This window comes from Enterobacter sp. 22452 (assembly GCF_052045065.1).
Taxonomy (GTDB): domain Bacteria; phylum Pseudomonadota; class Gammaproteobacteria; order Enterobacterales; family Enterobacteriaceae; genus Enterobacter; species Enterobacter mori.
Window position 1 is genome coordinate 139369 of record NZ_JBQEOB010000004.1, and the last position, 57671, is coordinate 197039.

Here is a 57671-nt window from a genome sequence, read left to right on the forward strand (position 1 = left end):
CCACCCGGCAATCCAGCGTTGGGGATTTACACCGCGCGGAACGCGATTTCCCCCGGAATGACTTCGCCCTGCCAGTAAAGCTGCGCCGCAACGCGCCCCGCCAGCTGACGATACATATCCGCAAATTCGCTGTCCGGACGGCTCACCACGGTTGGTTTACCGCTGTCCAGATCTTCACGCAGCGTGATGTGCAGCGGCATCTGCCCCAGCAGCTGAGTGTGATACTGCGCCGCCAGCTTCTCCGCACCACCGGTACCGAAAATAGGCTCATGGTGTCCGCAGTTGCTGCAGATATGCATGCTCATGTTCTCAACGATACCCAGCACCGGTACTTCCACCTTCTCGAACATCACGATGCCTTTTTTGGCGTCGATCAGCGCGATATCCTGCGGCGTGGTCACGACAACCGCTCCCGTTACCGGAATGTTTTGCGCCAGCGTCAGCTGAATGTCGCCCGTGCCCGGCGGCATGTCCAGCACCAGATAATCCAGATCCGGCCACATGGTTTCCTGCAGCATCTGCATCAGCGCCTTGCTGGCCATCGGACCGCGCCAGACCATCGCGTTATCGTCGGTGACCAGATAACCAATCGAGTTGGTTGCCAGACCGTGCGCGATGATTGGCGCCATGTGGGTGCCGTCCGGCGAGGTTGGACGCTGGTTTTCCGCGCCCAGCATGTTTGGAATGGACGGGCCATAAATGTCCGCATCCAGAATACCGACTTTTGCCCCTTCCGCTGCCAGCGCGAGCGCCAGGTTTACAGCCGTGGAGGATTTACCCACCCCACCCTTGCCAGAGCTGACGGCAATAATGTTTTTTACGCCATTCACGCCAGGCTGGTTTTTCACGCGCTTCAGCGTGGCGATACTGTGGCTCAGCTTCCAGTCAATCGCCTTCGCACCGGTGATACGCAGCAGCTCCGAGCTGGTTTGCTCTTTCAGCGCGTCGAAGGCGCTGGTCCAGACGAAGGGCATCTGCAGCTCAATGTGCAGCGTATCGTCCAGCCAGGCAACGTGGTGTAACGCTTTCAGCGTCGTAAGATTGTGCTTCAGGGTTGGATGCTGAAAGTTAGCCAGCGTCCCGGCGACCATTGCTCGTAAGGCTTCCGGTGATTTGGCCTGGGATTGAGAACTCATCCCGACTCCTTTGTTCTTGTGAATAAGACCTTAGATGAACAAGTTTACCTGAAAGGCCGTGGTTTGTGCTTACTTAATAATGCCCCTTTTGGTAATATCAAAAACCCTTTTCACAGTTAAAAGAAGTAATGCCTACTATGACTCAAGTCGCGAAAAAAATTCTGGTAACGTGCGCACTGCCGTACGCCAACGGCTCAATCCACCTCGGCCACATGCTGGAGCATATCCAGGCTGATGTCTGGGTCCGTTACCAGCGAATGCGCGGCCACGAGGTTAACTTCATCTGTGCGGACGATGCTCACGGCACGCCGATCATGCTGAAAGCGCAGCAGCTGGGGATTTCCCCGGAGCAGATGATTGCCGAAATGAGTCAGGAGCATCAAACTGATTTTGCTGGCTTTGACATCAGCTATGACAACTATCACTCCACGCACAGCGACGAAAACCGCGAGCTGTCGGAGCTGATCTACACCCGTCTGAAAGAGAACGGTTTTATCAAAAACCGCACTATCTCTCAGCTGTACGATCCGGAAAAAGGCATGTTCCTGCCGGACCGCTTCGTCAAAGGCACCTGTCCGAAATGTAAATCCCCGGACCAGTACGGCGATAACTGCGAAGTGTGCGGCGCGACCTACAGCCCGACCGAGCTTATCGAGCCGAAATCCGTGGTATCCGGTGCAACGCCTGTGATGCGTGACTCCGAGCACTTCTTCTTCGACCTGCCATCCTTCAGCGAAATGCTGCAGGCATGGACCCGCAGCGGCGCGCTGCAGGAGCAGGTAGCGAACAAGATGCAGGAGTGGTTCGAATCCGGCCTGCAGCAATGGGATATCTCCCGCGATGCGCCGTACTTCGGCTTCGAAATCCCGAACGCGCCGGGCAAATACTTCTACGTCTGGCTGGACGCGCCAATCGGCTACATGGGCTCCTTCAAGAACCTGTGCGACAAGCGCGGCGATACCGTCAGCTTTGATGAATACTGGAAGAAAGATTCCACGGCCGAGCTGTACCACTTCATCGGTAAAGACATCGTTTATTTCCACAGCCTGTTCTGGCCAGCGATGCTGGAAGGCAGCAACTTCCGCAAGCCAACCAACCTGTTCGTTCACGGCTACGTGACGGTGAACGGCGCGAAGATGTCCAAATCTCGCGGTACGTTCATCAAGGCCAGCACCTGGCTGAACCACTTCGACGCGGACAGCCTGCGCTACTACTACACCGCGAAGCTCTCTTCCCGTATCGACGATATCGACCTGAACCTGGAAGATTTCGTGCAGCGCGTGAACGCGGACATCGTCAACAAGGTGGTGAACCTGGCGTCCCGTAACGCGGGCTTTATCGCCAAGCGTTTTGACGGCGTGATGGCGACTGAACTGGCTGACCCTGCCCTGTACCTAACCTTCACTGACGCAGCGGCGAGCATTGGCGAAGCCTGGGAAGCGCGCGAGTTCGGTAAAGCGGTGCGTGAAATCATGGCCCTGGCTGACCTGGCGAACCGCTATGTCGACGAGCAGGCCCCGTGGGTTGTCGCTAAGCAGGAAGGTCGCGATGCCGATCTGCAGGCCATCTGCTCTATGGGTATCAACCTGTTCCGCGTGCTGATGACCTACCTGAAGCCAGTTCTGCCACAGCTGGCTACCCGCGCTGAAGCGTTCCTGAACACCGAACTGACCTGGGATGCCATGGCGCAGCCGCTGCTCGGCCACAAGGTGAACACCTTCAAGGCGCTGTATAACCGCATCGAGATGAAACAGGTGGAAGCCCTGGTGGAAGCCTCTAAAGAAGAGGTGAAGGCGGCTGCGGCACCGGTTACCGGCCCGCTGGCAGACGACCCGATTCAGGAAACCATTACCTTTGACGATTTCGCCAAAGTCGACCTGCGCGTGGCGCTGATTGAAAACGCTGAGTTTGTGGAAGGCTCTGACAAGCTGCTGCGTCTGACGCTGGATCTGGGCGGCGAGAAGCGCAACGTCTTCTCTGGCATTCGTTCAGCGTATCCGGACCCGCAGGTGCTGATCGGTCGTCAGACCGTGATGGTGGCGAACCTGGCACCGCGCAAAATGCGTTTCGGCATCTCCGAGGGGATGGTGATGGCTGCAGGCCCTGGCGGGAAGGATATCTTCCTGTTAAGCCCAGACGAAGGCGCGAAGCCGGGTCAGCAGGTGAAATAACAAAAAAGCCGGAGATAATCTCCGGCTTTTTTTATGGTTTCGGGTGATGCACCCGGTGGGTCAGCCCGCGCAGCAAATTACGCAAAAACTGGTCGCCGCACTCGCGGTAGTTTTTATGGTCCGGCGCGCGCATCATGGCGGTCACTTCCGGCACCGACACGCGGTATTTTTGTTCGGTCATGATCGCGACAATATCGTCCGTTTTCAGCGAGAACGCGATGCGCAGCTTTTTCAGCACCGTGTTGTTGTTCACGCGACGCTCCAGCGCCAGCTCGGGCGCGGCCGGATCTTTGCCACGCTTATCGTAAATCAGGCCGTTCAGGAAACCCGACAGAATGATGTCGGGGCAGCGAACAAACCCCTCTTCGTCTTCTTTAGTCATCCAGGTATCGAAACCCGCAGACGTGGCTTCCATGTCGGACAACGCAAGAATGCGCACCATGTCGTTATTGTTTGCTTTCAGGGTGTAGCGCAGGCTACGAAGAATGTCATTACTAATCATGAGTGCCTTTAACTGTCGATGATGCAATGGCGCGCAGTGTACCAGTTTTACAGACCAATCGCCTCTTTCAAACTCTTCAGGTAGCGACGGCTGACGGGCACCGTTTGCCCGGCACGCAGCACCAGTTCGGCCTGGCCGTTATCTTCCAGGCGGATCTCCTTCAGGTGCGCCATGTTCACCAGATACTGACGATGGCAGCGGATCAGCGGCGTGCGGCTCTCCAGGGTGCGAAGCGTCAGCTCGGTAAAGCCTTCATTTCCCTCTGCGCTGGTGACATATACCCCGCTCAGACGGCTGCTGACAAAGGCCACGTCATCCATCTGCAGGAGATAGATGCGGCTGTGCCCGGTGCAGGGGATAAACTTCAGCGGCTGCTGGTTTTCCGGCAGCAGCGTCATATCCTGCACGGTACGCTCCTGGCGTAAACGGGTGAGCGTTTTATCCAGCCGTTTCTCTTCAATCGGTTTCAGCAGATAATCAAAGGCATGTTCTTCAAATGCCTTCACGGCATATTCATCAAAGGCTGTCAGAAAGACGATATAGGGGCGGTGCTCAGGATCAAGCATCCCGACCATCTCCAGCCCGCTGATGCGCGGCATCTGAATGTCGAGGAACAGCACGTCCGGACGCAGTTTGTGCACCGCACCGATGGCCTCAATGGCATTTGCGCACTCACCCACCACCTCGATATCGCTCTGCTCCTGCAATAGCACGCGCAGGTTTTCCCGTGCCAGCGGCTCGTCATCCACAATCAGCACTCTCAGCATGCGTTTTCCTCCAGCGGCAGTCGTAAGGTGATACGGGTAAATCGGTCGGGTTCACAGGCGACGGTAATGCCACAGTCGTCACCGAAATGCGCACGCAGGCGTTTATCCACCAGGCTCATCCCTAACCCCCCCGTGGCTGAAGGGACGTAGAGCCCGGCGTTATCCTCAATATCCAGCACCAGATGGTGGTTAAACTGGGTAGCAGAAATGGTGATCTCCCCGATGCCCAGCAGCTGCGATGTACCGTGCTTGATGGCATTTTCCACGATAGGCTGAAGGGTAAAAGCCGGAAGATGCTGGTACGCCAGCGCGTCCGGAACAGAGAGCGACACCTGCAGGCGAGACTGGAAGCGTGCCTGTTCAATCTGCAGGTACGCGTTAACGTGTTCAATCTCGTCGGCCAGGGTCACGATTTCGGAAGGCCGTTTTAGGTTCTTGCGGAAAAAGGTCGACAAAAACTGCACCAGCTGCGCGGCCTGATCGCTGTCGCGGCGGATAACCGCCTTCAGCGTATTAAGCGCGTTAAACAGGAAATGTGGATTGACCTGGGCGTGCAGGAGTTTGATCTCTGACTGCGTCAGCAGCGCTTTCTGCCTTTCATACTGCCCCGCCAGAATTTGCGCGGAAAGCAGCTGGGCAATCCCCTCCCCCAGCGTGCGGTTGATCGAGCTGAACAGGCGGTTTTTCGCTTCGTAGAGCTTAATCGTCCCCATCACCCGCTGATTTTCACCGCGTAGCGGGATCACCAGCGTCGAGCCAAGCTTGCACTGCGGATGAAGCGAGCAACGGTAGGGGATCTCATTCCCGTCGGCATACACCACTTCACCGGTTTCAATGGCGCGCAGGGTATAGGTTGATGAGATCGGTTTGCCCGGCAGATGGTGGTCGTCTCCGGTACCGGTAAACGCCAGCAGCTTTTCGCGGTCGGTAATGGCGACGGCACCGATATCCAGCTCCTTGTAGAGCACCTGCGCCACCTTCATGCTGTTTTCTTCGTTGAATCCCTGACGCAGGATCCCCTCCGTTGAGGCTGCAACTTTCAGGGCCGTCGCGGAAAACGCCGAGGTGTATTTCTCAAACATGGCGCGCTTGTCGAGCAGAATACGCATAAACAGCGCCGCGCCCACGGTATTGGTCACCATCATCGGAGCTGCAATATTGCTCACCAGGTGCAGCGCATCGTCAAACGGACGGGCAATCAGCAGGATAATCGCCATCTGCGCCATCTCTGCCACGAAGGTAATCGCACCGGCGGTAAGTGGGCTAAATACCTTATCCGGACGGCCGCGTTTGATCATGTAGCTGTGCACAAGGCCACCCAGCAGCCCTTCGACGATGGTGGAGATCATACAGCTCAGCGCCGTCATGCCGCCCATGGAATAGCGGTGCAGACCGCCGGTAAGCCCAACAAGGCCGCCGACAACGGGACCGCCAAGCAGGCCGCCCATCACCGCACCGATGGCGCGCGTATTGGCAATGGAATCTTCGATATGGAGACCAAAGTAGGTCCCCATAATGCAGAAAATGGAGAAGGTCACATAGCAAAGCAGCTTGTGCGGCAGACGGACGGTGACCTGCATCAGCGGAATGAACAGGCGCGTTTTACTCATCAACCAGGCGATGACAAGAAACACACACATCTGCTGAAGCAACAACAGCACCAGATTAAACTCGTACATACAAAAACCGCACATTCTAAAAACGCGTAACATACACTGATGCAGGTAAACTTTCTTTGAAGCGCGCCAAAAAAGCTGCAAATCGTGTCGGTCATCACAGCGTTTGCCGGACATCGCGCATGCTTCGAATTATTTGTTCAAAAAACGATCAACCCTTCCTGGTTCGGCAAAGTGGGTCTACAGTTAAGCTGGGGACGCGTAAGCCAGGGGGCGAATATGGCGCTTTACACAATAGGTGAAGTGGCACTCCTTTGTGATATCAATCCCGTTACCCTACGGGCGTGGCAGCGACGGTATGGATTACTTAAACCGCAGAGAACGGACGGTGGGCATCGTCTGTTCAACGAGGCCGATATCGACCGGATCCGCGAGATAAAAAGCTGGATCGACAACGGTGTGCAGGTCGGCAAAGTGAAATCCTTGCTTAGCCATGACGATCCGGACACCCAGCATCTCTGGCGTGAGCAACAGGAAGCACTGCTGCGGCTCCTGCAGGCGGGTAACCTGCAGCGCCTGCGCGCGTGGATAAAAGATCAAGGGCGTGATTATCCCGCGCAAACGCTGATCACCCATCTTTTCATTCCGCTCCGTCGACGCCTCCAGTGCCAACAGTCTACCCTGCAGGCACTGCTCAGCATGCTCGACGGCGTACTGATCAACTATATTGCCGTCTGCCTTGCCTCGGCGAAGAACAAGGCCGGAAAAGATGCGCTGGTGGTTGGCTGGAACGTGCACGACACCACGCGTCTGTGGCTGGAAGCCTGGATTGCCACCCAAAAAGGCTGGCGCGTGGATGTGCTCGCGCACTCGCTGGCCCAGCTACGGCCCGAGTTTTTTGACGGACAGACCCTGCTGGTCTGGTGTGGCGAAGTGCCGTCCGCCTCGCAGCAACAGCTGCTGACGGAATGGCGCGAGAATGGTTACCCGGTTTATTCCCTGGGCCCGGATGAGCCATAACGGCATTTAATGGTTCATTAACAGCTGCGCTTCACCGTATAATTGTTCCGTTAACAACAGGAGCACATGATGAAGGCAACTAAACTGGCGGTAATTACCCTTTTTGTCCTGATGGCCGTAAGCGGTATCGGCGGCGTGATGCTGGCGGGTTACTCGTTTATCGTCCGTGGCGGTGTCGGCTGAGATACTGAGCCAGGCGCTCGAAAAGGCGATCGACCACAATCGCCGCCAGTGCAACCAGTAGCGCACCCTGAATAATGTAGGCCGTATTAAATCCGCTTAAGCCGATAATAATCGGCGTTCCCAGCGTATTTGCCCCCACCGTCGAGGCGATAGTCGCCGTACCGATGTTGATAATCACCGACGTGCGTATTCCGGCGATAATGACCGGTGCCGCGAGCGGGAGTTCAACCTTGCGCAACCGCTGCCAGGCGCTCATGCCCATCCCTTCTGCTACGCTCAGCACCGATGCAGGCACCGCCGCAATACCGGCCAGGGTTCCCTGAAGTATCGGCAACACCCCGTATAAAATCAGCGCAATAATCGCCGGCTGCTGCCCAAAGCCAATAACCGGTACCGCAATCGCCAGCACCGCCACCGGCGGAAACGTCTGACCGATCGCCGCAATCGTCTCCACCAGCGGACGAAACTCGCGTCCCGATGGCCTTGTCACCGCGATCCCTGCCCCCACGCCGAGGACGATGGCAATGACGCTTGAGATCGTCACCAGCCAGGCGTGCGCCAGCGCAAGGTTGATAAAACTCTCCTGCTGATAGACCGGTCGCGGCAGGCCAGGAAAGAGCGAACTGAACAGCGCCGCGCTGTGCGGCATCAGAAAGAGCAGGCCGACGAAGAGCAGCGCCAGCCAGAGCAGCGGATCACGCATGACCTTCACGCGTCACCTCCCCGGCCAGCAGATCGCGAAAGTGCAATGCACCACAGGTTGTTCCCTGGCTGTTGGTCACCGGCAGGATCTCACATTGTCTGGCGACGAAAGCAGACAGCGCATCCCGCAGGCTCATCTGCTCCTGTAACGGTTCCCCGCTTAGCGGTGCATCCTGTCGGCGCATATAATCGCCAACGGTGCGCAAAGAGAGCAGCCTGACGCCCAGCTCGCTGCGGCCAAAAAATTCACGCACAAAGTCGTTCTTGGGCTGGCTCAACAGCGCAAGCGGCGTGCCCTGCTGTACCACCTCACCGTGGTCCATCAGCACCAGATGGTCAGCCAGGCGCAGCGCCTCATCAATGTCGTGCGTCACAAGGATAATGGTGCGCCCCAGAATGCGGTGGATGCGGGTCATCTCCGCCTGCAGCGCACCGCGTGTGACCGGATCCAGCGCGCCAAAAGGTTCATCCATCAGCAACACCTGCGGATTGGCCGCCAGCGCGCGCGCGACCCCAACCCGCTGCTGCTGTCCGCCGGAAAGCTGATGCGGGTAGCGGTCACGCAGTGTCGGCTCTAATCCCAGCAGGGCCATCAGCTCATCCACCCGCGCATGGGTTTTCGCCCGCGTCCATTTTTCCAGCTGCAGCACGGTGGCGATGTTCTGCGCCACGGTCCAGTGGGGGAACAGCCCGATAGACTGAATGGCATAGCCCATACGACGGCGCAACTCCAGTACCGGCAGGCTGCGGATCTCTTCCCCGGCAAAGCGAATCATCCCGCTATCGTGCTCAACCAGCCGGTTGATCATCTTCAGGGTGGTGGATTTTCCCGACCCCGATGTGCCGATCAATACCGAAAACGCCCCCTCGGCAAAATGCAGATTCAGGTGGCTTGCCGCCGGACGACCGGCAAAGGTTTTACTGACATCATGAAATTCAATCATTGGCTCTTCTCCCGAGCAGCGCGAGCCACAGGGCAAATAACGCATCCAATACAACCGCCAGCGCGATAGTGGGCACCACGCCCAATAAGACCAGGTCCAGCGCGCTGCTGAGTAGCCCCTGGAACACCAGCGCACCAAAACCGCCCGCACCAATGAGCGCTGCAATCACCGCCATCCCCACGGTTTGCACCGTCACCACCCGCAAGCTGCGAATTAACAGCGGAAGCGCAAGGGGTAACTGTATTTTCCAGAAACACTGCCGCGCGCTCATTCCCATCGCATGGGCACTTTCCAGCACATCCGGCGCAACCTGGCTTAAGCCCGCCACCACACCGCGCACCAGCGGCAGCAGCGCATAGAGCACCAGCGCGATCAGCGCGGGCGTGAGTCCGGTACCGGCAATGCCGATGTCCCCCAACGCGGGAAATGACCTCGCCAGACCGGCCAGCGGAGCAATGAGCAATCCAAACAGGGCCACGGAGGGAACCGTCTGAATGACGTTGAGAACGGTGAACACGCTCCCCTGTCGCGCCGGATGGCGATAGCACCAGATGCCCAGCGGGACGCCCAGAAGCAGCGCCGGGAAAAGCGTGCCAAAGAGGATCGTCAGATGTTGCGAGAGCGCATCATCAAACACCTCCTGGCGATTGGCGTACTCTTTTAACAACGAGAGATTATTCAGCTCACCGCTAAACAGGAGGACCAGAGGGATGAGCCAGATTTGCGCGTTCAGCAGCCAACGCCAGACGGGTACTGGCGTCAGGCGGCGAATGGCATCGCTACAGGCCAGCAGGCAGAGCGCCATCCACAGCCACAAACCGCTGCCGATGGACGTACGCGCCAGCGGGCTTTCCGCAGACATCATGAGCGTCGCCGACTGCCCTGCGCTCCAGAACAGCCCCAAAAAAAGGGCTTCACAGAGGAGCAGCGTCAGCCAGTGTGCGGCACGACCTGACCAGAGCGACAGGACGACGGTTGCGCCCAGCGCCACCGCCAGCAGCGCGGGCGAAAACGACCAAATCTGCCAAAGCGCGCGCCCTTCACCCGACATCAGCCGGTTAGGCGCGACGTTCACAAAAGGTAACGCGACCGCCGCGATGGCCACACAGGCCAACAGCAGCAGCACGCGGTTATGACATTGTATTGGCACAGCTTTATCCTGTTACTTCACAAACCCTTGTTGTTTCAGGAAGTCGGCCGCCACTTTTTTGGCATCCAGTCCCTCAACGGCAATGCTGGCGTTCAGCTGCTGCAGCGTTTTTTCATCCAGTTTTTCAAAGACCGGTTTGAGCCATTCTGCAATATCCGGGTAGGCTTTCAGCACCGCTTCGCGCACTACCGGGGTCGGGGCGTAAATCGGCTGGACGCCTTTCGGGTCGGTCAGGGTTTGCAGTCCAAGGGCCGCAACCGGGCCGTCGGTGCCGTAGGCCATCGCGGCATTCACGCCGGAGGTTTGCTGCGCGGCGGCTTTGATGGTCACTGCCGTATCACCGCCTGCCAGAGAGAGCAACTGGGCCTGGTCAAGCTTGAAGTCGTAGGCTTTTTCGAACGCAGGCAGCGCGTCAGGACGTTCGATAAATTCAGCCGACGCGGCGAGTTTGAAATCGCCCTTCTCTTTCAGGTAGCGGCTGAGATCCGCGAGCGAGGTCAGCTTGCCCTTCTCCGCCACGTCCTTACGCACCGCGATGGTCCAGGTATTGTTCGCAGGCGCAGGCGTCAACCAGACCAGTTTGTTCTGATCTGCGTCCAGTTTTTTGACTTTTTCATACCCGGCGCTGGCGTTTTTCCATGCCGGATCGTTCTCATCTTTGAAGAAGAATGCGCCGTTTCCAGTGTATTCAGGGTAGATATCCAGCTCGCCGGAGGTAATAGCACCGCGCACGACGGGCGTTGTACCGAGCTGAACTTTGTTGACCGTTTTGACCCCGTGGCTCTCAAGCACCTGCAAAATAATATTGCCGAGCAGCGCCCCTTCGGTATCAATCTTTGATCCCACTTTGACAGGCTCAGCCGCCTGAAGCGGCAGGCTAAGCGCGGCCAGTAACACCGCAGAGCCTAACATCCCCTTTTTAATCGTCATTCCGCTGTCCTCATTTTTTTATCGCCTTTTTCAGAGGCTTGAGAGAAAAGCGTAGCTTAAAACGGCGTGTTTAACCGTCAAAATGCCTTTTTAGCATAAGGTAAGACGCATCCCCCGTGAGGCGGGGGATGCGAAGGAAGGGAGGATTACTGCAGTTCGAACTCGCCTTTATTCACCCGGGCGGAATCCACGCCGATGAATACGTTAAACTTGCCGGGTTCCACAACGTATTTCATCTGCTGGTTCCAGAACTTCAGCGCATCGACGTCAATCGGGAAGCTTACGGTTTTGGTTTCGCCAGGCTTGAGTGACACCTTGTCGAAACCGCGCAGCTGCTTCACCGGACGGCTCATAGACGCGGTAACATCCTGAACGTACATCTGGATCACCGTCGCGCCTTCGCGCTTGCCGGTGTTGGTCACGTCCACGCTGGCGGTGACCTTGCCATCACGCTTCATGGTCGGCGCAGACATTTTCACATCAGAGACCTTAAAGGTGGTGTAGCTCAGACCGTAACCAAACGGATACAGCGGGCCGTTGGCTTCGTCGAAGTAGCGAGAGGTGTACTTGTTCGGCTTGTCGGCGTTATACGGACGACCGGTGTTCAGGTGGCTGTAGTACACCGGGATCTGCCCAACGGAGCGCGGGAAGGACATCGGCAGCTTGCCCGACGGGTTGTAATCGCCAAACAGCACGTCGGCAATAGCGTTACCGCCTTCAGTACCGGCGAACCAGGTTTCCAGAATAGCATCAGCCTGCTGGTCTTCTTTCACCAGCGCCAGCGGACGGCCGTTCATCAGCACCAGCACCAGCGGTTTGCCGGTCGCCTTCAGGGCAGCGATCAGATCGCGCTGGCTTTGCGGAATGGTGATATCGGTACGGCTGGAGGCCTCGTGCGCCATGCCCTGCGCTTCACCCACGACCGCGACAACGACGTCAGACGTCTTCGCCGCGTTAACCGCTTCGTCAATCATCTCTTTCGGCGTGCGCGGATCCACCTTCACCGCTTCCTCGTACTGATTGAGGAAGGTAACGATGTCTTTGTCGTCAGTGACGTTTGCGCCTTTGGCGTATACCACTTTCGCGTTTTCACCGACGGCATTTTTAATGCCGGTCAGCACGGTGACGGACTGATCCGCCACGCCAGCCGCAGACCAGCTGCCCATCACGTCGCGCTTGCTGTCGGCCAGCGGGCCCACCACGGCGATGGTGCCGGATTTTTTCAGCGGCAGCGTGTCGAGGCGGTTTTTCAGCAGCACCAGGCTTTCGCGCGCGACTTCACGCGCCTCTTTGCGGTGCAGACGGCTTTCGGCATTGGTGTCAGCCGGGTCAGAGTCCTTCGGTCCCAGATGGCTGTACGGATCGTTAAACAGCCCCATGTCATATTTCACGTTCAGCACGTGGCGCGTGGCATCGTCCAGCTCCGCCATCGTTACCTTGCCGCTCTTCACCAGCCCCGGCAGGTATTTGCTGTAGTACTCGTCGCTCATGCTCATGTTGATGCCGGACTTGAGCGCCACGCGCACCGCATCTTCCGGATCGGACGCCGTGCCGTGTTTGATCAGCTCTTTAATCGCGCCGTGGTCAGAGACGGTAATGCCCTTAAAGCCCCACTGGTCGCGCAGCACGTCTTTAAGCAGCCAGGAATCGGACGTCGCTGGCGTGCCGTTCAGCGAGTTCAGCGCCACCATCACCGCGCCGCTACCCGCATCCAGCCCTGCCTTGTATGGCGGCATGTAGTCGTTGAACAGGCGCTGCGGGCTCATGTCGACGGTGTTGTACTCTTTACCGCCTTCAACCGCGCCGTAGGCCGCAAAATGCTTCACGCTGGTCATCACCGAGTAGCGGTCGGCCGGGCTTTTGCCCTGCATCGCTTCCACCATGGTTTTACCCATTGTGGCCGTTAAATAGGTATCTTCGCCAAAGCCTTCCGACGCGCGGCCCCAGCGCGGATCGCGGGAGACGTCGACCATCGGCGCCCAGGTCATGTTCAGGCCATCGTCCGCCGCTTCATACGCCGACACGCGCCCGACGGTTTTCACCGCGTCGAGGTTAAAGGAGGAGGCTAACCCGAGGCTAATCGGGAAGACGGTACGCTGGCCGTGCAGCACGTCATAGGCAAAGAAGAGAGGGATCTTCAGGCGGCTGAGTTCCATCACCTGATCCTGCATTTTACGGATATCCTGACGGGTGACGGTGTTAAAAATCGCCCCCACCTGGCTCTCTTTAATCATCTCACGGATGGCCTCTTTCGGGTTATCCGGGCCGACGCTGATAAGACGCAGTTGACCGATTTTCTCATCAACCGTCATCTTTTTGAGCAATTCCGTGACAAACGCGTCGCGGGCTTCAGGCGTGAGCGGGTGATTACCAAACAAATCCTCTGCGAGCGCAGGTTGCAGCGCCAGGCTGACGGCGACACCTACAGAACATAGCCATTTCATGTCGTTATACTCTCTCATCAATAACCGCCGGACGATCTCGGCCATACCGTGCGAAAAGCGCAGTGTGCCACAAACCCTTTGAACCTTGCAGGGTTATTCTCTGATTTTTCTCGTGAATACTCGACCGCTTAACAGTTAATCGCGCTATGCTTTACAACGAGAAATTTGCCCCACCACAAGGAGTGGAAGATGTCTTCTGTTCGAACTGACGATAACAATACTTTTATTAACGAACTGTCGCGCCTGGTTGGTCACTCTCACCTGCTTACTGACCCGGCTAAAACCGCCCGCTACCGCAAGGGTTTCCGTTCCGGCCAGGGCGATGCGCTGGCGGTGGTCTTCCCCGGCACGCTGCTTGAGCTGTGGCGCGTGCTGAGCGCCTGCGTCGCCGCCGACAAGATTATTTTAATGCAGGCCGCCAATACCGGCCTGACCGAAGGCTCCACGCCGAACGGCAATGATTACGATCGTGACATCGTGATTATCAGCACTCTGCGCCTCGACAAACTTCACCTGCTGGACAAAGGCGAACAGGTGCTGGCCTTCCCCGGCACCACGCTCTACACGCTGGAAAAAGCGCTTAAGCCGCTGGGACGCGAGCCACACTCGGTGATCGGCTCCTCCTGTATTGGCGCGTCGGTGATCGGCGGGATCTGCAATAACTCCGGCGGCTCGCTGGTGCAGCGCGGCCCGGCGTATACCGAGATGTCGCTGTATGCCCGCATCGACGAAAACGGCAAGCTGACGCTGGTGAACCATCTGGGTATCGATCTCGGCGTGACGCCGGAGCAGATCCTGAGCAAGCTTGACGATGACCGCGTGAAGGACGAAGACGTTCAGCACGATGGCCGCCACGCGCACGATCATGATTACGTCACCCGCGTGCGGGATATCGACGCCGACACCCCGGCGCGCTATAACGCTGACCCGGACCGCCTGTTTGAATCCTCCGGCTGCGCGGGCAAGCTCGCTGTTTTTGCCGTGCGTCTTGATACCTTCCCGGCAGAGAAAAAGCAGCAGGTGTTTTACATCGGCACCAATCAGCCCGAGGTGTTGACCGAAATCCGTCGTCATATTCTGGGCGAATTTACCCACCTGCCGGTCGCGGGCGAATATATGCACCGGGATATATACGACATCGCCGAGCGCTACGGGAAAGACACCTTCCTGATGATCGACAAGCTCGGCACCGACAAAATGCCGTTCTTCTTCACCATGAAGGGCCGCACCGACGCGATGCTCGATAAAGTGTCGCTGTTCAAACCGCACTTCACCGACCGCTTTATGCAGAAGCTGGGCAACGTTTTTCCGGCGCACTTACCGGAGCAAATGAAAACCTGGCGCGATAAGTATGAGCACCACCTGCTGCTGAAGATGGCCGGAGACGGGATTGCTGAAGCACAAAACTGGCTGACCGAGTTCTTCAAGACGGCTGAGGGTGATTTCTTTGCCTGCACGCCGGAAGAAGGCAGCAAAGCCTTCCTGCATCGTTTCGCCGCCGCAGGCGCAGCCATCCGTTATCAGGCGGTGCATTCCGAAGAGGTGGAAGATATTCTGGCGCTGGATATCGCCCTGCGACGCAACGATACCGAATGGTTTGAGCACCTGCCGCCGGAGATCGACAGCAAGCTGGTGCACAAGCTCTATTACGGCCACTTTATGTGCTACGTCTTCCATCAGGATTACATCGTTAAAAAAGGCGTTGACGCGCACGCGCTTAAAGAGCAGATGCTCGCCCTGTTACATGAACGTGGCGCGCAATATCCTGCAGAACACAACGTCGGACATCTTTATAAAGCCCCTGACGCACTTAAGCAGTTTTATCGCGAGAATGACCCTACAAATAGTATGAATCCCGGCATTGGTAAGACAACGCGGAAGAAATACTGGAAAGAAGAGGCAGATGCGGAGCAGCCCATAACGCAAGCATCTGATTAATTCATACAGCCATATTTGAGAGATTGTTAAGCGCTCCTTAATCGTACTAGAGTAGCGATCTGTCGCCGGAGAGACGTTTCTCCGGCATTCTACGATAAGGAGCGGGCACATCATGTCGGCTGTAGATATTTTATCCGAAACCGAACTGGAGGTGCGTGATGCCCTGCCAGATGATGCGCATGCCATCTCGGCCATCTATGCATGGCATGTACTCCATGGTCGCGCATCCTTCGAAGAAGTTCCCCCCACCGTAGACGAAATGCGTCATCGTATGAAAAGCGTGGCGGAGAACGGTTTACCGTGGCTTATCGCGCTGTATCGCGGCATTGTCGTGGGCTATTGCTACGCCACCCCATACCGTCCGCGACAGGCTTATCGCTATACGCTGGAAGAATCAATCTATGTGGATGCCAGCACTACGGGCCGTGGATTTGGCTCGACGTTGCTGAGCGCGCTGATCGCACGCTGCGAGCAGGGCCCGTGGCGGCAGATGATTGCCGTTGTGGGTGACGGGAATAACAACTCGGGCTCGCTGCGCTTACATAAAAAGCACGGTTTTGATGTCGTGGGTCAATTGCGAAGCGTTGGGTATAAGAAAGGCGACTGGCGGGATACGTTGATAATGCAGCGCCCGCTCAACGACGGTGACTGGACGCTGCCGGAGTAGGCGCTTTCGCCCGGTGGCGCTTCGCTTACCGGGCCTACGTGTCGAGGTCTTTGTAGGCCGGGTAAGGCGAAGCCGCCACCCGGCGCTGACAGACGACTCAGTCGTTCTGCGCCGTCGCCATCTGTTCCGCTTTCTGCTTTTTATACGTCAATGCCGCGGCCGGAACTGGCTGCACTTTCCCTGTCTCAATCCAGGTGCGCAGACGGCTGGCATCGGCAAAGTGGGTATATTTGCCGAAGGCATCCATCACCACCAGCGCCACCGGCTTACCGTTAAATACCGTGCGCATCACCAGACAGTGTCCTGCCGCGTTGGTAAAGCCAGTTTTGGTTAACTGGATATTCCAGTTCTCGCGATACACCAGATGGTTAGTGTTGCGGAACGGCAGCGTGTAGGACGGGTTAGAGAACGTCGCCATGTCCTCACGCGTGGTGCTGAGCTGGCCGAGCAGCGGGTACTGCTTGCTGGCAATCAGCATCTTCGTCAGGTCACGCGCCGTTGAGACGTTATGAATCGACAGCCCGGTCGGCTCCACGTAGCGGGTGTTGGTCATCCCCAGCGATTTGGCTTTGGCATTCATCGCGCGAATAAACGCATCATAGCCGCCCGGATAGTGGTGCGCCAGGCTGGCTGCCGCGCGGTTTTCGGACGACATCAGCGCCAGCAGCAGCATGTCCTTACGGCTGATTTCACTGTTCAGACGCACGCGGGAGTAGACGCCTTTCATTTCCGGCGTGTGGCTGATATCGACCTTCAGTTTTTCATCCAGCGGCAGTCGTGCATCAAGCACCACCATCGCGGTCATTAATTTGGTAATGGAGGCGATCGGACGCACCAGATCCGGGTGGCTGGCATAGATCACTTTGTTGGTGTTGAGATCGACGATCATCGCGCTGCCGGAGGCAATTTGCGGTTGTGCCGCCGCGGAGGTCACCGCAGGCGTTTTGGCGATGGCTGGCGCGGCAGCGGACGCACCCAGCAGCAGCGCCAGGCTCAGTAATGAAACTCGGAATTTCAGCATGGTGAGACTTCTGATAATTATTCACGCACGTAATGACGTACACCGCCTGCGTCAACGGATAAACGCAGGCTGGCATCGGCATCATAGCGGTCACCGTGCGTTGTCGCCAGCGGAGAATCGTGAACAGATGCTGCATTGCTGGCATTTACGCCAGCAATGCAGTGAGCTTAAAAGAGACGGTATCCATAACCCCACAGAATAACCGTCAGAGCCAGTAACGCCTCCAGGACCAGAACCCCGATGGCAAGCGTGGAGCTGGAGAAGCTCAGGCCCTCTTCTTTATTGATATTCAGGAAGGTTGGCACCCCCACATACAGCAGATAACCTGTGTAAAAGAGGGCAACAGTACCGATCAGCGCGCACAGCCAGACCAGTGGATAGAGCGCAACAATACCGCTTAAGAACAGCGGGGTCGCGACATATCCGGCAAAGACCATACAGTGGGCCAGCGACGGACGCTGCGGGTAGTTTCGCGCCATCCAGTGAATAACGCGCCCCATCACCGCCACACCCGCCAGCATCAGGCCGTAAAAGATGACGGCAAGATACAGCCCGGTAAACCAGGAGAGCTGAACCACGGTGCCATCACCAAAGTTCCAGCCGATTTGTGTTGTGCCTATAAACGCACAAATTACCGGCACCGCTGCCATCAGCAGCACATGGTGCGTGTAATGATGCGCGACCGTTTCGTTCTCGCTTCTGATCACGTGCATTTCACGATCGGGATGGGAGAAGAGTCCCCAGACATGGTTCATAGCGCCCCCTTGTTGTCGGCCCGTCAGCGATACTCTAAGTATAATGCAGGCTTTAGATTATTTTATGTACAGCGGGAAAATTCCGTTGATTGCCGCACGGTTGATTCTGGGGGTATATGATTAAAGCAGGCTCGAACAGGGAGATAACTCAGACGTAATGGATATCAACGGACTCATTGAACAATATGGATATGCCGCGCTGGTCATCGGTAGCGTGGCAGAAGGCGAAACCATCACGCTGTTAGGTGGCATTGCGGCGCATCAGGGATTGCTGAAATTCCCGCTGGTCGTCGCCGCGGTCGCGCTGGGCGGGATGATTGGCGATCAGCTGCTCTACTTTTTGGGGCTGCGCTTCGGGCCGACGCTGCTTAAGCGTTTCGCAAAGCATCAAAAGAAAATCCGCCGCGCTCAGCGCCTCATTCAGCGTCATCCCTATCTGTTCGTCATTGGCACCCGCTTTATGTACGGCTTTCGCATTATCGGGCCGATTCTGATCGGTGCCAGCCGTCTACCGCCCAAAATATTTCTGCCGCTCAATATTGTAGGCGCGATTGCCTGGGCGCTGATTTTCACCACGCTCGGCTACGTGGGCGGAGAGGTGATCGGACCGTGGCTGCATAATCTCGATCAGCATATTAAACACTGGGCGTGGCTGATTCTGGTGGTTGTGGCGGTGATTGGGGTCAGGCTGTGGATGCGGCACAGGGAGAAGAGGCGGGATGAGGATTAGCTTAGTGCGGTCTGTTGCCCTCCCGACACGGAGAGGGGGTATTTAGTTCCCTCTCCCCTTGGGAGAGGGTTAGGGTGAGGGGAAAACTACCCCTCCGGCTTAAACTGCGGGTTCGCCAGCATAAATCCGCCGTCAACGATAAAGGATTGCCCCGTCGTGTAGCTGGCGTCGCTGTCGCACAGCCACGCCACCAGGCTGGCGATCTCTTTGGTATGCCCCGGCCTTGCCAGCGGGATTTCCGGCATTGAGCCTTCTTTCACTTCGCTATCATCCATGTCGTTCATCGGCGTGGCAATCGCACCGGGCGCAACGGCGTTCACCAGAATCTTGTGCTTAACCAGCTCCAGCGCCATGGATTTGGTTAAGCCACCCAGCGCATGTTTTGCGGCGGTATAGGCGCTGGCGTCAGGCAGCGGCGTGTGCTCATGCACCGAGGTAATGTTCACAATTCGCCCCCCTTCCCCCTGCTTCACCATCTGCCGCGCGGCAATCTGCGAACAGAGAAACGCGCCGTCCACGTCAACGGTGAAAATGTTCCGCCAGTCGTCAAACGGCATCTCAAGGAATGGCGCTTTGGTCATCGCCCCGGCATTGTTGACCAGTACATCTAGCCGACCGAAACGCGCAATCAGCGTATCAATGGCCTTTGCGCCGTCCGGCAACGTGCTCAGATCAAGCTGGATGGCCTCTGCACGTTGCCCCCTCGCCTCAACCTCGCGACAGGTTTCCCGCGCGCCGCTTTCATCGGAATGCCATGTCACACCGACATCAAACCCGCGTTCTGCCAGCATCAGCGCGGTGGTTTTACCGATACCGGAATCCGATGCCGTCACAATTGCTACTCGGGTCATACTCACCTCCTGAAAAAGTGCAAAGAGGTAAGTATAGATAATCACCCTTTTTAGCTGTGATGATAGCCACCACCCAGCGCGGACGTCAGCTGTAGCGTGGCATCCACGTACTGCCCTTTCAGGGTTAGCGTAGCGATATGTTCCTTGAGTGCCGGAATTTTGGCCTCGCTGACGCGGGAACCGGCAATAATCCCGGCGCTAAAGCGCGCCTGTGCCAGTGCCACCACGCGCGCAGCATCTTTCTCGACCTGCTGCTGTTGCTGGTTTTTGGCGGTCAGGGTTTCAACTTCACTGGCCGTGCGCGCCACCTGGTTAACGGCATCGACCACCGCTTTGTTGTAGTTCGCCACCGAAAGATTGTTCTGCGCCTGGGCGATATCCAGATTCGCATTCAGCCTGCCGCTGTCGAAGATCGGCAGCGTCAGCCCCGCGGTGACACCCATTTGCTGGGCAGAGGAACGGAACAGATCGCTCAGATGCAGGGCATCCTGCTGCAGGAATGCCATCAGGTTCACGTCGGGATAGAAGGCGGCTTTGGCGGCATCCACTTCGCTCAGGGAAGCTTCAATGTACCAGTGCGCCTCCTGCAGATCAGGGCGGCGAGCCAGCAGTTCGTATCCCAGCGTGGCGGGCAACGCCGCTTCCGCTGTTGGTAAAGCATGGCGAGTCAGCTTCATCGAGGAGGTATTGGTCAGGGCCTGCAGACGTGCCTCAACGGCTTTCATTTTGCCTTTTACCCCGGCAAGCTGCTCTTCGGTTTTGCTGGCATTGATATCGGTTTCAACACCTTCTACGGAGGAGGTGATCCCGTGCTGATAAAGCTCGCGGTCGGCACCGATGATATTTTCCTGCTCGTGTTTAATCTCTGCGAGAACGTCCCCCACCGCGGCCTGGGTCTGCCACTCCCAGTAAAGCCGCGCGACGCTGCTGGCCAACAGCTGACGCGTCTGCTCCATCTCGGCTTTCTGGGCGTTGACCTTGCCGACGCGGGCTTCAACCTGCGCGCGGTTTTTGCCCCACAAATCGAGATCCCAGCCCGCTGTCAGGCCAAATGTTCCGTTGGTGTACCACGGCCCGGTCGTACCCGCAGCCGGATCGGTAATGGCGAAAGGTCCCATCAACCCTTCCGCAGACATTTTTTGCCGTTCCGCATCGGCTGAAAAATCAATCTGTGGGCCATCTGCCGCCATGGTGGCTTTCGCCTGCGCTTCCGCGAGCGTAATACGCTGTCGGGCGATTTGCATATCCGGCGCATCATTTAGCGCCTTCGCGATCAGCGAATTAAGCTGCGGATCGTTATAGTCTTTCCACCATTCGTTTTTCGGCCAGTTGGTTCGACTTAGCTGTGTATTCACCGATACCGCAGTGGCTTGCGCTTTAATTGGCGACACGCTGGCATGTTCCGGCGCGCAGGCAGCCAGCATGAAGACAAGAGGGGCACTCAGAGATAAAATAAGAGAACGTTTCATTACGCCATAACTCAAAAAATTAAAGGCGCAAATTACGCTTGATGCCATTCTGTTTTTTAGTAACGCGTGGCAATCTGCAAATTGTCATACATTTTCATATTCGGCAATTTATTCCCAATCACAATGAATAAATTCAACATATTCATACCAATTATGAATTGACTGCTACACTTATTCAGTGTCATACACGGGCAGGAGAAGGGAATGAAAATATTACTGTGGGTTATTTTAATTATATTTTTGATAGGGCTGTTAGTGGTTACCGGCGTATTCAAAATGATTTTCTGATCTATTTGCCCGGCACTGCGCCGGGCGATGTTATTCTTTTCAGGCTTTCAGCGATGCCCCCTTCGTGGCAATCACTTCTTTATACCAGTAAAAACTCTTTTTGCGGCTGCGGGCCAGGGTGCCCTTACCGCTATCGTCGCGGTCCACGTAAATAAAGCCGTAGCGCTTGGACAGTTCTGCTTTGGACGCGCTCACCAGATCGATCGGCCCCCAGCTGGTGTAACCCATCACCTCGACGCCGTCGTCAATGGCTTCACGCACCTGCACCAGGTGGTCATTAAGGTAGCTAATGCGGTAGTCGTCCTGCACCACGCCGTCGGCGTCCGGTTTGTCCTTCGCGCCAAGGCCGTTTTCTACAATAAACAAGGGCTTCTGATAGCGATCCCAGAGTACGTTCAGCAGCGTGCGCAGGCCCACCGGGTCAATCTGCCAGCCCCACTCGGAGCTTGCCAGATGCGGGTTTGGCACCATGCTCAGGATGTTGCCCCGCGCCTGCTTGTTCAACTCTTCATCGGTTGTCACGCAGCCAGTCATGTAATAGCTGAACGAGATAAAATCGACGGTGGATTTCAGCGCCTCACGGTCGGCGTCGGTGATATCAATCTGGATGCCGCTGTCGCGAAAGAAGCGCAGCATATAGCCTGGGTACGCCCCGCGGCACTGCACGTCGCCAAAGAACTGCCAGGCGCGGTTCTCCTGCAGCGCTTCCAGCACGTCTTCCGGCCTGCAGGTCAGCGGGTACATCAGGCCGCCCAGCAGCATGTTGCCAATTTTTGCATCCGGGATAATCTCGTGGCAGGCTTTCACCGCCAGCGCGCTGGCCACCAGCTGATGGTGGATCGCCTGATACACTTCCCCTTTGCTGCTGGTTTCCGGCAGGCCCACGCCGGTCATCGGCGCATGCAGGGACATATTGATTTCGTTGAAGGTCAGCCACAGCTTCACCTTCTCCCTGTAGCGCGCAAACACGGTGCGGGCGTAGCGCTCAAAGAAGGTAATCGTCTGACGGCTGCCCCAGCCGCCGTACTGCTTCACCAGCCCCCACGGCATCTCATAGTGCGACAGCGTGACCAGCGGGGTGATGTCGTGCGCAGCCAGCTCGTCAAACAGCCGGTCGTAAAACGCCAGACCCGCTTCGTTTGGCGCCTGCTCGTCGCCGTTCGGGAAGATACGCGTCCAGGCAATGGAGACGCGCAGGCAGCTAAAGCCCATTTCGGCAAAGAGTTTGATGTCTTCCGGGTAGCGGTGATAAAAGTCGATAGCGACATCCTTAATGCCGCTGTCGCCCGCCACGCGCTCCACCACCGGGCCAAACACCCCCTGCGGCTGGACGTCTGAGGTGGAGAGCCCTTTTCCATCCTCCAGATACGCGCCTTCTACCTGATTCGCGGCAACTGCGCCGCCCCATAAAAAATCATCCGGGAAAGTCTTCATCACGTTCTCCTGTTATTGATGGCTTACGCTGAGTAACGGCGCACCGGCGTTAACGGACGTTGCCGCCACGGTCGCCACCTCGCGATACTCGTCGCTGTTACTGATAATGATCGGCGTCGCCAGGTCGTATCCGGCATCGATAATCGCCTGACGATCAAACTCCAGCATCAGGTCGCCAGGCTGCACCCTGTCGCCCACCTTCACGTGGGCGGTAAACGGTTTACCATCGAGCTTCACGGTGTCGATGCCCACGTGGATCAACACTTCAATACCGCTGTCGCTGAGCAGGCCAATGGCGTGTTTGGTCTGGAAAAGAGAGGCAACAACGCCCGCAAACGGAGCAACCACCCTGTTGTCGGAGGGAATGATGGCAGCACCGCTGCCCAGCAGGCCGCTGGCAAAGGTGGTATCGGGCACCTGATCGAGCGCCAGCACGGTACCAGTCATCGGTGCCAGCACATCGTTTTCACCCGCTGGCGCAACCACCTCAGGCGCTGAGCGTGCTGGCATGCCCGCCACCAGCGTGAGGACGCAGCTCAGCACCAGCGCCACCACGGTGCCGATAATGCCGCCCCACAGCGTGGCATCTACCCCACCCGGCGGGATCATCTGGGCGATGGTAAAGACGTTGGCAAAGCCGAAGGAGTACACGTGGGTGTCGCTGAAGCCGACAATCGCGCCGCCGATTGCCCCCGCCACGCAGCCGAAAATAAAGGGTCTGCGCAGCGGCAGGTTAACGCCATAGACCGCCGGTTCGGTGATGCCGAAAATCCCCGCCGTCACGGACGACCCGGCCAGCATTTTCTGACGCGCATCGCGGGTGCGCAGGAAAATCCCCAGCGCCGCGCCGACCTGGCCGAACACCGCAGGCAGCAGCATCGGCAGCATGGAATCATGCCCCAGCACCGCCAGGTTGTTGATCATCAGCGGCACCAGCCCCCAGTGCAGGCCGAAGATGACGCAGACCTGCCACAGCGCGCCCATCGCCGCGCCCGCCAGCCACGGTGCCAGGACGTAAATCCACTGGTAGCCGTTGGCCAGCAGCTGGCTGAGCCAGGTTGCCAGCGGGCCAATCACCAGGAAGGTCAGCGGCACGGTCACGCCTAAGCAGATCAGCGGCGCGAAGAAGTTTTTCATTGAGGATGGCAGCAGCCTGGTGCTCTGTTTTTCCAGCCAGCAGCTGACCCACGAGGCAAGAATGATGGGGATCACCGACGAGCTGTAGTTGAACCAGGTCACGGGGATGCCGAGAAACGCCTCGGAAACCGCCCCTGGCTGCTGGCTGGCGTTAAACGCCGCAATCATCATCGGGTGGGTGAGCGCCCCACCGATCACCATGGTAATAAAGGGGTTGCCGCCGAATTTCTTGCCCGCGGTATAGCCCAGCACCAGCGGGAAGAAGAAGAACAGCGCGTCGCTGGCCGCGAACCAGATTTTATAGGTGCCGCTTTCAGGGGTGAGCCAGCCGCAGACAACCGCCAGCGCCAGCAGCCCTTTCAGAATACCGGAGGCTGCCAGAATGCCGATAAACGGGGTGAAAATCCCGGAGACGATGTCGATCAGGCGGCCCAGCAGGTTGCCCTTGTCGCCCTTCTCTTCCACGGCTGGCGCATCGTCAGTGAGCCCGGCCTCTTTGCGCACCGCCTGCCAGACGTCATGCACGTGGTTGCCAATCACCACCTGGAACTGGCCGCCGCTTTCGACCACCATAATCACGCCCGGATTTTTCTTCAGCCCTTCGGCATCCGCTTTCTGGTTATCTTTCAGTTTAAAGCGAAGCCGGGTCGCGCAGTGGACAAGGCTGACAATGTTCTCTTTTCCGCCAACGTGGCCGAGAATATCCGTCGCTAAAGCCTGGTATTCCATCTCGATTTCCTTACATCCGATGCCCGCAGGCACCTGTTGACTGAGTATAAAAATAAAAAAACCCGAGGGCGTCCTCCTTGCGAAGGCCGCGCTCAGGTTTTGCCTGCGTTATGCAGTAACAATCCAGATTTGAGGCTTAACGCCCCTCTTTTCTCACCCGTTCAATATGAATGGCGAGGAACATAATTTCTTCGGTCGTCAGCTCGCGCTGATAGCTTTTGTTCAGGTGCTGCGCGATTTTCTCGGCGCATTTCCACGCTTTCGCGTAGTTGTCCTTTACCGCGGTATGCAGCGAGACATCGTCATCGTCCACCACGGTGCGGGTCAGCATCCGCTGGGCAAAAAACTTCAGATGCGTGACAAAACGCTGATAGCTGAGCGACTCTTCGTCGTACTCCAGCTGCAGCTGATACTTCACCAGCTGCAGGATCTCCTGCATCACCCTTGTCACGTGCATCACTTCCGGCATTTCGCTGTTCAGCTGCGCGGTGACCAGATGCAGCGCGATAAACCCCGCTTCGTCCTCAGCCAGCTCGACGTTCAGGCGTTTGGCGATAATGGCCCTCGCCTCCTGCCCCAGCTCAAACTCCTTCGGATAGAGGCGCTTGATGTCCCACAGCAGCACGTTTTTGATCGCCAGACCTTTCTTCTGGCGCTCAATCGCGAAGTAGCAGTGATCGGTCAGGGTGATATACAAACTTTCCTGCAATTTCCCCAGCCGCTGCGCCGCCAGCCCGATGATGCGGTCGCAGGTGGTCATCACCTCCAGCGGGATCTGGCTCAGCAGCTCACCGAGACGCTGCACCAGCTCATCGCTCTGTAATGCAAACACCTTTTCAATCAGCGCGGTATCCAGCGCGTCACCCACGCGCCTCTGAAAGGCCAGCCCGCGGCCCATCACCACCTGTTCGCGCCCGCGCTCATCCTGAACAACCACCACGTTATTATTGAGTATCTTGGCGATTTTCATCGGAACCCCAGAAACAAAAAAACCTGACCTCCGGCAGAAGCCAGAAAATCAGGTTTTGCCTGCCGAAGCAGTAACAATCCAGTTCTGGCACTCTATCAGTTTCATTCGTAGCCTCAATGCATCACGGGTAAAAAACGTGATGCAGATCGACATTGCTAGAACGTCACGACGGTTTTCAGCTCCGTTACCCAGGCATCCTGCGTCCGGGATACGCCGCCCGGATGGTGCCAGTACTGAATGCCCGGCTGCAGCTCCAGCCACGACACCGGACGGAAGCGATAGTAAAACTCACCGTTCAGGGAGTGGCCCGGTACCGGGTGATACGCCGGATCGTTATAGTCCGACACGCCGCTCAGGCTGTTCATATAGCGCTGGTTGCGGGCGTACTGGCTGCTCATATCAATCCAGGTTAGCCCGAAGCCAATCCAGTCTTCCGGCCGGGCGTCAAACAGCCCGCGGTAGCGCAGCGAGGCGGCATACACCTGATGCATGTAATTGCTGCGCTGATCCGCAAGACTCATGCTGACCGAGGTGCTCAACCCGCGATTCGGATCGTCCTTGTGCTGCGTAATCTGCTGGTTAAGCCCGGCGTACATAAACCACGTGCGGTTATGCTTCTCGTAACCGTCCGGATCGCTCGCCCCAGCCCCGCCGGATTTTCCGCGGTAGAGATCGGTTTGCGGCGCGTTGGTAAACACCACACCGAGGTTATAAGCGCCCGGCAGACCGTTAATCAGTGGACGCGCTTCGATTTCGACCGGGAGCAAGACCCCTTTGCTGCCCTTCGTCGACCAGCTCCACGCGTGGCTGCGGCTGGAGGCGTCCGGGTTTTGCTCCATCACGCCGCCTTTTAAGGTGACAGCTGGCGTGAGTTTATACTCCAGCGTGGTGCCCCAGGTGTGAACGTTCCAGTTGTTCCAGGTCAGCGAGTTGGCCGATTTCCCGCCGCACTGGGAGAGCAGCTGAAAGTCGCACGGGATGATCTGGTCGAAGGTTTGCACCTTGTTCATCATGCCGATACGCCAGGTGAGGCGTCGGTCATCAAAGCTGCGGGCAAACGTCAGCCAGCCCAGACGGGTAATGGATTGCCCACCCCAGCTCTCCTGGGTCAAATCGTTGAAGTTCACGCGCGGATCCTGCACGCGTTTGGTGGTGAGATCGTCGTTGTGGTTACGGTTGACGATGTTCCCCTCGATACGCGCATCCGGGATGCCCGTCCAGCGCTCCAGATCCTGGTTGAAGGTCAGCGCGAACTGGTCAATATAGGCCACGTGGGAGTCGTGGTTATATCCGCCACCGCCGTTCCAGCCAATTTCATTCAGGTATCCGAGGTTATAGGTAAAACCGTTATCGTTAAGGATTTTACGTATGCCGAGCATTTCACCCAGAACAGGCTCCGGCGGGGCTTCAAACCCTAATACTGTTCCATTCCACTCCTGCGCCATTGTTAAAGGCGATATCATCAATAAAGCGAGGGCATAGAGATTATTTTTATTTGTCATAATAGCAACCTGTAGCTGAGTATTAGTGCGTAACCGTTCGCAGGAAATTTTTCTATTTCCCGTCGTGTTTTAATTATTCGTTCCAGCAAAAAGCGTTAGGCCAAATGGTTCTCCTGCGTGAATGACAGGCAAAAAAAAACCTAAGCGCTCCACAGCGGTTAATGCTGTGAAACGCTTAGGTTTTGCCTGTTAACCAGTAACAATCCTGCGTTGAAAACAGTGGCACCTTAACACCGTCGCGCCACCTTGAAAACCTGCATCGTTTTATATTTTAAAAAAGTGTGAGCAAATTAACGCTTATTATTTTGACTGGATCACGCGCGCAATATCCGCAGAGGTCTGTAGCGTACGGATTTCCTGAAATAAACCTAACGCTTCGCTATATTCCTTGCGCAAATAACTGAGCCACTGCTTAATACGCGCAACGTGATACAATCCGGTGTCGCCCTGCTTTTCCAGACGGCTGTATTTTTGCAGCAGCGTGACCACGTCTGCCCACGGCATACGCGGTTCATTATATTTCACCACCCGGCTGAGGTTCGGCACGTTCAGCGCGCCGCGGCCTATCATCACCGCATCGCAGCCCGTCTCCTTCATGCACGCCTGCGCGCTCTCGTAGTCCCAGATTTCGCCGTTGGCGATAACCGGAATGCTGAGGCGTTTGCGGATCTCGCCGATTGCCTGCCAGTTAATGCGGTCCGCTTTATAGCCGTCTTCTTTAGTACGCCCGTGCACCACCAGCTCGGTGGCACCGGCCTGCTGCACCGCATCGGCAATTTCAAACTGGCGCGCGTCGCTGTCCCAGCCCAGGCGCACTTTTACCGTCACCGGCAGATGCGACGGCACAGCCTCACGCATCGCCTTCGCGCCGCGATAAATGAGTTCAGGATCTTTCAGCAACGTCGCCCCGCCCCCGCTGCCGTTCACCATCTTCGACGGACAGCCGCAGTTGAGATCGACGCCGTAAGAGCCCAGCTCAACCGCACGGGCGGCGTTCTCCGCCAGCCATTCAGGGTACTGCCCCAGCAGCTGAATACGCACCAGCGTACCGGAGGTCGTCCGGCTCTGGTTGTGCAGCTCGGGGCACAGACGGTAGAAGGATTTTACCGGCAACAACATATCGACCACGCGCAAAAACTCCGTCACGCAGAGATCGTAATCGTTCACCTCGGTCAGAAGCTCGCGCACGAGAGAGTCGAGCACGCCTTCCATAGGGGCCAGTAAAACACGCATAGCAGTACCTGTGAAAAAAGACGCGCTATAGTAGCTGCTCTCTATATCGCTGGGAAGCGCTTCTGTTCAGGGAGAAAGTCAGCTGGCGTTGCCCCCACAACAGCACGAAACGCCTCCGCAAATGCCGCCGGGCCGGAAAATCCCAGCATCCAGGCCACCTGCTTAACCGGGTATCCGTTTGCGAGCAGGTCCAGCGAGGCACAAATCCTTGCGCGCTGTCGCCAGGCCCGGAAGCTAAAGCCGGTATCTTTGATAAACGCGCGTGAAAATGTGCGTTCAGACATAGCGGCCTGTTCCGCCAGCCTTTCCATAGAAACACCCCACAGATTGTTGGCAATAATGTCACAGGCAACACGATGTAACCGTTCATCAATGGGCATCGGTAATTCGGCCGAGATCTGCTGCGTCTCACTCAAAATGTCGAGCAGCAAAACAGCCATGCTTCGCTGACTTGCCGGTCGGTATTCCGAACTGAACAGTCCAGCAATCAACTCTTTGAACAACGCAGTCGCCTTAATTACGTGGATCTCTTCTTTTCGCTTAAACGGTTTGCATTGCGTTATTAATTCCGGGCTAAACCAGACCGCGCGGAGTTCTGTTGCGGATAACACGCTGTAGGTGTGTTCCTGAAAGGGAGGGATCCACAGCGCACGCTGTGGCGGTATTACCCAGCGTTTGCTGCCGGTTTCGACCAGCATGACGCCTTTGATGGCAAACAAAAGTTGACCTTGTGAATGCTGGTGGGGCGGATCCACTTCGCCGCGCGTATAGCTAATCGCCCCTCTGGACCATCCGATGGCATCGTCGTGAATTGGCGTTTTATCGATAACGGTTGGCATTTCACATTCCTCCCTACCTCTTATGATGCTGCTTGTACACGTAACCGGAGAGAGAAGCAATGCACATTCATTTTATCATTCATGAACATTTCGAAGCGCCAGGCGCCTATGAAATCTGGGGGAAAAGCCGCGGCTGTAGTCTGACCTACACCCGGGTTTATCAGGATGAGCCTTTACCTCAGGATCTGGAGAGCACTGACCTGCTTATCATTATGGGAGGCCCGCAATCACCTGCCACCACGCTTAAGGAGTGCCCCTGGTTTGATGCGCAAGCGGAAATGCGACTCATCGGCCGCGCAATAGAGGCGGGTAAAACGGTGATTGGCGTTTGCCTGGGCTCGCAGCTTATCGGTGAAGCGCTGGGCGCAGCGTTTTGCCACAGCCCGGAAAAAGAGATCGGTAAATTTCCCGTCAGGCTCACGGATGCAGGCCAGGCGAACCCGCTTTTTGAGGATTTTGGCAGTGGGCTGGACGTCGGTCACTGGCATAACGACATGCCAGGTTTGACGCCACAGGCAAAGGTACTCGCTTACAGCGAGGGCTGTCCTCGTCAGATCGTGCAGTACGGCGAACGGGTTTACGGTTTTCAGTGCCATATGGAACTGACGCCGGACGTTGTAGAGCTGCTGATTGAGCATTCGCAGAACGACCTCCGCCGTGCGGGAGAATTTCGTTTTGTCGAAACGGCTGAAAAATTACGCTCGCATGATTATCGTGAAATGAATCAAGTGCTGTTTTCTTTTCTGGATAGACTCACCGCCCAACGCAATGCCTGACTCAGAGGCATTTCTCTGGCCCGTCACTTCGCCACTGTAATTCCTTTCCTCTAAACTGTAGCCTGTCCCTGTGCGGTGATACCAGACGTTCCATTCTGGAATGTCTGGTATGCTCAAATTTCATGATGTGATCCGTGGCACATTTCTGGGTTTAATTGTATGATGAATGAGTTTCATCAAGGACTTTCACCATGAGCAAATCACTGAATACAATCTGGCAGTATCTGCGCGCATTCGTCCTGATTTACGCCTGCCTGTACGCCGGGATTTTCATCGCCTCGCTGCTGCCGATCGTCATTCCCGGCAGCATTATCGGGATGCTGATCCTGTTTGTGCTGCTGGCGTTACAGGTGCTGCCCGCGAAGTGGGTCAATCCTGGCTGCTTCGTCCTTATCCGCTACATGGCACTGCTTTTTGTGCCCATCGGCGTAGGTGTCATGCAATATTACGACGTGCTCAAAGCGCAGTTCGGCCCGATTGTCGTCTCCTGTGCGGTCAGTACGCTGGTGGTGTTCCTGGTGGTGAGCTGGAGTTCGCACATCGTGCATGGCGAACGTAAAGTGGTCGGGGAGAAAACAAAAAAATGATGGCCAATATCTGGTGGTCGCTGCCGTTAACCCTGGCGGTGTTCTTCGCTGCACGTAAACTTGCCGTACGCTTCAAAATGCCATTGCTCAACCCGCTGCTGGTGGCGATGGTGGTGATTATTCCGTTCCTGCTGCTCACTGGCATTCCCTACGAACGCTACTTCGCAGGAAGCAAAATTTTAAACGATCTGCTGCAGCCTGCCGTTGTCGCGCTGGCGTTTCCTTTATATGAACAGTTGCACCAGATCCGCGCCCGCTGGAAGTCCATCATCACCATCTGCTTTATCGGTAGCCTGGTGGCGATGATCACCGGCACCTCGGTGGCCCTGTTAATGGGCGCCTCTCCGCAGATTGCCGCCTCTATTCTGCCGAAGTCCGTCACCACACCGATTGCGATGGCCGTGGGCGGCAGCATCGGTGGCATTCCGGCCATCAGTGCGATGTGTGTGATTTTCGTCGGGATCCTGGGCGCGGTGTTTGGCCATACCCTGCTGAATCTGATGAAGATCCGCACCAAAGCTGCACGTGGTCTGGCGATGGGGACTGCGTCTCACGCCCTGGGCACCGCGCGCTGCGCCGAAGTGGACTATCAGGAAGGGGCGTTTAGCTCGCTGGCGCTGGTGATCTGTGGGATTATCACCTCCCTGATTGCACCCTTTGTCTTCCCGATTATTCTGGCGGTGATGGGCTAAAATTTGCGATGCGTCGCGCAATTTTCATTTTGTTTTCATAAGTTGCATACATAATGAGAAGTGGATCACATATAAAGCCCCAACGGCTCCGTACACTACCGATCCATTAACCTTTATGAGGCAAACGCCATGCACCCACGTTTTCAAGCTGCTTTCGCCCAGCTTGCAGAGAATTTGCAATCAGCCCTGGCTCCGGTTCTGGCGGATGCGCATTTCCCCGCCCTGCTGACGACGGAGCAGGTCACGACGCTGAAACAGGCAACGGGACTGGATGAAGACGCGCTGGCTTTCGCACTGCTGCCCCTGGCTGCTGCCTGCGCGCGTGCCGACCTTTCCCACTTCAACGTCGGCGCCATTGCACGCGGCGTAAGCGGAACCTGGTACTTCGGCGGCAACATGGAGTTCCTCGGTGCGACCATGCAGCAGACCGTTCACGCCGAGCAAAGCGCCATCAGCCACGCCTGGCTGCGCGGTGAAAAAGCGTTGAGCGCCATCACCGTTAACTACACCCCTTGCGGTCACTGCCGTCAGTTTATGAACGAGCTGAACAGCGGGCTGCAGTTGCGCATTAACCTGCCGGGCCGCGCGCCGCATACGCTGGGGGATTACCTGCCGGACGCCTTCGGTCCAAAAGATCTCGAGATTAAAACGCTGCTGATGGACGAGCAGGATCACGGTTTCGCCCTGTCCGGCGATGACCTGAGCGAAGCAGCCATTCGTGCGGCGAACAAGAGCCATACGCCGTACAGTCATTCGCCAAGCGGCGTGGCGCTGCAGTGCCGTGATGGCCGCATCTTTACCGGCAGCTATGCGGAGAACGCCGCGTTCAACCCGACGCTGCCTCCGCTGCAGGGCGCACTTAATCTGCTGAGCCTGAACGGCTATGACTATCCGGACATTCAGCGCGCCATTCTGGCAGAAAAAGCCGATGCGCCGCTGATTCAGTGGGACGCTACCGCCGCGACGCTGAAAGCGCTGGGCTGCACCACAATCGACCGCGTACTGCTTGCCTGAACCTTCCGGCGGGCAGAAATGCCCGCCAGTTTGCTGAAAAAGCCCTCAGTTGATTCACCGTTTCTTGCGCTAACCAGGCGGGTACAGTAGCCTGAGTGAACTTTCATCCACGAACGAGCCATCTCCATGTTAAAGCGCGTTTTTTACAGCCTGTCTGTCCTGGTCGGCATACTGCTGTTGATCGTGCTCGGTCTCGACCGCTGGATGAGCTGGAAAACCGCCCCCTACATTTTTGACGACCTCCAGGATCTTCCCTACCGTCAGGTTGGCGTGGTGCTCGGCACCGCCAAGTATTACCGCACCGGCGTGATCAACCAGTATTACCGCTACCGCATACAGGGTGCGCTGAACGCCTATAACAGCGGCAAGGTGAATTACCTGCTGCTGAGCGGCGATAACGCCCTGCAAAGCTACAACGAACCGGTGACGATGCGTAAGGACCTGATTGCCGCAGGCGTCGATCCTGCCGATATCGTGCTCGACTACGCCGGGTTCCGCACCCTGGACTCCATCGTGCGCACCCGCAAGGTGTTCGACACTAACGATTTCATCATCATCACCCAGCGCTTCCACTGCGAGCGCGCGCTGTTTATTGCGCTGCATATGGGTATCCAGGCTCAGTGCTACGCCGTGCCGTCGCCAAAAGACATGCTGAGCGTGCGCGTGCGCGAGTTCGGTGCCCGCTTTGGCGCATTAGCCGATCTCTACATCTTCAAACGTGAACCGCGCTTTTTAGGCCCGCTGGTGCCGATCCCGGCAATGCACGAAGTGCCAGAAGATGCGCAGGGTTATCCGGCGGTGACGCCAGAACAGCTGCTCGATCTGCAGAAAAAAGAGAAAAAATAGCCTCCGTTTATAGTTTCTTTACGCCGGGTGCCACGCTTTTTATCCCCTCTTTACACCTGACCTTTTACGCTGAGTTCATTGCCGCTACGGCTTCATTGAAGACTGACTATGAACTCGATAATGAACGCGTTTTTCCTGAAAAGTATCCGCCCGTACTTTAATTTCCCGGGTTTATCGCTGCCGACCGCGCTCAATTCCGGCCTCTATCTTGAGGAGAAGCTTGCCACTCTGAAGCAGAGCCTGTCGGTGGAAGTGGCGGATTATCTCGAGCGTTACCCACAAACCAAACACATTGATGTCTGTCTCAACGATATCAACGGCATTATGCGCGGTAAGCGACTTTCCGTAGACAGCATGCTGAGTCTGGAGAAAGGCTGCTATTTTCCTCTCTCGGTCTATTCGATGGATCAAAAAGGGAAAGTCGCCGCGTCACGCGACGATGAGCCAGACCGACTTTGCATGCCGGTTGCCGGTTCCCTCCGTCCCTCTTCGCACGATCCGCTGCATACCGCGCAGATCCTCCTGACGATGAAGGACAGCGACGGGCAACCTTGTCCCCTTGAGCCACGCGTCATATTGCAGAACGTTCTGGCGCGTTTTCATCAGCACGGGCTGTACCCGGTTATGGCACCGGAAATTGAGTTCTACCTGACGGGGCCTGGCACTCAGGAGTTTCAGAATCAGGGCTGCTTTCATATGGATACGTCGTCAGCCCACGCTGCGCTGTTTGACGAGCTGGAACAGCTGGCACACCGGCAGCATATCCCCCTGACCGGAATTGTGGCAGAGGCTGAATCAGGTCAGTTCGAGTTAAACCTGAAACACAGCCATCGGGTCGTGGAGGTATGTGACAATATCCTGGCACTGCGTCGGTTAACGCGGTTTGTCGCTGAAAAGCACGGCCTTCAGGCTAACTTTATGGCCAAGCCGTTCAGCCTCTTGTCCGGCAGCGGACTGCATTTTCATTTCAGCCTGAATGATATTCACGGTGATAACGTATTTGCCTCACCGGCTGATGAACTCAATAGCATGATGCGCTTATGCATCGCAGGTCAGCTGGCGCTGATGCCCGCCTCCATCGCCATTCTGGCCCCCGGCGTTAACGCTTTCCGGCGCCTTCGTAAAAACCTCACAGAGCCATTATTCCACTCATGGGGTTATAACACCCGCACCGCCGCGCTGCGTATCCCCTGCTCTGATGAGAGCAACCGTCGCATTGAGTACCGTCTGGCGGGCGCTGATGCCAACCCGTATCTCGTTGCGGCAACCATCCTGACAGGCATGTTGTACGGTCTGGAAAATTTCGATGAGGATGATTTACCGGAACCGCAGCGTGATGAGCCAGAACTTCCACTGTTCCAGCAGCAGGCAATCGAGGCGTTTTCCCGCTGCCAGTATCTCACCGACAGCTTAGGCGAAGCCTTTTCAGAACAGTGGATAGCCTGCAAGCTTTCTGAACTTGACTGGTTCGAGAGCATTGTCACCGGACAGGAATCCACGCTAGCGTAAAAAAAAGCCCGCTCAATGAGCGGGCCGGATAATGCGAGATGCCATTATTTCTTACGTGCGTATTTCAGTGAGTCCAGCGCAACCGCGAAGATGATGATGGCGCCTTTGATGATGTACTGCCAGTACGGGTTCACACCGATGTAGGTCAGACCGTAGTTGATGACGGTAAAGATAATCACACCGGTGACCACGCCGAGCACGGTACCCACACCGCCGCTGAAGGAGACGCCGCCCACCACGCAGGCCGCAATCGCATCCAGCTCGTACATGAAGCCAAGGTTGTTGGTGGCAGAGCCGATACGGCCCGCTTCCAGCATCCCGCCGAAGGCGTAGAACACACCGGACAGCGCATAAATCATCAGCAGGTTCAGGGCAACGTTAACGCCGGAGACTTTCGCCGCTTCCGGGTTACCGCCGATGGCGAAAATGTTTTTACCAAAGCGGGTTTTGTTCCACAGCACCCAAACGAAGGCCACGGCAATCAGCGCATAGAAGGTGATATAGGACAGGCGGAAGCTGCCCAGCGCGATAAATCCTTGCGTAAAGGTCGAGAAGCCGCTGTCAAAGCCCGAGATTGGCGACGCGCCCACGAAGTCGTAGTACAGGGAGTTGATACCGTAAACGATGATCATCGTACCCAGCGTGGTGATAAATGGCGTCACGTTCAGGTAAGCAATGATGATGCCGTTTATCAGGCCGATCACCGCACCGATGGCGCAGACAATCAGGATCACCACGAAAATCGGCATGGTGGCCATTTCCGGGAACACCTTGTTGGCGTTTTCCATCGACTGCAGCAGGGTTGCCGCAATAACCGCCGCCAGCCCTACCTGACGTCCTGCTGACAGGTCAGTCCCCTGGGTGACAATCAAACCCGCCACGCCCAGCGCGATGATGATACGCACGGAGGACTGAGTCAGAATGTTACTCAAGTTCAGCAGGCTTAAGAACGTAGGGTCCTGGAAGATAATAATGGCCAGTAAGACTAAAAGAACAACGTAAATACCGCCTTCTTTCAGATAAGTGAGAAAACTTTTCTTATTTAACGCACTCATGAGGAGCCCCTGATCTTAAAGGTGCAAAGACGCAAGACGCAAAATTTCGTTTTGCGTTGTCGTTTTGGTGTCAACAATACCGGCAACGAGACCATTGCTCATAACCAGAATACGGTCTGTGATCCCTAACAGTTCCGGCATTTCGGAAGAAATAATAATGATCCCTTTATTCTTTTTCGCCAGCTCAGCAATCAGCTGATAAATTTCAAATTTTGCACCCACATCAATACCGCGGGTTGGTTCATCCAGCATCAGAATTTCGGGCTGGGTCAATAACCAGCGGCCAATAATGACTTTTTGCTGGTTCCCACCCGAAAGCGAACCAATTTGCGTACGGTGGCCTGGCGTTTTGACGCGCATGGAGTCAATTACCCATTGGGTATCGCTCTTCATGCGGGAATTATCCAGCAGACCGATTTTACTTTTATAGTTGCGAATGTTCGAAATTAACGAGTTAAAGTTAATATCGAGATAGGCATAAATACCGGTCGAGCGACGCTCTTCCGTCACCAGCGCGAAACCGTTATTAATGGCTTCGTTGGCGTTATGGTTGTTGATTTTTTTACCGTGTAGCGTAATGGTGCCACCCGATTTTTCCCGGATACCAAACAGGGTTTCAACGATATCGGTACGTTTGGCCCCTACCAGTCCGGCAATGCCCAGAATTTCGCCTTTGTGCAGGTCGAACGAGATATCGCGAATGGACGGCTGGCGCAGCGAGGTGAGATTGCGCACTTCCAGAATCACTTCGCCCGGCTTGTTTTCTTTGTCCGGGAAGCGCTGGTTCAGGGAACGGCCGACCATCATGGCGATGATCTTGTCCATGTCCAGCCCTTCCAGCGGCTGAGTGGCAATCCACTGGCCGTCGCGCAGGATGGTAATTTCATCGCACAGCTGGAAGATCTCTTCCATTTTATGCGAGATATAGACAATGCCGCAGCCGCGATCTTTTAGTTTGCGAATAATGGTAAAAAGGTGATTAACCTCTTTTTCCGTTAATGACGACGTGGGTTCATCCATGATGACGATCTTCGCGTCATAGGAGAACGCTTTGGCAATTTCGATCATCTGCATCTGAGAAACGGATAATGTCCCCACGCGGGCGCGCGGATCGATATCAATATCCAGCTCATCGAAAATCGCTTTGGTGTCGCGATACATTTTATCCTGATCGACAAACACACCTTTGGTTGGGTAACGTCCCAACCACATGTTATCCATTACCGAGCGTTGCAGTACCAGGTTTAATTCCTGGTGAACCATCGAGATACCGTTTTCCAGTGCTTCTTTCGCTGAATGGAAATCGATCTCTTTCCCCTGAAAAAGAATGCTGCCAGAATCTTTTTGATAGATCCCAAAAAGACATTTTAATAATGTTGATTTACCCGCACCATTCTCCCCCATCAAGGCATGAATAGAGTGAGGACGCACTTTTAAATTAACATTATCGAGTGCCTTAACACCGGGGAAAGACTTGTTAACACCGGTCATTTCCAACAAGTATTCACCGGACGACTGAGTAGTTGTGCTGACCATAATTATACCTTGTTGGCCTCGCATATCGCGTTATAAAAGGGCGCAACGAATTGCGCCCAGTGAAGACAAAACAAAGATCTTATTTACCGATAAACTCAGCCAGGTTGGACTGGTCTACGCCCACGTATGGCACGCGAACGATTTTGTTTTCAATTTTCCAGGTCGTGCCATCAGCAGCACCTTTACCGTCGGCCAGGTTTTTCGCCAGGTCGAAGGTGGCTTTCGCCTGGTTGTTGGCATCGTTCAGAACGGTACCGGCCATCGCACCGGATTTAACCAGCGCCAGCGCTTCTGGCAGCGCATCTACGCCGAACACAGGAATGGAGGATTTGTTGTGCGCTTTCAGGGCTTCAACGGCACCCATCGCCATCGCATCGTTGTTCGCGATCACGACTTCGATTTTGTTGGCGTTCGGGCCAGACAGCCACGCGTCCATCTTATCTTTCGCCTGAGCGGTATCCCACATGGCGGTATCTAACGCCAGCTGCTGGGTTTTCAGGCCCTTGTCGTTCAGCTCTTTAATAACGTAGGTGGTACGGGCTTCAGCGTCCGGGTGGCCTGGCTCGCCTTTCAGCAGAACGAACTGAATTTGACCGTCTTTGTTCAGGTCCCAGTTCGGGTTCGCCGCCCAGTGTTTCGCGATCAGATCGCCCTGAATAATGCCGGACTCTTTGGAGTCAGTACCGACGTAAAACGCTTTGTCGTAGCTATCCAGCGCCTTACGGGAAGGTTCTTTGTTGAAGAAGACGATTGGCACGTTCTGGCCGCGCGCTTTCTCAATAACCGTGCCTGCTGCAGCCGGGTCAACCAGGTTGATCGCCAGGGCTTTCACGCCTTTCGCCAGCAGAACGTCGATCTGGTCGTTCTGTTTGGACTGGTCGTTCTGGGAGTCGTTCATCAGCAGCTGAACGTCTGGCGCTGCTTTCGCATCTTTCTCAATCGCTTTACGCACAACGGACATGAAGTTGTCGTCGTATTTATAGATGGTCACGCCAATACGGGTATCCGCAGCGTGCGCTGCTGCACCAAAAAGCATGCTTGCCATTACAGCAGACAGAGTCAACACCTTCTTATTCATGGTATCTCCGGTTTTTTTTATGCAGGGTAGTTCTTGTGAATAACGGTCGGCGGGCAGGTGTTAATAAAACGTTACTGATCGCCGAAGTTCACTTATAAAATTTCTATCTTCCGTGTTCGGTAACGCTCCAGAAATGCGTTTTATTCGTTGTTTTCGGCTCGCTGGCTATGGTGAAAATGATTAATCACCGTTACATAGCGTTTCAGCCTCTAAAACGCTGACATCATAGTCAGCGGCTTGTTAAGATACTGTGAATTTACTCACAGATTGAAAACGGTTACATCACACCACATAATTAGTTAGTGATCGGAGCCACAGTTTGCCGAATGGAGACAGAATGCCGCCTGACTAAAGTTGGCATGAAACAGTGTGTTGCATCCGGATCCAGCAGGCCTGCGGCACCCTGTAACGCCAGTTCTGTCGCCAGTTTCGCCATCGAGGCAATGGGGTAACGCACGGTGGTTAACTGCGGGTCGGTGTAACGGGCAATCGGGATATCATCGAAGCCAATCAGCGACAAATGCTGTGGCACCGCAATTCCATTGTCTTTCAGCGCAGTCAGCGCCCCCGCCGCCATGCTGTCGTTATAGGCAAACACGGCGGAAAGTTGCAGATTACGGCCCAGCAGCTCGACCATTGCGGCTTCCCCGCCCTGCATATCCGGCGTGCCGGTTCCTACCCAGCTTTCCAGTGGGACAATGCCGTGCTCTTTCAACGCATTCTGCCACCCTTCCCGACGCATTCCGTCGTCTTCAATCTGGTGGCTGGAAGCAAGATACCCGATACGCTGATGGCCGTTGCTGATGAGCATCCGCGTCGCCATCATCGCGCCGCTGACGTTATCCAGCCCGACGCAGCGGTGCGCGTAGCCAGGCACAATCCGGTTGATTAACACCATCCCGGGGATCTGCTCCATAAACCCGGCCAGCTCTTCGTCGCTTAACGCTTTTGAATGCACAATCAGGGCATTGCAACGCTGGCGTATCAGCACCTCAATGGCATGACGCTCTTTTTCCGCCTCGTGATAGCTATTGCCAATCAGCACGTATTTCTGGTGCTGCTGGGCGACAACGTCCACCGCTTTAACCAGCGCGCCAAAGAAGGCATCCGACACATCCATCACCACGACGCCAATGGTATCGCTCACCTGCGTCGCCAGCGCCTGCGCGTTGGCATTTGGCCGGTACCCAAGCTGGGTCACGGCTTTCATTACGGTTTCACGGGTTTCAGGGCTGACCAGCGCGCTGTTGTTCAGCACGCGAGAGACGGTAGCCACGGAAACGCCCGCCAGGCGGGCGACGTCACGAATGGTGATCATGTTCACCATCCTTCATAGGATTGCAGCAGCTCACAGACACCCCCTGTGTTTAGCAAGGAGGCTATTTTGGCAGCGAGAAAGAGGGGACTACGTGAAGAAGCTCACACAGATGAAAACGCTTACATCCGTTTTGTTAATGATTGTGATCCAGATCGTTATCCGGATGTATTACGCAATGATACACCCGAAGCATGTGCGGTTAATTTTCGCCAGACCCACTCCAGCGGTCCCTGGCGGAAATAGCGCAGCCAGATAACGGAAAACGCCAGGTTAACCATCCAGACCGGAATAACAAACGCCAGCAGCGTGAGTCGGTCGAATTTCATAAACAGGCCAAATCGGTAGAACAGCGTGGTGCAGATCAGCGTTTGCAGGATGTAATTGCTTAACGCCATGCGGCCAACGCAGGCCACGGCGCTGACAATCCACAGGCGGGAAAGCTGCGGCCAGAAGCCGTAGATCAGCGCCGCGTAGCCAATGGTCTGGAACGGGGAGCTAAGCTCACGCGGCACCTGAAGCAGGAAGGCGCACCAGCGGTAATCCCAGTGAAGATGCCACTGCATTATCACCGCCGGAAGATTAATCAGCACGCCGAGCAGGACCAGACCCGCGCCCGTGCGGCGATAGTGGCGCAGGCTGAATTCGCCCTTCAGCCAGCCGGTGCGCATCAGGGATGCCCCCATCAGCATCATCCCTGCCAGCTGCCAGCCGTACTGCGCGCCCAGCGCAAGGAGATTATCACCGAGCATATCGGCCCGGTTACCGATCGCCTCAGCCCCCCCTTTCAGCTTCCAGAACTGCTCATACTGCAGGTTGGCCGCGTCGGGGATCCACGAGCGGTTTGTTGAATCGCCAGAGATAACGCCCAGCAGAAACAGTACGCAAAGCCCCATGACATAGAGCATCACGCCGGTGTTAAACAGGCTTTTTACGCTGGGTGCATCGCGGATAAGACGCCAGCAGATGAGCCCAACTAACCCGTAGGCGAGCAAAATGTCGCCATCCCAGAAAAACAAACCGTGAATAAAGCCGAGGAGCGCCAGCAGCGTTAAACGAGACTGGATCCAGCGCGTGCCGCGTTTGAGCAGAAGCTGCAACCCTGCGCCAAACAGCAGCGCAAACAGCGTCAGGAATTTAACCTGTGCAAAGAGATCGAGGATCGCCCATGTCCAGGCATCGCTTCGGGTGATATCGCCGTACCAGGCGGGATTGAGATAAGCGGCCTTCGGCAAACCGAAGGCGCTAATATTGAGCAGCAGGATACCGAGAATGGCGACGCCGCGAACAAAATCGAGCGTGACGTTTCGCTCCATGGTCCCTGCCCTGTCTGATTAATTGTGGTGACGCACGGCGCGCAGGAACTCCTGGCGGGTGTTCTGGCTCGATTTAAACAGACCGCCCAGCGACGTGGTGGTGGTTGCGCTGGTCGCATCACGCACACCACGCGCTTTCACGCAATAGTGCACAGCGTCGATAGAGACCGCCACGTTATTGGTGCCCAACAGCGTTTGCAGCGCGGTCAGGATCTGCTGCGTCAGACGCTCCTGCACCTGCGGACGCTGGGAGAAGAATCGCACGATACGGTTGATTTTGGACAGGCCAATTACCGTATCCTTTGGAATATACGCCACGGTCGCTTTGCCATCGATGGTCACGAAGTGGTGCTCGCAGGTACTGGTGAGCGTGATATCGCGCACCGTCACCATCTCATCCACCTTCATTTTGTTTTCAATGACGGTGATTTTCGGGAAATTGGCGTAATCAAGGCCAGAGAAGATCTCGTCTACGTACATTTTCGCGATGCGCTGAGGCGTCTCCATCAGGCTGTCATCGCTCAGATCGAGATTCAGCAGTTGCATGATCTCGGTCATATGCCCGGAAATCAGACGCTTACGGGTTTCATTATCCAGTTCCTGAACCGGTGGACGCAGTGGCGTTTCAAGACCGCGCGCAACCAGGGCTTCATGGACCAGAGCAGCTTCTTTACTGAGTGATGACATTCTTTTCTCCTGCAGGTGTGGCGTCTTTTGCCCTCGTTGTGGCAAAAGTGTGCGCTCATTGTGCGTGAGGCGGCGCACATAATCCAGTATTCACGACGATAATTATTGCAATTGCTGCTGCCTTTCAGCCTGACGGTTCCAGACCAGTGCCCCGCCGATGAACAGCGCGATGCCCGCCAGCCCCAGCGCAGGCTCCAGCCGATGCGTCAACCAGGTCGATAGCGCGGACGTCACAGGGCCAATCAGCTGGCCGATGGCATAGCCGGTGGTGAGCAGTCCCGCCATATAGCGCGTGTGGTTCGGTGCCAGCTCGCGACCGTATAGCAGAGAAAGCTGCACGGCACATAAGAACCCGCCGCCGACCAGCAGACCGCCCGTCAGCAAACCGCCAATGCCCGGCAGCAGCCAGGCGGCCAGCACGCCTGCACCCTGTAACCACAAAACAATCGCCAGCCTGCGATTAGCCGTGGATGTATGGCGCAGTATGATGCTGAGCACGATGCCGATGACGGCAGCGAAACCGAAAATCGGCCAGACAAACTGGGCAAACAGGCTGCCGGGAAAACGCACCGCCGCCATTTGCGACAGGAAAGTCGCCGGGAGGATATAGCCAAACCCCGCGAGGCTGTAGCTCCAGACCAGGCGCTTTAAATCCGCCGTCAGCACCAGCGGCTCCGGCGCGGTTCCAGGCCGATGGAGTTGCCCGGATCGCGGCAGGTAGCGTGCTACCAGTGCAATCAGCACCAGCGCCAGCACGCCGTAAATCTGCCATGCCGCCCCGGCAGAGAGCGCCTTCGCCTGAATGTAGACCGCGAGCAGCCCGCTCAGGGCAATGCCTGCGCCCGGCCCGGCAAAGACAGCGGCGCTAAGCCCCGGTTTGCCCAACTGACCCAGCCGTTCGTTGGTCCACGCGGCAATCAGCACCATAGACCAGCCGCTCATGCAGCCGATCACGAAGCGCAGTAAGCCATGAACCACGGCGTTATCCGCCGCAGCCGAGAGCAGCGTCAGCGCAACCGCGCCAGTGATGCCCAACCAGAGGCGTGTTTCCACAAAGCGATGGGCGCGCATGGCATCCCACGCCCCGACCAGATAGCCCAGATAGTTCATCGCCGCCACCAGACCCGCACTGGTCAGCGTGAGTTGCCCGGCGGAAATCATCAGCGGTACCTGAGGCGTAAAGGCAAAGCGCCCTATCCCCATTGCCACCACCAAAACCACAAATCCGCTGAGCGCGATACGCAGCGCCATGACCGCTCCAGTTGTTAAAGAAAAGTAAATTTATGATGCAGTATCTGAGCGTAAGGGGAAAGTGAAAGTTACTCACAGGTCAATGAAAACTCTGTATTATGGATTTTATGAATACGTATCATCATTAAGGAGCCTTGCATGGAACTGCTCGAAGAGCACCGTTGTTTTGAAGGTCGACAGCAGCGCTGGCGGCACGACTCCACCGTACTGAACTGTGCGATGACGTTCAGCATTTTCCTGCCGCCGACGGAAAAACCGCCGGTTCTGTTCTGGCTTTCTGGCCTGACCTGCAACGACGAGAACTTCACCACCAAAGCGGGTGCACAGCGTATTGCGGCAGAGCTTGGCATTGCGCTGGTAATGCCAGACACCAGTCCGCGTGGGGATGAGGTCGCCGACGATGCCGAATACGATTTAGGCAAAGGCGCCGGGTTCTATCTCAACGCGACCGAGCAGCCGTGGGCGAGCCACTACCGCATGTATGACTACATTCGTGACGAGCTGCCTGCGCTGATTCAGGCGGAGTTTGCTGTGAATGACCGTTGCGCCATCAGCGGGCACTCAATGGGGGGGCACGGTGCGCTTATCATGGCGCTGAAAAACCCTGGAAAATACACCAGCGTGTCGGCGTTTGCGCCGATTGTGAACCCAACGCAGGTACCCTGGGGGCAAAAAGCCTTTACCCACTATCTGGGTGATAACGCAGAAACCTGGCAGGAATGGGACAGCTGCGCGCTGATGCTGGCAAGCCAGACAGAGGATGCGATCCCAACGCTTATCGATCAGGGTGATGCGGATCAGTTCCTCGCCGGACAGCTACAGCCTGCAGTGCTGGCTGAAGCGGCTCGCCAGAAAGACTGGCCGCTGACGCTGCGCATTCAGCCGGGTTATGACCACAGCTATTACTTCATCGGGTCCTTTATTGAAGATCATCTCCGCTTCCATGCGGAGCACTTGTTCGCATAAGTGCGTGCGATTGCCGGGTGGCGGCTTCGCCTTACCCGGCCTACGTTCGTGGTTTTTGTAGGCCCGGTAAGCGAAGCGCCACCGGGCATAAAGGTTACATCAGAACGTATAATCCACGCCCACAAAGTAGCGACGCCCATCTTCCGTATAGCTGTAATCGTCACGGCTCAGGTCTTTATCCAGCAGGTTCTGCACGCCTGCGCGCAGCTTAACGGCTTTCGTTGCCTGCCATGCCGCACCGGTGTTCCAGATAACGTAGCCGCCCGGCGTCGGTTCACCGCTGGTAAGCGCGCGTTTCTCGCCTTTATAGTTACCCTGCACATAGAACGACCAGTCCTGAGTTGCCTTCCAGTCGACGGTTCCGTTGGCGGTGTGGAATGGCAGTTCGGAGAGCGGCTTGTTGCCGCCGTTGCTGATATCACGACCATCGTTGTAGGTGTAGTTCAGCGTGACTTTCCAGTCTTCCGCAATCGGGAACTTCAGCTCGGTTTCCACTCCACGGATACGCGCCTTGTTGACGTTGTAATAGCGGAAAATGGGTTCCCCGTCGGCGTTCAGCCCAACATAGTTCGGGTAGCTTTGCGCCTGGTTCACGTTAGCCGTACGGCTGATGCTGATGCGGTCGTCCACGTCGTTCTGGAAGGTGGTGATGCTGGCCTGCACGCCTTCCAGCCAGCCCTCTTCCCCGCTGTAGTAGAGTCCAAGCTCGAAGCTTTCGCTGGTTTCTGGCTTCAGATCCGGGTTACCGACAATCTCGCAGGCGCCGCGGCAGGAACCGGTGATCCAGTCCGGGCTGAGCTGCAGCAGCGATGGCGCTTTAAACGCGGTGGCCCAGCCCCCTTTCACCGTGACGGTGTCGGTCGCGTTATAGACCAGATAGGCACGCGGGCTCCAGTGGTCGCCATAGGTTTCATGGTCATCCATACGGATGCCGGTGGTCAGCGCCAGCGGCTCGAAGATACGCCATTCATCTTCAAGGAACAGCGCGTACTGGCTTGCCGAGGTCGTGCTGCTGGTGCTCCCCGTCAGGTTGACAGGATCCTTCAGCTTGTCGTGACGCCACTCGCCGCCGAAGGTCAGCAGCTGATTGATTTCGCCCAGCGGCAGGACGTATTTCCCGTCAACCGCGTTGCTCTCAGAGGTAATCGGACTGCTGTTGCCCGGGTTTTTGTTGTCGACCTTCTCGCCGTACACCTTCAGTTCACTGTTGCCCACGTCCCAGCGGCCGTTGTGGCTGAGGGAGTAGTTCTGGCGCTCAAGGCGATTTTTGTCGAGGGAGTCAGAGTCGCGATCCTGGCGGTCGAAGCCGTATCCCGCGGTAAAGTCATGATTTTCCGTCGGCGTCCAGGCGAATTCGACGTTGGCATCGCGGCTGGTGAAGCCTTCGATACGCGGCGTTTCACCGCTCGCGGAGGTAGAGGAGCGTTGCTGATCGTCTTTTTCACGTTTAGACACGCTGCCGTAGGCTTTAAGCCCCAGCACGCCGTCCACCAGCGGGCCGCTGGTGTAGAACTGACCGTTGTTGGTGTCACCGCGGTCGCGGTGTTCCTGAATGGTTGAATCCGCGCTCAGGGTTCCGGTCCATTTCTGACCGATTTTTTTGGTGATGATGTTGACCACGCCACCCAGCGCATCGGAACCGTAGAGGGAAGACATCGGGCCGCGCACCACTTCGATCCGCTCGATGGCGTCGACAGGCACCCAGTTCAGGTCAAAATCGTTGTGGCGGAATACCGCATTGCGGGAGCTAACGCGTTTGCCGTCGACCAGAATCAGCGTATAGCTGCTGTCCAGACCGCGAATACTGACCCCTTTGCGGTTGTCCCCTTCGTTTGTGAGCTGCACGCCAGGCACATCCTGTAACACATCTTTCAGGTTCTGAACGGGCTTACGCTTCAAGTCTTCCTGAGTAATGACGCTAATGCTCGCCGGTGCGTCTTTCAGGTTTTGCTCGGTCGCGGAGGCCGTTACAACCAGTGTGTCGCCAGATTCCGCAGCGATGACAGGCAGTGCCAGGGACATTGCGGACGCACAAAGTCCTCCCCTGACGAAGGGATTCAACCTAAACATTCCATATCTCCATGAGGTAAATACAACTAAATCAACAAATTATTGCTCACAACGCCTGAGGGGTCGCCCGCATCTTCGGCAGGTCGGTGTGCTGCTTATTATTCCGTAACGATAAAGCAAACGATAACTATTATCAATTCAATTGTTAAAAATTATATCCGCTCTGCATACTGTGGAGATAAAAAAGCCCGCTCAGGTGAGCGGGCTAAAAGAGAGGAACTGCGGTTATTGTTTAAATCGTTCCGGGAAATCCATTTCACTGTAGCGAACGAAGTGGGTTCCTTTCGTCAGTTTGTAGCCAAACCAGATGATCAGGAACAGCGGAATACCGATGTAGGTGGCCGTGACAGCGCCCCAGTCAATGGAATCCGCAAGGAAGGCTTCATAGTTCTGCCCCAGGGTAATAATCAGGCACAGAATGAAGGCGAAAATCGGCCCCAGCGGGAAGAACCCCGAGCGGTACGGCAGGTTATTCAGATCATGGCCCTGCATCACGTAGCCGCGACGGAAGCGGTAGTGACTGATGGCAATCCCCAGCCAGGCGATAAAGCCCGTCATCCCGGAGGTATTCAGCAGCCACAGGTAGACCGTCTGGTTGCCAAACATAGAGGTCAGGAAGCACAGACCGGCAATCACCGTAGTTGCATACAGCGCATTACGCGGTACGCCGCCACGTGACAGTTTGGCGAAAATACGCGGGGCTTTACCGTCGCAGGCCAGGGTGTACAGCATACGGGTGGATGCATACATGCCGGAGTTACCCGCAGACAGCACCGCCGTCAGGATCACCGCGTTCATCACCGCCGCCGCCGAGAGAAGACCCGCGTGCTGGAAGACCAGCGTAAACGGGCTGACGCTGATGTCTTTGACATCGTTACGCAGCAGGCTCGGGTCGGTATACGGAATAATCAGGCTGATAATCAGAATAGCGAACACGTAGAACAGCAGAATACGCCAGAACACCTGACGCACCGCGCGCGGAATGTTTTTCTCCGGGTTTTCAGACTCACCGGCCGCAATACCGATAAGCTCGGTTCCCTGGAAGGAGAAGCCGACAATCATCGCCACGCCAATCATCGCCGAGAAGCCCCCGGCAAACGGCGCATCGCCTATTGTCCAGTTACTCCATCCGGCAGGCTGAGCGCCTTTAAAAATACCCACGATCATCGCCACGCCGACAACGATAAAGATGATGACGGTAGCCACTTTAATTAAAGAGAACCAGTATTCTGCTTCGCCGAAACCGCGCACGGAGATGTAGTTCAGCAGGAAGATGACGGCCAGGAACAGGGCGCTCCAGATCCAGCCCGGCGTATCCGGGAACCACCAGTTCATCACCAGCTGCGCGGCGACCAGGTCAACGGCGATAGTGACCGCCCAGTTGTACCAGTAGTTCCAGCCCAGCGCGAAGCCGAAACCTTCTTCAACGTATTTTTGCCCGTAGGTTGAAAACGAGCCGGACACCGGCATGTAAGCCGCCAGTTCGCCCAGACTGGTCATCAGGAAGTAGACCATCAGGCCAATCAGGATATAAGAGAAGAGTGCCCCACCCGGGCCTGCTGCCGAAATCGTTGCGCCAGAGGCAACGAAAAGACCTGTACCGATTGAACCGCCGATAGCGATCATCGTCAGGTGACGCGCCTTAAGTTCGCGACGTAGCGCGGGCGCTTCTGTGGTTTTAGTTTCTGAAACCATGTGAAAATGCTGTCCATTTATTAAATGAGGCGCGATTGTAGCAGACGATCTCCGTTCCTTCCGGCAGAAATACCCAGTTATAAGAGAGCTTCATGACTCGGCCAGGATTATAAGTAAAGCATAATTTTTCCCTCTCCCCTTTGGGGAGAGGGCCATGGTGAGGGGAAGATTACATCTCGCAATAGCGCAGAAAACGCTGCAGAGAGCTGGAAAGGTGTTTCTGGCGATGGTGAATGCACCACAGCGTGCGCACCAGCTTCGGCAGAGGAATGGGAATTTCGACCAGCGATCCGACCTCAAGCTGTTCAGCGATCACGCGCCGCGAAAGGCAGCTGATGCCCAGTCCATGACGCACCGCGTGCTTAATGGCCTCTGAGTTGCCCAGCTCCATCCCCAGCTGGAACTGCGGCAGATGGGAGAGCAGCAGGTAATCGACGATTTCACGCGTGCCGGAACCCTGCTCGCGCAGGATCCACTGCGCCTGCGCCAGACGTTCCAGCGTCACCTCGCCCTGTAATAAAGAAGAGGCCGGGGAGGCAAACACCACCAGTTCATCTTCCAGCCAGGGTTCGGCAATGATATCCACGTTGTGGCACGGCCCTTCAATCAGGCCGATATCGACGCGGAAATCGATCACCGCGTTAATCACGTCCTGGCTATTGCCCACGCTCATCTCCAGCGGCAGCGTCGGGAAATCACGGCGGTAGCGGGCAATTACCTCCGGCAGGATGTAGTTACCAATGGTGCTGCTGGCAAACACGCGGATCGCGCCGTTGTCTTCGCGGAACAGCTGTTCAATTTCGATGGCCTGTTCCAGCAATGCCAACGCACGCGGGTAAAGCAGACGGCCATGTTCGTTGACCACCAGCCGCTTCCCTACCCTGTCGAAGAGCTGCACGCCCAGCTGTCCTTCGAGATCGGTCAGCGCCGCACTGACCGCAGACTGCGAGAGCGCCAGCATCTGCGAGGCCTGGGTCGTCGATCCACTCTTCAGCACTTCAGCGAAGACTTCCAGTTGACGCAATGTAATGTGCATGGTTGTTTACCACTTATATAGATTAATTATAAATATATAATCAATTTTATTTTTAAGCCAGCGCGCCGTAACCTTTAAGCCAGACAAAGGAGAAGGTTATGTCAGAACTCACCTTACAACATCATCGTACAGTGTGGCACTTCGTGCCGGGTCTTGCGCTCAGCGCCGTGATAACCGGCGCAGCATTATGGGGCGGCAGCATTCCCGCTGTTGCGGGCGCAGGTTTCGGCGCCCTAACGCTGGCCATTTTGCTCGGCATGGTGGTCGGGAATACCCTATACCCGCACATCTGGAAATCCTGCGACGGCGGCGTGATTTTCGCCAAGCAGCATCTGCTGCGTCTCGGGATCATTCTTTACGGCTTTCGCCTCACCTTTTCGCAGATTGCGGATGTGGGTGTGAGCGGGATTGCCATTGACGTCCTGACCCTGACCAGCACCTTTTTACTGGCCTGCTTTATCGGCCAGAAAGTCTTTGGGCTGGACAAGCACACCAGTTGGTTGATCGGTGCCGGGAGCAGTATCTGTGGGGCAGCGGCGGTGCTGGCAACAGAACCCGTCGTTAAAGCCGAAGCCAGCAAGGTAACCGTGGCGGTGGCGACGGTGGTGATCTTCGGTACGCTGGCGATCTTCCTCTACCCGGCGATGTATCCCCTGGTCGCCCACTGGTTTAGCCCGGAAACCTACGGCATCTATATCGGTTCGACCATGCACGAAGTGGCTCAGGTAGTCGCGGCGGGCCACGCCATTAACCCGGAAGCGGAGAATGCGGCGGTGATTGCCAAAATGCTGCGCGTGATGATGCTGGCCCCGTTCCTGATTTTCCTGGCCGCGCGGGTTAAACAGCTGGCTCCGGCTGGAGGCAACGAGAAGAGCAAAATCACCATTCCGTGGTTTGCTATCCTGTTCATCGTGGTGGCAATCTTTAACTCCTTCCACCTGCTGCCGAAAGCGGTAGTGGATATGCTGGTGACGCTGGACACCGTGCTGCTGGCGATGGCGATGGCGGCGCTGGGTGTGACCACTCACGTCAGCGCGCTGAAAAAAGCCGGTGCGAAGCCGCTGCTGATGGCGCTGGTGCTCTTCATCTGGCTGATTGTCGGCGGTGGCGCGATTAACCTCGCCGTGCACAGCCTGATGGCATAAACCACTACATCCTTCTCCTGTTAACCCGCTATCATAAGCATTTCAGGTTAACAGGAGTCCCTTTATGAAATACGTTGGAGCGCACGTTAGCGCCGCCGGTGGCCTTGCGAATGCCGCCATTCGCGCCGCCGAAATCGAAGCAACCGCTTTCGCCCTGTTCACCAAAAATCAGCGCCAGTGGCGCGCCGCGCCGCTTACCGCTGACGTAATTGATGATTTCAAAGCCGCCTGTGAGAAATACCGCTACGGGCCCGGCCAGATCCTTCCCCACGACAGCTACCTGATTAACCTCGGGCATCCGGTTCAGGAAGCGCTGGATAAGTCCCGCGAGGCGTTTCTGGATGAAGTACAGCGCTGCGAACAGCTGGGGCTGTCGCTGCTGAACTTCCATCCGGGTAGTCATCTGATGCAAATCGATGAAGATGCCTGCCTGGCGCGCATTGCCGAGTCCATCAACATCACTCTGGAGAAAACCCAGGGCGTGACCGCGGTGATTGAGAACACCGCCGGTCAGGGCAGCAACCTCGGCTTTAAGTTCGAACATCTGGCGGCCATTATTGACGGCGTGGAAGACAAATCCCGCGTGGGCGTGTGTATTGATACCTGCCACGCGTTTGCGGCCGGGTATGACCTGCGCACCACCGAGGCAACGAAAAACACCTTCGAAGAGTTCGAGCGCATCGTGGGCTTTCAGTACCTGCGCGGCATGCACTTAAACGATGCGAAAAGTGCGTTCGGCAGCCGCGTTGACCGCCACCACAGCCTGGGCGAAGGCAACATCGGCCATGATGCGTTCCGCTTTATCATGCAGGACGCCCGCTTCGACGGTATTCCGATGGTGCTCGAAACCATCAATCCGGATATCTGGGCAGAAGAAATCGCCTGGCTCAAAGCGCAGCAAACCGCTGAACAGGCGGCATAAAAAAAGCCGGGCTGCTTACGCACCCGGCTTTTTTTGTAGGTCGGGTAAGGCGAAACCGCCACCCGACACCTTTTATTACGCTGCTTTAGCCACAACTTCCGCTTCCGGACGCTTCAGCACCGCATAAGACAGACCCGCCACCAGCGTACCCGCGATAATCGCCAGCAGGTAACCCAGCACCGGGGTGATTGCGCCAGGGATCAGCAGCACGAACAGACCGCCGTGTGGTGCCATCAGCTTAGCGCCAATCGCCATAGAGATTGCACCCGTTACTGCGCCACCGACGATACAGCATGGCAGAACGCGCATTGGGTCACGTGCCGCGAACGGAATCGCGCCTTCGGTAATGAAGCAGAGGCCCAGAACCAGCGCCGCTTTGCCGCCTTCCTGCTGTGCTTTATCGAACTTACGACGGGCAATGATCGTTGCCAGACCGAGCGCCAGCGGTGGCACCATACCTGCCGCCATGATGGCTGCCATTGGCGCATACGTCTGGGTACTCAGCAGGCCAACGCCAAAGGCGTACGCCGCTTTGTTCACCGGGCCACCCATGTCGGTACACATCATGCCGCCGAGGATTGCGCCCAGCAGAACCGCGTTAGCGGTGCCCATGGTTTGCAGCCAGTGGGTCAGACCCGCCAGAATGCCCGCAACCGGCTTACCAATCAGGTAAATCATTGCCAGACCGACCACCAGGCTGGAGATCAGCGGAATAATCAGGATCGGCTTCAGCGCTTCCATACTCTGTGGCAGCTTCAGCTTAGCGCTAATCAGCTTCGCGACGTAGCCCGCCAGGAAACCGGCAATGATACCGCCGATAAAGCCGGAACCGGTGCTCACCGCCAGCATACCGCCGATAAGACCCGGCGTCAGACCCGGACGGTCAGCAATGGAGAAGGCGATAAACCCTGCCAGTACCGGTACCATCAATGCGAACGCGGAGCCGCCGCCGATCTGCATTAACGCAGCCGCCAGCGTGCCTTCTTCTTTAAACGCGGTAATACCAAATGCGAAGGAGAGCGCGATACACAGACCGCCAGCCACCACCATCGGCAGCATATAGGACACGCCGGTCAGCAGGTGGCGATATGCGCCAGCAGACTCTTTTTTCCCTTCGGTCGGGGTTTTCGCTGCACCGGTCGCCTGATACGGCCTGGCTTCCACCAGCGCCTTATCAAATTCCTGAGCGGTCTTTTTCAGCGCCAGACCGGTAGAGGTGCGGTACATTGGCTTACCGGCAAATTTCGCCAGATCCACTTCAATATCCGCCGCCACGATCACCAGATCGGCTTCCGCCACTTCTTCAGGGGTAATCGCATTGCCCGCGCCAACCGAGCCGCGCGTTTCAACTTTCACCCACCAGCCGCGTTTTTTCGCTTCGGTTTCAATGGCTTCAGCCGCCATAAAGGTGTGCGCCACGCCTGTCGGACAGGCCGTAACCGCGACAACGCGTTTCGGACCGGAAGCCGCAGCCGGGGCCGCCGCCACAGGCGCACTGTACACAGTGGCGTGACCTTTCGCTTCGCTCAGGAACAGCTCAGGATGTGCCACCGCGCGATTAATATCGCCCAGCCACACTTTTTTGCCGTTCAGCGCGCTGTCTGCGGGGATTTTATCGCCCAGGACAATCGCCAGTTCGGCATCGCCTGGGTTATCAATGATGTCCAGGTGTGCTTTTTGTGCCGCCGCCCCCAGCAGGGTCTTCGCCATGTAGGCGCGAGCCTGTCCGAGACCGGAGTCAATGATCAGCAGCGTTTTCATTATTCCTCTCCTGCTGTTAGTTAAAAGGTTTTAAGTCAACGCGCGCCATCATCGCGGCTAACTGGGTACGATCGGTAATACCGACATTGCTCTGGCTCACGGCCAGGGCAGCAACGGCGGTGGCAAGACGTAACGTATGTTCACTGGATTCACGCATCAGCAGACCGTAGATCAGGCCACCAACCATGGAATCCCCCGCGCCAACGGTACTCACGACTTCCATTGACGGCGGTTTGGCAATCCATTCACCTGAAGCGTTAACCCACAACGCCCCTTCTGCACCCAGCGAAATCACCACGTGAGCGATACCCTGCTCGCGCAGCGCATGGGCAGCTTCAATCACATCCTTTAATTCTGGCAGCTTACGGCCTGCCCAGATCTCCAGTTCGCGACGATTTGGTTTCACCAGCCACGGAGAGGCTTTAAGACCCGCCACCAGCGCATCGCGGCTGCTGTCAAAAATAATGCACGGGCACTGGCTGCGCAGGCGCGTCATCCAGTCGGTGAAGGCTTCCGGACTCACGCCGGACGGCAGGCTGCCGCTGACGCATACCATGTCGAACTGGCCAAGCCAGGTCAGGGAGTCGGTGACAAAGCGTTCCCAGTCAGCAGGCGTCACTTCGAAGCCCGAGAAGTTGAGATCGGTGACTTCGCCGTCTTTCTCCGTCAGCTTAACGTTGATGCGGGTACGGCCCTGAACGACCTGGAAACGGTTGGCAATACCCAGCTCGCTGAACAGCTGCTGGAAACCGTCCTGGTTATCTTTTCCGAGGAAGCCGCCGACGGTGACGTCAATACCGAGGTCTTTCAGCACTTTCGCGACGTTAATCCCTTTACCCGCCGCATGCAGGCCAGTGGTACGCACGAGGTTCACTTCGCCGCGTTCAATTTCCGGGCAAAAGCCCACCAGGTCGTAAGCCGGGTTCAGCGTAATAGTCGCAACACGTCTGCTCATTATGCGCCCTCCCCCAGACCTGCCGCGATGGCATCGCCAATCGCTTTCAGCGCCTGTTCAGCATCGGCACCCTGTGCGGTGAAGCGCAGACGGTGGCCTTTCTTCACGCCCAGCGCGACAACTTTCATCAGGCTACGGCCATTCGCCGGTTTGCCTGAGCCATCCAGGTTGGTCACGGTAATCTCGCTTTCAAATTGTTTAATGGTGTTCACCAGCATGGTGCCCGGACGAGCGTGCAGGCCGTGTTCATTACGCACCACAAACTCTGCGTTCAGCACGTCATCGGTCAGCGCATCGTCGCTGGTCAGCAGCGCAAGCACGGTGGCTGCATCAGCGTTCAGCAGTTTTTCAGCTTTGTTGTTCAGCAGCAGGTCGCTCAGGCGCTTCAGCACGGAAACCGGCTGGTCATCGACCATGGCCACGGTGACCAGCATCGCGGCGCGCTCGCCGTCTACCTCAAACGCAGTTGCGGCACGGCTGACAGCAACGGCGCTGCGCAGGTTGCCTTCAGCACTGTCGTTCAGCCAGACACCCTGACCCAGATTCAGCGGCTTATCATTGATAGCGCGCGTAACGAATGCCGCATCTGCCGCACCGGCTTCCTTCAGGCGACCCGCGTTCAGCGCTTGCAGGGTCACCAGGTCAGAGGCTGCAACATCCAGCGTCAGGGTTTCATTATCCAGTTTCAGCGCTTCGCTCTGTTTTTCACCCATCAGCAAGGCGCGCAACTCTTCAGCCGTGGTGACAGACTTCAGCTGTTCCGCCACCGAGTCATCGCTCAGCACGTGCGTCAGCTGGCGCAGCAGGCCCAGGTGTTCGTCGCTGCTGGCTGCGATACCGATAGCCACATAGGCCACCTGACCGTCACCCCAGAGCACGCCCTGCGGAAACTGATAAACCTGCACGCCCGTTTTCAGCACCTGGTCGCGGGTGTCGGTGGTGCCGTGTGGAATAGCGATGCCATTGCCGAGGAACGTTGAGGTCTGCTGCTCGCGGGCCAGCATGCCGTTAACGTAACCCTCTGCCACGTTACCTGCCTGCACGAGGGCAGCGGCAACCTGGCGAATAGCCTCTTCTTTCGTCCCGGCCTGTGCGCCCGGGTGAATATCCTGAACAGATAACTGGAACATGGTTCTCCTCTCCTGCTGAACTTGAATCGTTTCAGCCTTAATGAGAAAAAATGCGCTAACCTGCTCCGTCAGTTAAAACAAGATAGCGCTGAAACGTTTCAAAAAGTCTTGCTCTTTCTGCAAAGCGTTGCAAGGAAAGTTACATTTGGCTGTTCAGAATTTAGAGTTACAGCACATTTCTCCTTTCTTCAGCTGAATAGTGCTGACGTTCAGCACGTCAGTTTCAGCTAAGTTCAGCAACCGTTTTCAAATTGAAATGCCATTTTGATTTTTTGTAGCAAAAGTGACCGCACCCTCTGTTTATTTAATGACTGGCGGCGTAAACTCCGCGTCTTTCTGACCCACGCTGATCCTGATACGAAAACATGCATAACACCCCCGCTGCCGCCTCACCAAAACCCCTTGATTTGACGTCAACGGCGTTTTTGATCGTTGCTTTCCTTACCGGGATCGCCGGGGCCTTACAAACGCCCACGCTGAGTTTATTTCTGACCAATGAAGTCCACGTCCGTCCGGCGATGGTCGGCTTCTTCTTTACCGGCAGCGCCATCATCGGCATCCTGGTCAGCCAGTTTCTGGCAGGACGTTCCGACAGAAAGGGCGATCGCAAAAGCCTGATTGTCTTTTGTTGCCTGCTGGGGGTATTCGCCTGCGTGCTGTTTGCCTGGAACCGTAACTATTTCATTTTGCTTTTTGTTGGGGTATTTCTGAGCAGTTTTGGCTCTACCGCCAACCCGCAGATGTTTGCCCTTGCCCGTGAGCATGCCGACCACACTGGACGCGAGGCGGTGATGTTCAGCTCAATCCTGCGTGCCCAGGTGTCGCTGGCATGGGTCATTGGTCCACCACTGGCTTATGCGCTGGCGATGGGCTTTGGCTTTACGGTGATGTACCTGAGTGCGGCGGTGGCCTTTGTCGTGTGCGGCACAATGGTGTGGTTCTTCCTGCCCTCAATGCGTAAAGAGCCGAAACTGGCGACAGGCGCGCTGGAAGCACCGCGTCGTAACCGCCGTGATGCCTTGCTCCTCTTCATCATCTGTACGCTGATGTGGGGCACCAACAGCCTTTATATCATCAACATGCCGCTGTTTATTATTGATGAACTGCACCTGCCGGAGAAGCTGGCGGGCATCATGATGGGGACGGCCGCTGGCCTTGAGATCCCGACCATGCTGATTGCTGGCTATTACGCAAAGCGCTTTGGGAAACGTTTTTTGATGCGCATCGCGGCGGTCGCCGGTCTGCTGTTCTATGTCGGGATGCTGACGGTGCATACGCCCTCGCTGCTGCTGGCTTTACAGCTGCTGAACGCGATCTATATCGGCATTCTCGCCGGGATTGGCATGCTCTACTTCCAGGATTTAATGCCGGGTCAGGCAGGCTCTGCCACCACCCTTTATACTAACACCACCCGCGTGGGCTGGATTATTGCGGGCTCGATGGCCGGTGTCGTGGCGGAGATCTGGAACTACCACACGGTATTCTGGATTGCCCTGGTAATGTGCGTCCTGACGATAACCTGTCTGACGCGGATCAAAGACGTTTAGGGCGCGGTGAGCGCTTCCAGCTCAAGCAGGTACGTCATCGCCTGCGCTCGCGTATTGCCGCACATGTCCGCGGAAGGCTGAAGCCCGGAGCATACCTTCGGGCGCAGGGGCGACCCAAAGATCATACAGAGATTAGCGTCAGAAAGCTGAACGCAGCGGGTATTGGCAGGCTTGCCCTCCGGCATTCCTGGAATGGGGCTTGAAATGGACGGTGCAGTACAGCACGCGCCACAGTCTGAACGACAATCCATAAATGCTCTCAGTCAGTGATGAACGCCCGCGCAGTCGGGCATCGGGCGCACAGTAACACCTTTTTTGTATTGATAGCAAAAGCCACGAATTCCGCTTGCCTGAAAGGCCGCGCGCGAGTAATTTGGCGCGATATTTTTTACCTCCCGTAAACAGGATTACTGCAATGCCAAGAGCGAACGAAATTAAGAAAGGTATGGTACTGAATTACAACGGCAAACTGCTGATTGTGAAAGATATTGATATTCAGGCACCTAGCGCCCGTGGTGCAGCGACGCTGTATAAAATGCGTTTCGCCGATGTGCGTACCGGCCTGAAAGTAGAAGAACGCTTTAAAGGTGACGATATCGTCGATACCGTGACCCTGACCCGTCGCTATGTTGATTTCTCCTACATCGACGGCAACGAATACGTGTTCATGGACAAAGAAGATTACACCCCGTACATCTTCACTAAAGACCAGATCGAAGAAGAGCTGCTGTTTATCCCTGAAGGCGGTATGCCGGATATGCAGGTGCTGACCTGGGACGGCGTGCTGCTGGCACTGGAACTGCCTCAGACCGTGGATCTGGAAATCGTGGAAACCGCACCGGGCATCAAAGGCGCGTCAGCCAGTGCGCGTAACAAACCGGCTACCCTGACCACCGGTCTGGTTGTGCAGGTGCCAGAATACCTGTCTGCTGGCGAGAAGATCCGCATCCATATCGAAGAAAAACGCTATATGGGTCGCGCTGACTGATTGCGGCATTTGTCGGGTGGCGACTTCGCCTTACCCGACCTACAAAAACACAAAAACCGGCTCTCAGGCCGGTTTTTTATTGTAGGGCCGGTAAGCAACAGCGCTTACAGAAGCTCCGGATACTTCGTCATCTTCAGCGCCAGCTCAACGCCGCGCACTTCTGCCATCCCTTTCAGGCGACCAATCGCCGAATAGCCTGGGTTGGTTTTCTTACGCAGATCGTCCAGCATCTGGTGTCCGTGATCCGGACGGAATGGAATAGGACGCACATCGCCCGCGTGCTTACGGCGCACTTCTTCCGCCAGAATGGCATCCACCACCGCCACCATATTCACGTCACCGTTCAGGTGCGCGGCTTCGTGGAAGGTTTTTGGGTTCTCTTCGCGGCAGGTTGCACGCAAATGCGTGAAGTGAATACGATCGCCAAAGGTTTCAATCATCCGTACCAGGTCGTTATCCGCACGCACGCCGTAAGAACCGGTACACATCGTAAAGCCGTTATAGATACTGTCTACCGTCTCTTTCAGCCACTGCATATCTTCAATTGTCGACACAATACGCGGCAGGCCGAGGATAGGACGCGGAGGATCGTCCGGGTGAACAGCAAGACGCACGCCGGACTCTTCTGCCACCGGTACTATCGCGCGCAGGAAGTACGCCATGTTT

At 56.3% G+C, this 57671-nt stretch carries 50 protein-coding genes and 1 pseudogene (1 of these 51 running past the window's edge); 17 read left to right on the plus strand and 34 right to left on the minus strand.

Annotation, left to right across the window (positions count from 1 at the left end):
- Positions 1–26: 26 nt before the first annotated feature.
- Positions 27–1136, minus strand: coding sequence for an iron-sulfur cluster carrier protein ApbC (apbC, locus tag ACTJJA_RS13270; protein ID WP_440668425.1), 1110 nt, complete (start codon positions 1134–1136; stop codon positions 27–29).
- 137 nt (positions 1137–1273) lie between these two features.
- Here apbC and metG point away from each other — a divergent pair, with 137 nt between their 5' ends.
- Positions 1274–3307, plus strand: a complete 2034-nt coding sequence (gene metG / locus ACTJJA_RS13275) for a methionine--tRNA ligase (RefSeq protein ID WP_440668426.1) — start codon at positions 1274–1276, stop codon at positions 3305–3307.
- A 31-nt stretch (positions 3308–3338) separates the two neighbouring features.
- Here metG and ACTJJA_RS13280 read toward each other — a convergent pair whose 3' ends face one another.
- The 3 genes from ACTJJA_RS13280 to ACTJJA_RS13290 are packed head-to-tail and all read right to left on the minus strand — an operon-like array spanning position 3339 to position 6255.
- Positions 3339–3809, minus strand: coding sequence for a DUF1456 family protein (locus ACTJJA_RS13280; protein ID WP_440668427.1), 471 nt, complete (start codon positions 3807–3809; stop codon positions 3339–3341).
- Positions 3810–3856: 47 nt separating this feature from the next.
- Complete coding sequence (gene btsR / locus ACTJJA_RS13285; RefSeq protein ID WP_100165889.1) at positions 3857–4576, minus strand: two-component system response regulator BtsR; 720 nt, start codon at positions 4574–4576, stop codon at positions 3857–3859.
- Complete coding sequence (locus tag ACTJJA_RS13290; RefSeq protein ID WP_440668428.1) at positions 4570–6255, minus strand: LytS/YhcK type 5TM receptor domain-containing protein; 1686 nt, start codon at positions 6253–6255, stop codon at positions 4570–4572. Before ACTJJA_RS13290 ends, btsR begins: the two co-directional genes overlap by 7 nt.
- Positions 6256–6471: 216 nt before the next feature.
- Between ACTJJA_RS13290 and mlrA the strand changes: the two genes are divergently transcribed.
- The gene (gene mlrA, locus ACTJJA_RS13295) at positions 6472–7212 is read left to right on the plus strand and encodes an HTH-type transcriptional regulator MlrA (protein ID WP_010433616.1); all 741 of its coding nucleotides are present in this window, start codon (positions 6472–6474) and stop codon (positions 7210–7212) included.
- Positions 7213–7281: 69 nt separating this feature from the next.
- Complete coding sequence (locus ACTJJA_RS13300) at positions 7282–7395, plus strand: protein YohO (protein ID WP_010433613.1); 114 nt, start codon at positions 7282–7284, stop codon at positions 7393–7395.
- Here ACTJJA_RS13300 and ACTJJA_RS13305 read toward each other — a convergent pair.
- The 5 genes from ACTJJA_RS13305 to bglX all read right to left on the minus strand — a co-directional run bounded on the left by ACTJJA_RS13305 (position 7370) and on the right by bglX (position 13565).
- Positions 7370–8107 (minus strand): ABC transporter permease, encoded by a 738-nt coding sequence (locus ACTJJA_RS13305; RefSeq protein ID WP_440668429.1) that lies wholly within the window; start codon positions 8105–8107, stop codon positions 7370–7372. The two genes, ACTJJA_RS13300 and ACTJJA_RS13305, sit on opposite strands and share 26 nt — an antisense overlap.
- Positions 8091–9041 (minus strand): ABC transporter ATP-binding protein, encoded by a 951-nt coding sequence (locus ACTJJA_RS13310; RefSeq protein WP_089597976.1) that lies wholly within the window; start codon positions 9039–9041, stop codon positions 8091–8093. The genes ACTJJA_RS13305 and ACTJJA_RS13310 overlap by 17 nt, the downstream gene beginning before the upstream one ends.
- A complete protein-coding gene (locus ACTJJA_RS13315; RefSeq protein WP_440668430.1) occupies positions 9034–10191 on the minus strand; it encodes an ABC transporter permease in 1158 nt (385 codons plus the stop codon). Before ACTJJA_RS13315 ends, ACTJJA_RS13310 begins: the two co-directional genes overlap by 8 nt.
- 12 nt (positions 10192–10203) lie before the next feature.
- Positions 10204–11121, minus strand: a complete 918-nt coding sequence (osmF, locus tag ACTJJA_RS13320) for a glycine betaine ABC transporter substrate-binding protein OsmF (RefSeq protein ID WP_440668431.1) — start codon at positions 11119–11121, stop codon at positions 10204–10206.
- Between the two features lie 146 nt (positions 11122–11267).
- Positions 11268–13565 carry a beta-glucosidase BglX gene (bglX, locus tag ACTJJA_RS13325; RefSeq protein ID WP_440668566.1) on the minus strand — a complete coding sequence of 766 codons (2298 nt, stop codon included), beginning with the start codon at positions 13563–13565 and terminating at the stop codon, positions 11268–11270.
- Between the two features lie 189 nt (positions 13566–13754).
- On the opposite strand from bglX, the gene dld reads away from it, so the two are divergent.
- Complete coding sequence (dld, locus tag ACTJJA_RS13330; RefSeq protein ID WP_440668432.1) at positions 13755–15503, plus strand: D-lactate dehydrogenase; 1749 nt, start codon at positions 13755–13757, stop codon at positions 15501–15503.
- A 112-nt stretch (positions 15504–15615) separates the two neighbouring features.
- Positions 15616–16170, plus strand: a complete 555-nt coding sequence (locus ACTJJA_RS13335) for an N-acetyltransferase family protein (RefSeq protein WP_440668433.1) — start codon at positions 15616–15618, stop codon at positions 16168–16170.
- Between the two features lie 97 nt (positions 16171–16267).
- On the opposite strand, the gene pbpG is transcribed toward ACTJJA_RS13335, so the two are convergent.
- Together pbpG and ACTJJA_RS13345 are read right to left on the minus strand one after the other, a co-directional pair.
- On the minus strand, positions 16268–17191 hold the full coding sequence (gene pbpG, locus ACTJJA_RS13340) for a D-alanyl-D-alanine endopeptidase (protein WP_010433590.1): 924 nt from the start codon (positions 17189–17191) through the stop codon (positions 16268–16270).
- Between the two features lie 167 nt (positions 17192–17358).
- Positions 17359–17946 carry a Yip1 family protein gene (locus ACTJJA_RS13345; RefSeq protein ID WP_010433589.1) on the minus strand — a complete coding sequence of 196 codons (588 nt, stop codon included), beginning with the start codon at positions 17944–17946 and terminating at the stop codon, positions 17359–17361.
- Positions 17947–18103: 157 nt separating this feature from the next.
- On the opposite strand from ACTJJA_RS13345, the gene ACTJJA_RS13350 reads away from it, so the two are divergent.
- Positions 18104–18676 carry a DedA family protein gene (locus ACTJJA_RS13350; protein WP_440668434.1) on the plus strand — a complete coding sequence of 191 codons (573 nt, stop codon included), beginning with the start codon at positions 18104–18106 and terminating at the stop codon, positions 18674–18676.
- 86 nt (positions 18677–18762) lie between these two features.
- Here the strand turns inward: ACTJJA_RS13350 and ACTJJA_RS13355 are convergent, their stop codons facing one another.
- From ACTJJA_RS13355 to ACTJJA_RS13390, 8 genes and pseudogenes are all read right to left on the minus strand, one after another.
- Positions 18763–19527, minus strand: coding sequence for an SDR family oxidoreductase (locus ACTJJA_RS13355; RefSeq protein ID WP_089597971.1), 765 nt, complete (start codon positions 19525–19527; stop codon positions 18763–18765).
- Positions 19528–19577: 50 nt separating this feature from the next.
- Positions 19578–20996: a multidrug resistance outer membrane protein MdtQ gene (mdtQ, locus tag ACTJJA_RS13360; protein ID WP_440668435.1), complete on the minus strand. Its 1419-nt coding sequence runs from the start codon at positions 20994–20996 to the stop codon at positions 19578–19580.
- Between the two features lie 327 nt (positions 20997–21323).
- Positions 21324–22718, minus strand: a complete 1395-nt coding sequence (locus ACTJJA_RS13365) for a glycoside hydrolase family 1 protein (protein ID WP_089597969.1) — start codon at positions 22716–22718, stop codon at positions 21324–21326.
- A gap of 12 nt (positions 22719–22730) precedes the next feature.
- Positions 22731–24696 (minus strand): annotated as a pseudogene (gene bglF, locus ACTJJA_RS13370) (PTS beta-glucoside transporter subunit IIABC).
- Positions 24697–24720: 24 nt separating this feature from the next.
- Positions 24721–25554 carry a BglG family transcription antiterminator LicT gene (gene licT, locus ACTJJA_RS13375; RefSeq protein WP_120157823.1) on the minus strand — a complete coding sequence of 278 codons (834 nt, stop codon included), beginning with the start codon at positions 25552–25554 and terminating at the stop codon, positions 24721–24723.
- A 155-nt stretch (positions 25555–25709) separates the two neighbouring features.
- Positions 25710–27017 (minus strand): carbohydrate porin, encoded by a 1308-nt coding sequence (locus ACTJJA_RS13380; protein WP_085928921.1) that lies wholly within the window; start codon positions 27015–27017, stop codon positions 25710–25712.
- Between the two features lie 339 nt (positions 27018–27356).
- Positions 27357–28289, minus strand: coding sequence for a tRNA dihydrouridine(16) synthase DusC (gene dusC / locus ACTJJA_RS13385; protein WP_108416591.1), 933 nt, complete (start codon positions 28287–28289; stop codon positions 27357–27359).
- Positions 28290–28330: 41 nt separating this feature from the next.
- Positions 28331–29128, minus strand: coding sequence for an AraC family transcriptional regulator (locus ACTJJA_RS13390; RefSeq protein ID WP_440668436.1), 798 nt, complete (start codon positions 29126–29128; stop codon positions 28331–28333).
- Between the two features lie 59 nt (positions 29129–29187).
- On the opposite strand from ACTJJA_RS13390, the gene ACTJJA_RS13395 reads away from it, so the two are divergent.
- From ACTJJA_RS13395 to ACTJJA_RS13420, 6 genes are all read left to right on the plus strand, one after another.
- Positions 29188–29904, plus strand: a complete 717-nt coding sequence (locus tag ACTJJA_RS13395) for a type 1 glutamine amidotransferase (protein WP_440668437.1) — start codon at positions 29188–29190, stop codon at positions 29902–29904.
- A gap of 191 nt (positions 29905–30095) precedes the next feature.
- Complete coding sequence (locus ACTJJA_RS13400) at positions 30096–30491, plus strand: CidA/LrgA family protein (RefSeq protein ID WP_042715956.1); 396 nt, start codon at positions 30096–30098, stop codon at positions 30489–30491.
- Positions 30488–31183, plus strand: coding sequence for a CidB/LrgB family autolysis modulator (locus ACTJJA_RS13405; RefSeq protein WP_042715955.1), 696 nt, complete (start codon positions 30488–30490; stop codon positions 31181–31183). Before ACTJJA_RS13400 ends, ACTJJA_RS13405 begins: the two co-directional genes overlap by 4 nt.
- 129 nt (positions 31184–31312) lie before the next feature.
- On the plus strand, positions 31313–32197 hold the full coding sequence (gene cdd / locus ACTJJA_RS13410; protein ID WP_440668438.1) for a cytidine deaminase: 885 nt from the start codon (positions 31313–31315) through the stop codon (positions 32195–32197).
- A 126-nt stretch (positions 32198–32323) separates the two neighbouring features.
- Positions 32324–33043: an outer membrane permeability protein SanA gene (gene sanA, locus ACTJJA_RS13415; RefSeq protein ID WP_010433553.1), complete on the plus strand. Its 720-nt coding sequence runs from the start codon at positions 32324–32326 to the stop codon at positions 33041–33043.
- A 120-nt stretch (positions 33044–33163) separates the two neighbouring features.
- Positions 33164–34552 (plus strand): glutamine synthetase family protein, encoded by a 1389-nt coding sequence (locus ACTJJA_RS13420; RefSeq protein WP_440668439.1) that lies wholly within the window; start codon positions 33164–33166, stop codon positions 34550–34552.
- A gap of 44 nt (positions 34553–34596) precedes the next feature.
- Here the strand turns inward: ACTJJA_RS13420 and mglC are convergent, their stop codons facing one another.
- The 7 genes from mglC to ACTJJA_RS13455 form a co-directional block, all read right to left on the minus strand.
- Positions 34597–35607 carry a galactose/methyl galactoside ABC transporter permease MglC gene (gene mglC, locus ACTJJA_RS13425; RefSeq protein WP_010433547.1) on the minus strand — a complete coding sequence of 337 codons (1011 nt, stop codon included), beginning with the start codon at positions 35605–35607 and terminating at the stop codon, positions 34597–34599.
- 15 nt (positions 35608–35622) lie between these two features.
- Positions 35623–37143, minus strand: coding sequence for a galactose/methyl galactoside ABC transporter ATP-binding protein MglA (gene mglA, locus ACTJJA_RS13430; protein ID WP_010433543.1), 1521 nt, complete (start codon positions 37141–37143; stop codon positions 35623–35625).
- A 79-nt stretch (positions 37144–37222) separates the two neighbouring features.
- On the minus strand, positions 37223–38221 hold the full coding sequence (mglB, locus tag ACTJJA_RS13435; RefSeq protein ID WP_010433541.1) for a galactose/glucose ABC transporter substrate-binding protein MglB: 999 nt from the start codon (positions 38219–38221) through the stop codon (positions 37223–37225).
- 295 nt (positions 38222–38516) lie between these two features.
- Complete coding sequence (galS, locus tag ACTJJA_RS13440) at positions 38517–39539, minus strand: HTH-type transcriptional regulator GalS (RefSeq protein WP_010433539.1); 1023 nt, start codon at positions 39537–39539, stop codon at positions 38517–38519.
- Positions 39540–39694: 155 nt separating this feature from the next.
- A complete protein-coding gene (yeiB, locus tag ACTJJA_RS13445; RefSeq protein ID WP_440668440.1) occupies positions 39695–40852 on the minus strand; it encodes a DUF418 domain-containing protein YeiB in 1158 nt (385 codons plus the stop codon).
- A gap of 18 nt (positions 40853–40870) precedes the next feature.
- The gene (gene folE, locus ACTJJA_RS13450) at positions 40871–41539 is read right to left on the minus strand and encodes a GTP cyclohydrolase I FolE (RefSeq protein WP_108416598.1); all 669 of its coding nucleotides are present in this window, start codon (positions 41537–41539) and stop codon (positions 40871–40873) included.
- Positions 41540–41641: 102 nt separating this feature from the next.
- A complete protein-coding gene (locus ACTJJA_RS13455; protein ID WP_440668441.1) occupies positions 41642–42790 on the minus strand; it encodes a YbfB/YjiJ family MFS transporter in 1149 nt (382 codons plus the stop codon).
- A gap of 138 nt (positions 42791–42928) precedes the next feature.
- Here ACTJJA_RS13455 and fghA point away from each other — a divergent pair, with 138 nt between their 5' ends.
- Complete coding sequence (fghA, locus tag ACTJJA_RS13460) at positions 42929–43756, plus strand: S-formylglutathione hydrolase (protein WP_440668442.1); 828 nt, start codon at positions 42929–42931, stop codon at positions 43754–43756.
- A gap of 99 nt (positions 43757–43855) precedes the next feature.
- Here the strand turns inward: fghA and cirA are convergent, their stop codons facing one another.
- The 3 genes from cirA to yieE all read right to left on the minus strand — a co-directional run bounded on the left by cirA (position 43856) and on the right by yieE (position 48557).
- A complete protein-coding gene (gene cirA, locus ACTJJA_RS13465) occupies positions 43856–45826 on the minus strand; it encodes a catecholate siderophore receptor CirA (protein WP_440668443.1) in 1971 nt (656 codons plus the stop codon).
- A 225-nt stretch (positions 45827–46051) separates the two neighbouring features.
- Entirely contained in the window at positions 46052–47521 is a 1470-nt protein-coding gene (locus ACTJJA_RS13470; protein WP_108416602.1) for an amino acid permease, read from the minus strand.
- A 169-nt stretch (positions 47522–47690) separates the two neighbouring features.
- Entirely contained in the window at positions 47691–48557 is an 867-nt protein-coding gene (gene yieE / locus ACTJJA_RS13475; RefSeq protein WP_089597958.1) for a DNA-binding transcriptional regulator YeiE, read from the minus strand.
- Positions 48558–48655: 98 nt separating this feature from the next.
- On the opposite strand from yieE, the gene ACTJJA_RS13480 reads away from it, so the two are divergent.
- Together ACTJJA_RS13480 and nfo are read left to right on the plus strand one after the other, a co-directional pair.
- The gene (locus ACTJJA_RS13480) at positions 48656–49702 is read left to right on the plus strand and encodes a YeiH family protein (RefSeq protein ID WP_440668444.1); all 1047 of its coding nucleotides are present in this window, start codon (positions 48656–48658) and stop codon (positions 49700–49702) included.
- Positions 49703–49766: 64 nt separating this feature from the next.
- Positions 49767–50624, plus strand: coding sequence for a deoxyribonuclease IV (gene nfo / locus ACTJJA_RS13485; protein WP_440668445.1), 858 nt, complete (start codon positions 49767–49769; stop codon positions 50622–50624).
- A gap of 75 nt (positions 50625–50699) precedes the next feature.
- Here the strand turns inward: nfo and fruA are convergent, their stop codons facing one another.
- From fruA to fruB, 3 genes are read right to left on the minus strand one after another with little or no spacing between them, the layout of a single operon-like run.
- Positions 50700–52385 (minus strand): PTS fructose transporter subunit IIBC, encoded by a 1686-nt coding sequence (gene fruA, locus ACTJJA_RS13490; RefSeq protein ID WP_089597955.1) that lies wholly within the window; start codon positions 52383–52385, stop codon positions 50700–50702.
- Between the two features lie 16 nt (positions 52386–52401).
- Positions 52402–53340 carry a 1-phosphofructokinase gene (gene fruK, locus ACTJJA_RS13495; protein ID WP_010433510.1) on the minus strand — a complete coding sequence of 313 codons (939 nt, stop codon included), beginning with the start codon at positions 53338–53340 and terminating at the stop codon, positions 52402–52404.
- Positions 53340–54470, minus strand: coding sequence for a fused PTS fructose transporter subunit IIA/HPr protein (gene fruB / locus ACTJJA_RS13500; protein WP_440668446.1), 1131 nt, complete (start codon positions 54468–54470; stop codon positions 53340–53342). Before fruB ends, fruK begins: the two co-directional genes overlap by 1 nt.
- A gap of 365 nt (positions 54471–54835) precedes the next feature.
- Here fruB and setB point away from each other — a divergent pair, with 365 nt between their 5' ends.
- A complete protein-coding gene (gene setB / locus ACTJJA_RS13505) occupies positions 54836–56017 on the plus strand; it encodes a sugar efflux transporter SetB (protein ID WP_440668447.1) in 1182 nt (393 codons plus the stop codon).
- Here setB and ACTJJA_RS13510 read toward each other — a convergent pair.
- The gene (locus tag ACTJJA_RS13510; protein WP_421510767.1) at positions 56014–56268 is read right to left on the minus strand and encodes a YkgJ family cysteine cluster protein; all 255 of its coding nucleotides are present in this window, start codon (positions 56266–56268) and stop codon (positions 56014–56016) included. The two genes, setB and ACTJJA_RS13510, sit on opposite strands and share 4 nt — an antisense overlap.
- 164 nt (positions 56269–56432) lie before the next feature.
- Between ACTJJA_RS13510 and yeiP the strand changes: the two genes are divergently transcribed.
- Positions 56433–57005, plus strand: a complete 573-nt coding sequence (gene yeiP / locus ACTJJA_RS13515; protein ID WP_008500940.1) for an elongation factor P-like protein YeiP — start codon at positions 56433–56435, stop codon at positions 57003–57005.
- Between the two features lie 104 nt (positions 57006–57109).
- Here the strand turns inward: yeiP and uxuA are convergent, their stop codons facing one another.
- Positions 57110–57671: the 3' portion of a mannonate dehydratase gene (gene uxuA / locus ACTJJA_RS13520; protein WP_042715826.1), read on the minus strand. It continues 629 nt past the right edge of the window; the window shows 562 of its 1191 coding nt (coding positions 630–1191); the start codon falls outside the window, past its right edge; the stop codon is at positions 57110–57112.

Excerpts from the sequence above, each read along its gene's own strand:
- apbC (WP_440668425.1), bottom strand. The coding sequence starts at position 1,136 with ATGAGTTCTCAATCCCAGGCCAAATCACCGGAAGCCTTACGAGCAATG.
- metG (WP_440668426.1), top strand. The coding sequence starts at position 1,274 with ATGACTCAAGTCGCGAAAAAAATTCTGGTAACGTGCGCACTGCCGTAC.
- ACTJJA_RS13280 (WP_440668427.1), bottom strand. The coding sequence starts at position 3,809 with ATGATTAGTAATGACATTCTTCGTAGCCTGCGCTACACCCTGAAAGCA.
- btsR (WP_100165889.1), bottom strand. The coding sequence starts at position 4,576 with ATGCTGAGAGTGCTGATTGTGGATGACGAGCCGCTGGCACGGGAAAAC.
- ACTJJA_RS13290 (WP_440668428.1), bottom strand. The coding sequence starts at position 6,255 with ATGTACGAGTTTAATCTGGTGCTGTTGTTGCTTCAGCAGATGTGTGTG.
- mlrA (WP_010433616.1), top strand. The coding sequence starts at position 6,472 with ATGGCGCTTTACACAATAGGTGAAGTGGCACTCCTTTGTGATATCAAT.
- ACTJJA_RS13300 (WP_010433613.1), top strand. The coding sequence starts at position 7,282 with ATGAAGGCAACTAAACTGGCGGTAATTACCCTTTTTGTCCTGATGGCC.
- ACTJJA_RS13310 (WP_089597976.1), bottom strand. The coding sequence starts at position 9,041 with ATGATTGAATTTCATGATGTCAGTAAAACCTTTGCCGGTCGTCCGGCG.
- osmF (WP_440668431.1), bottom strand. The coding sequence starts at position 11,121 with ATGACGATTAAAAAGGGGATGTTAGGCTCTGCGGTGTTACTGGCCGCG.
- bglX (WP_440668566.1), bottom strand. The coding sequence starts at position 13,565 with ATGAAATGGCTATGTTCTGTAGGTGTCGCCGTCAGCCTGGCGCTGCAA.
- dld (WP_440668432.1), top strand. The coding sequence starts at position 13,755 with ATGTCTTCTGTTCGAACTGACGATAACAATACTTTTATTAACGAACTG.
- ACTJJA_RS13335 (WP_440668433.1), top strand. The coding sequence starts at position 15,616 with ATGTCGGCTGTAGATATTTTATCCGAAACCGAACTGGAGGTGCGTGAT.
- pbpG (WP_010433590.1), bottom strand. The coding sequence starts at position 17,191 with ATGCTGAAATTCCGAGTTTCATTACTGAGCCTGGCGCTGCTGCTGGGT.
- ACTJJA_RS13345 (WP_010433589.1), bottom strand. The coding sequence starts at position 17,946 with ATGAACCATGTCTGGGGACTCTTCTCCCATCCCGATCGTGAAATGCAC.
- ACTJJA_RS13350 (WP_440668434.1), top strand. The coding sequence starts at position 18,104 with ATGGATATCAACGGACTCATTGAACAATATGGATATGCCGCGCTGGTC.
- ACTJJA_RS13355 (WP_089597971.1), bottom strand. The coding sequence starts at position 19,527 with ATGACCCGAGTAGCAATTGTGACGGCATCGGATTCCGGTATCGGTAAA.
- mdtQ (WP_440668435.1), bottom strand. The coding sequence starts at position 20,996 with ATGAAACGTTCTCTTATTTTATCTCTGAGTGCCCCTCTTGTCTTCATG.
- ACTJJA_RS13365 (WP_089597969.1), bottom strand. The coding sequence starts at position 22,718 with ATGAAGACTTTCCCGGATGATTTTTTATGGGGCGGCGCAGTTGCCGCG.
- licT (WP_120157823.1), bottom strand. The coding sequence starts at position 25,554 with ATGAAAATCGCCAAGATACTCAATAATAACGTGGTGGTTGTTCAGGAT.
- ACTJJA_RS13380 (WP_085928921.1), bottom strand. The coding sequence starts at position 27,017 with ATGATATCGCCTTTAACAATGGCGCAGGAGTGGAATGGAACAGTATTA.
- dusC (WP_108416591.1), bottom strand. The coding sequence starts at position 28,289 with ATGCGTGTTTTACTGGCCCCTATGGAAGGCGTGCTCGACTCTCTCGTG.
- ACTJJA_RS13390 (WP_440668436.1), bottom strand. The coding sequence starts at position 29,128 with ATGCCAACCGTTATCGATAAAACGCCAATTCACGACGATGCCATCGGA.
- ACTJJA_RS13395 (WP_440668437.1), top strand. The coding sequence starts at position 29,188 with ATGCACATTCATTTTATCATTCATGAACATTTCGAAGCGCCAGGCGCC.
- ACTJJA_RS13400 (WP_042715956.1), top strand. The coding sequence starts at position 30,096 with ATGAGCAAATCACTGAATACAATCTGGCAGTATCTGCGCGCATTCGTC.
- ACTJJA_RS13405 (WP_042715955.1), top strand. The coding sequence starts at position 30,488 with ATGATGGCCAATATCTGGTGGTCGCTGCCGTTAACCCTGGCGGTGTTC.
- cdd (WP_440668438.1), top strand. The coding sequence starts at position 31,313 with ATGCACCCACGTTTTCAAGCTGCTTTCGCCCAGCTTGCAGAGAATTTG.
- sanA (WP_010433553.1), top strand. The coding sequence starts at position 32,324 with ATGTTAAAGCGCGTTTTTTACAGCCTGTCTGTCCTGGTCGGCATACTG.
- ACTJJA_RS13420 (WP_440668439.1), top strand. The coding sequence starts at position 33,164 with ATGAACGCGTTTTTCCTGAAAAGTATCCGCCCGTACTTTAATTTCCCG.
- mglC (WP_010433547.1), bottom strand. The coding sequence starts at position 35,607 with ATGAGTGCGTTAAATAAGAAAAGTTTTCTCACTTATCTGAAAGAAGGC.
- mglA (WP_010433543.1), bottom strand. The coding sequence starts at position 37,143 with ATGGTCAGCACAACTACTCAGTCGTCCGGTGAATACTTGTTGGAAATG.
- mglB (WP_010433541.1), bottom strand. The coding sequence starts at position 38,221 with ATGAATAAGAAGGTGTTGACTCTGTCTGCTGTAATGGCAAGCATGCTT.
- galS (WP_010433539.1), bottom strand. The coding sequence starts at position 39,539 with ATGATCACCATTCGTGACGTCGCCCGCCTGGCGGGCGTTTCCGTGGCT.
- yeiB (WP_440668440.1), bottom strand. The coding sequence starts at position 40,852 with ATGGAGCGAAACGTCACGCTCGATTTTGTTCGCGGCGTCGCCATTCTC.
- folE (WP_108416598.1), bottom strand. The coding sequence starts at position 41,539 with ATGTCATCACTCAGTAAAGAAGCTGCTCTGGTCCATGAAGCCCTGGTT.
- ACTJJA_RS13455 (WP_440668441.1), bottom strand. The coding sequence starts at position 42,790 with ATGGCGCTGCGTATCGCGCTCAGCGGATTTGTGGTTTTGGTGGTGGCA.
- fghA (WP_440668442.1), top strand. The coding sequence starts at position 42,929 with ATGGAACTGCTCGAAGAGCACCGTTGTTTTGAAGGTCGACAGCAGCGC.
- cirA (WP_440668443.1), bottom strand. The coding sequence starts at position 45,826 with ATGTTTAGGTTGAATCCCTTCGTCAGGGGAGGACTTTGTGCGTCCGCA.
- ACTJJA_RS13470 (WP_108416602.1), bottom strand. The coding sequence starts at position 47,521 with ATGGTTTCAGAAACTAAAACCACAGAAGCGCCCGCGCTACGTCGCGAA.
- yieE (WP_089597958.1), bottom strand. The coding sequence starts at position 48,557 with ATGCACATTACATTGCGTCAACTGGAAGTCTTCGCTGAAGTGCTGAAG.
- ACTJJA_RS13480 (WP_440668444.1), top strand. The coding sequence starts at position 48,656 with ATGTCAGAACTCACCTTACAACATCATCGTACAGTGTGGCACTTCGTG.
- nfo (WP_440668445.1), top strand. The coding sequence starts at position 49,767 with ATGAAATACGTTGGAGCGCACGTTAGCGCCGCCGGTGGCCTTGCGAAT.
- fruA (WP_089597955.1), bottom strand. The coding sequence starts at position 52,385 with ATGAAAACGCTGCTGATCATTGACTCCGGTCTCGGACAGGCTCGCGCC.
- fruK (WP_010433510.1), bottom strand. The coding sequence starts at position 53,340 with ATGAGCAGACGTGTTGCGACTATTACGCTGAACCCGGCTTACGACCTG.
- fruB (WP_440668446.1), bottom strand. The coding sequence starts at position 54,470 with ATGTTCCAGTTATCTGTTCAGGATATTCACCCGGGCGCACAGGCCGGG.
- setB (WP_440668447.1), top strand. The coding sequence starts at position 54,836 with ATGCATAACACCCCCGCTGCCGCCTCACCAAAACCCCTTGATTTGACG.
- ACTJJA_RS13510 (WP_421510767.1), bottom strand. The coding sequence starts at position 56,268 with ATGGATTGTCGTTCAGACTGTGGCGCGTGCTGTACTGCACCGTCCATT.
- yeiP (WP_008500940.1), top strand. The coding sequence starts at position 56,433 with ATGCCAAGAGCGAACGAAATTAAGAAAGGTATGGTACTGAATTACAAC.